The sequence below is a fragment of the Rhodococcus sp. OK519 genome (assembly GCF_003051005.1).
GTDB lineage: Bacteria > Actinomycetota > Actinomycetes > Mycobacteriales > Mycobacteriaceae > Prescottella.
Genome location: NZ_QAOW01000002.1, coordinates 344,919 through 399,723 on the forward strand (window position 1 = coordinate 344,919; position 54,805 = coordinate 399,723).

A 54,805-nucleotide genomic window follows, 5' to 3' on the forward strand; every position below is an offset into this window, starting at 1 on the left:
TCGCGAGTCCCATGACGGCGTAGATCGACCACGGATGCAGACTCCAGTGGAACATCGTGGTGGCCATGGCCGTCCCGACACCGCCGTCGGTGCCGGGCGGCGGCGTGACGTAGTGGGCCAGCGGCTCGGAGACTCCGAAGAACATCAATCCGATGCCCATCCCGGCGCTGAACATCATCGCGATCCAGCTGACCGTCGTGAACTCGGGTTTCTCCCCGTCCATGCCGAGAGGTACCCGTCCGTACCGGCTGAGCGCGAGCCACACGATGAAGACGACGAACGAGGAGGCCGCGATCACGAACAGCCAGCCCATGTTGATGACGAGCCAGTCGAGGACGTCGCCCGTGACCGATTCGAGGTTGTCGGGTGCGACGAGCCCCCACACGACGATGGCGGCGACCGCGCTCGCGGCCGTGCCGAAGACCACACGATCGGTGCCGGACAGCTCGCGCGCGCCTGCCATCCCTCAAACGGTGCTCATTCTCGCGGCCAAAAGCAAGCACCCGGATCCCTGGTGGCGGGATCCGGGTGCTCGTACTCGGTCGGTGTCAGGCTGCGGACAGCACTCGCGAGTTCTTGCCGACGAACGCGTCGACACTGAACCGTCCCGCTCCGACACCCGCGATCAGCAGCGATGCGACGCCCAGCGCGAGAACCAGTTCGTAGCCGCCCTCGCCGACGAAGAGTCCCTTGTCGACGTGGACGAGGAAGAACGCGCCCGCCATGTTCAGGAACAGCAGCGCGCCGGCGATTCGGGTCGCGAAGCCGATCAGCAGCGCGACGCCGCCGACGAGTTCGATGGTGGCGGCGGCGATCGCCGAGACGTCGGCGAGCGGGATGTCCATGCCGGCGAACGCGGCCTGGGTGCCGTCGATGCCCCAGGTGGAGAACTTCTGCCACCCGTGCGCGATGAAGATCACGCCGATGCCGATGCGGGCGATGAGCAGGCTGGCGTCACGGAACGCGGTGGAGTTCATGCGCCCAGCCTGACACAGTCAGGTTGAAGCGTCAACCAAACGTCAGGCGCCCTCGAGGGCATTCATGACGAAGGCCGCCGCATCCTCGTCCGAGATTCCGAGCCGCCGAACCGCCTGGGCGTACTCCGTCGCCGCCTGCTGCGCCTTGGCCCGAGTGGGGTCGCCGGAGGCTGCGACGAAGGAACCCAGACGTCCCCGGGTTTCGATGACCCCGAGCTGCTCGAGTTCGCGATAGGTCCGCGCGACCGTGTTGGGCGCGATGTGGAGCTGAGACGCCAGTCCCCGAACCGTCGGGATCTTGGTACCGGCCACGAGCTTCTCGGACTTGACCAAGTCGAGTATCTGCATCCGCAACTGCTCGAACGGCGGCGTCGACGACGCATGGTCGATCTCGATGTCCACGAGTCCCCTTTCTGCGCCTGGCAGTTCTCTCCCACCGAAGCGAACGCGTGGATTCACGGTAACGCGGCAAGAGCGTCCTCAATGGAAAACGAACCCTGCGTGAGCATCAAAGTGCGCCCGACTGCGCGAGGCGGGCGGTCGCCCGAACCTGGGGCGAGGAGCGCCGCAATCACGGCCGCGACGTCACCGCGCGGCACCGTGCCGCGCTCGAGTGGAGGTTCGGTGAGCGCGACCTCCCCGGTCGGATCGTCGTCGGTGAGCCCACCGGGCCGCAGGATCGTCCAGTCGAGTCCGTCCCGACGTCGCAGATCGTCCTCGGCAGCGGTCTTTGCGGCGAGGTACGCCGCGAACACCTCGTCGGTACCCTCCGGAATCGGCTCGCCTGCACCGAATGAGGAGATCTGGACGAATCTGCGCACTCCAGCCCGTTCCGCGGCGTCGGCCATCAGGACCGCAGCGCCGCGATCGACGCTGTCCTTTCGCTCGATGCCGCTGTTCGGTCCCGCTCCGGCGGCGAACACGACCGCGTCGGCGCCACGGACGATGTCGGCCATCTCGTCCACGGTCGTGTGCTCGAGATCGACGACCACCGGCAGCGCGCCCAGCGCGCGCACCGCCCCTTCGTGGTCGGGGTTGCGGATCAGGGCCACCGCACGGTCGCCCGACGCGGTGATGTCCTTGATCAGATGCCTGGCGATCTTGCCGTGCCCGCCGGCGATGACGATGCGTCGATCGGTCATGTTCGAGACTCCTCACGCTGTGTTCGTGGCTCGGTCATATGCATGCTCCCCCAACCATTGTCCCCGTGCAGAATGGCAGGCATGGCAAGTACCGCTGAGACCGCAACGATTTATCACAATCCACGCTGCAGCACGTCACGGAACACGTTGAAGCTCATCGAGGAGGCCGGCATCGAACCGACCGTCGTCAAATACCTCGAGACACCGCCCTCGCACGACGGGCTACGCAAACTGCTCGACGACGCCGGCCTGCGCCCCAGCGAGGCGATCCGCACGAAGGAGGCCGTCTACAAGGAACTGGGACTGGCGACCGCCACCGAGGACGAACTGCTCGACGCGATGGTCGACAATCCGATCCTGATCGAGCGCCCCATCGTCGTGACCGATCGCGGCACCGTCCTGGCGCGCCCCTACGAGAAGGTGCGCGAAATCCTCTGACCCCGTTCGAGTCAGGGCAGCGGATCGCGCGCGATCGGGCACGACATGCAGCGCGGTCCGCCCCGCCCGGACCCCAACTCGGAACCCGAGATTCGTAACACCTCGATACCCGACGCCTCCATCCGCGCGTTGGTCTCGACGTTGCGCTCGTAGGCCACCACCACGCCGGGCGCGAGGGCGAGCGTGTTGTTGCCGTCGTCCCACTGTTCACGTTCGGCGGTGACGTGATCGAGTCCGGTGTCGATCACCCGCAACTTGCCGATCCCCATCGCCGCGGCGGCGGCGTCGAGGAACGGTTCCGGACCGACGATCTGCGCGGTACCGTCCTGCTGTCGGATCGTGAACGCCGACAGCGTCTCCCGCACCGCGGGATACATCACGACGGCGTCGGTATCGACCATGGTCAGGACGGTGTCGAGGTGCATCGACGCCCGCCGCTGCTCGATCGGCACCGCGAGCACGGTGTGCGCGAGACCGTCATCGAAAACGCTGCGCGCCAAGGCTTCCGCGCCGGCGGGGGTGGTCCGCTCTCCCACGCCGACGGCGATCACGCCCGGCGCGAGAAGTAACACGTCGCCGCCCTCGACCGGGGCGGTGTGCGATTCGTACGCGCGCCGCACCCCGCGGAAGCGTGGGTGATGTGCGTAGATGAGATCGGTGAGCGACGCCTCCCGCGCCCGGGCCGGCAGCGCGAGGGACGTGATCGCGACCCGGCCGCGCACCCAGAACGACGAGTCCCGCGTGAACATCAGGTTCGGCAACGGGTCGATCACGAAGTCGCCGCCGTGGTGCATCAACCGGACCAGCGACGGCGTCGCGGCACCGGTTCCGATCGGCAGCTCGTCGAAGGTCATCCCCGCGGTGAGGATGCCGGCCAGGTCTGTCCCCGGGATTCCCCGCAGGTGGGCGGAGAGATCCTGCGCGAGCGCGTGACCCAGTTTGCGCGGGTCCACGGCGGCCGAGATGCCCTGCATTCGCGCCGCACCACTGGTCGTGAGCGTCTCGGCGAGAAGGTCGGCGAGCAACAGAATCTCCACACCGTGCCGGCTCAGGACATCGGAGAACGCGTCGTGCTCGTCCTGCGCTCGGTCGACCCAGGGCAGGGCGTCGAAGAGAAGCTGATCGTTGTTACGGGGCGTCAGCCTGCGAAGTTCGTCGCCCGGGCGGTGCAGCAGGACCGTGCGCAGCGCACCCACCTCTGTGTCGACACCCGGCTGAGACGACTCCTCCACGCTCATGCGTAAACGGTAGTCCCGCCCGCGGCGCACGGCACGCGGGACACCGCCACCCAATCCTCGAGTATTGTCGAGGTCAGCGCATCGAGAAGGGCCTCAGCCGTGGACTTGCCGGAATGGAACACCAAGGAACTCACACCCGGACAGCTCTCCGAGCGCAGCGGCGTCGCGGTGTCGGCGTTGCACTTCTACGAGCGCGAGGGCCTCATCTCGAGCCGCCGCACCAGTGGCAACCAGCGTCGCTACAAGCGCGACGTGCTGCGGCGGGTCGCGTTCGTCCGATTGTCCCAGCGGGTCGGCATCCCGCTCGCCGAGATCCGCGACGCACTGTCGACGCTGCCCGACGGCCGCACCCCCACCCGCAGCGACTGGGCGCGGTTGTCGAGCCGCTGGCACGCCGACCTCGACCGGCGCATCGACCAACTCACCCGGCTGCGCGACGACCTCACCAACTGCATCGGCTGCGGGTGCCTCTCCCTCGCGAGCTGCACGCTCGCGAACCCGCACGACGCGCTGGGCACCGAGGGGCCCGGTGCGCGAGTGATCGACGTCGAGATCGACTGACCGCGTCAGTCCCCTTCCGCGAGTCGGTGACGCGCCGCGTCCCGGTCGCGTGCCACCATCTGGCCCACCATCTGCCGGGCGAGCACCTCGATCCGGCCGCCGATGAGCGGAACCTTCACGGTGACCGATCCGCGCACGTCCAGCACCGCCCCGCCGCGGTGCGGGCGCAGTTCGTAGACGCCGTCGATCACGACGGGAATGCCCGTGGACGTCCCCTCGACGCGCCCCGACGCCCGACCGTCGCCGACCGGGCTCCACGAGTCGACGCGCTGCATGCGCATCTCGCCGCGAACGACCGTGCGCACCAACGACGGAAAGCTGTCCGCATCGACCGTTTCGATCATGGTCACCGTGACGAGCGGACGTCCGTCGCCGTCGACGGCACCGACCACCTCCACCGTGCCGCGGGACTCGGGGGGAATCCGCGAGCGCCAGTACGTTTCATCGGTCAGCAGAGCGTGCACACGCTCGACCGGATGCTCGAACTCGGCCGAGAACTCGAATCGCTTCGGCATGCGTCGGACGCTACCCGACGGGTCAGGCGATCAGTCCCCGTTCGCGGGCCGCCGCCACCGCGGCTGTGCGACTGTCGACCTCGAGTTTCGTGAACGCATGCACGAGGTGCGACTTGACAGTGGCCTCACTCACGAACAGTTCCTTCGCAATTGCCCGGTTCGACAAGCCTTGGGCCACGAGCGCGAGCACCTCTACCTCGCGGGCACTCAGGTCGGCGCGTGGCTGCTGCATCCGGCGGTACAAACGCTGTGCGACGTCGGGATCCAGCACCGTCTCGCCGCGAGCCGCGGCGGACACGGAGTCGATCAGGACCTGCGGTGCCGTGTCCTTGAGCAGGTACCCGGACGCACCGGCCTCGACGGCCCGCAGAATGTCGGCGTCCGTGTCGTACGTCGTGAGCACCACCACCCGCGGCGGCTCGGGCACCGAGGTGATCCGCGCCGTCGCCTCCGCACCGTCGATTCCGGCGCCCAGACGCAGATCCATCAGCACCACATCGGGTTTCGCGGTGGCGGCGAGCGCCACCGCCTCTTCACCCGACGATGCCTCGGCCACCACCTCGACGCCGTCGTGCGACGCCAACAGCGCGTGCAGCCCCGCGCGCACCACGGGGTGGTCGTCGACCAGCAGGACACGGACCGTGCTCACAGCGGCCTCCCGACCGGAAGTGTTGCGGCGACTGCCGTTCCGTCGCCGGGGGCGGACTCGACGACGAGGGTGCCCCCGAGTTCCGCCAGCCGGTCCCGCATCGCGCGCAGACCGAACCCGCCTGCCTCGCGCTGATCGAAACCGACACCGTCGTCGACGATGTCGAGACGGACCTCGTCGGCGGCGTAACTGAGAGTCACCCGGACCCGCTGCGCCTGCGAGTGCAGGCGCACGTTCGCGAGCGCGCTCTGCGCCACCCGCAGCAGCGCGACGTCGTAGTCCATCGACAGCGCCACCATCTCGCCGTCCGTGAGCAGCTCTCCCGCGATTCCGGTCTGGTCCGCGAGTTGGTCGAGGAGGCGGCGCAGTGCGGACTCGAGGGGTGCCGAGTCGAGATCAGCCGGAGCCAGCGCGTCCACCACCCGGCGTGCCTCGACGAGGTTCTGTTGCGCGGTGTCGGCGATCTGAGTGAAGACCGGCGTCGTATCGGTCCCCCGCAGGCCTGCGCGCGCCAGCAGGAGGATCGACGAGAAGCCTTGCGCGAGCGTGTCGTGGATGTCCCGCGCCAGCCGCGAACGTTCCGCCAGCGCACCGGACTCCCGTTGCAGCGCAACCAATTCGTCTTGGGCACCCAACAGTTCGCGATGCGCCTCGGTGAGTTCGTCGACGAGCAGTTGACGCTCGGCAGCCTGCCGCACCAGCTGCTGGTACACCGTCGCCATGCCGGCCGCGACCGCCGCCCCGATCACCGGACCGAGTATCGACGCCGTCGTGTTGCTTACGCCGTGTCCCAGGCTCGCCGAGATGGACACGACCGTGAGTGCGGCCGTCGCTCCGAGCGCCTGCGGGATCGACAGCAGATGGAAGCACAGAAAGAACAGCGCGAACGACACCCAGACGAAGTCGGGGCTCGCGATCACCAGCACGAGCCAGCCGAGCACCAGGACCGCGAGCCACAACCGCCCGGAGGACTTGCCGGTCTCACGGCTGCGCCGAGCGAACCGGACGCCGGATGCGTACCACCCGAGTTCGGCGACCGCGAGCACCACGATCCACCAATGGCCGCTCTGCGTGGCGAGTACCCGCCCCGTGCCGATCACGAGCAGGAGCACGAACAGGACGTGCGCACCGATCTGCATGGCGCGCAGCACCGGTGCCACGCCGCCACGATTGCCCGTGTCGCCGTGGTACCCGTCGGAAGTCTGCATTTCACTCACGCTAACACCGCCGAAGGAACCGGCACCGCCGTCGACGGGGAAGTCAAACTTTCGATGGACCGGGGAACTCAACCGATGCGCGATGCCCCGATCACCCTCACCGAGCGACGCTGGATGACATGTTCCTCAGTCTTCGAGATCTCCGTTTCGCCAAGGGCCGGTTCACCGTGATGAGCTCGGCACTGTTCCTGATCTCCCTGATGGTCGTGATGCTGTCGGGCCTGACCACAGGACTGGGCAATCAGTCCATCGCGGCCGTCCAGCACCTCGGCGCCGATCACTTCGCGTTCGGTGAGCCGGCGGACGGGCAGTCGCTGTCGTTCGGCGAATCCACCGTCACCGAGCAGCAGCGCGACGCCCTCGCCTCGACGCCCGGGGTCGACGGGGCCGCCGTCGTCGGGATCGCGCCCGTACGCATCACGACCGGCAACCGGGAAGTGGCGGCGTCGGCGTTCGGCGTCGACGGCAACTCCTTCGCCGCGCCCGTGCCCCTCGACCCGGGCACCGCTGCGGTCGACGCCGATCTCGCGAAGGACAACGGGTGGTCCGTCGGCAGTCCGATCGCGATCGGCGAGCAGACGTTCGAAATCGCAGCACTCGTCGACGACTCGTTCTACAGTCACCAGCCCGTCGTGTGGATCGACCACGCCGCATGGACCGGGCTGCCGTCCGCCGGCGGCAGCGACGGCACCGTGATCGCGCTGCGCACGCAGGGAAGCTTCGACGCCGGCACCGCGGAGACCGTCTCGGGTACCGCGATCACCAACGAGAAGGGCGCCCTGAATGCGATCGGCTCATACACCTCCGAACGCGGTTCGCTGCTATTGATGCAGGCCATGCTCATGACGGTCAGTGCGCTGGTGGTGGGCGCGTTCTTCACCGTCTGGACCATCCAGCGCAGCCAGGACCTCGCGGTACTGAAGGCCGTCGGCGCGTCGACGAAGTACCTGCTGAAGGACGCCCTCGGGCAGTCGCTGATCGTGCTCGTCCTCGGCGCCGGGCTGGGCACTCTCGCGGCCGTGGGCCTCGGTGCGCTCGCGTCCGGCTTCGTGCCGTTCACGCTGACACTGTCGGGCACGCTGGTGCCGTTCGTCGCGCTGATCGTGATGGGCATGGTGGGCGCCACCGCGGCGCTGGCCCGCATCGTCTCGATCGATCCGCAGACCGCCCTCGCGAACGCCCGCTGACCCTCCCGCCACCGAAAGGACATCCACATGAGCATCAACCTGCACGACATCGTCCTCACCTACCCCGACGGCGACAACCGACTCCGCGCGCTCGACGACGTCGACCTGCACGTGCGCCGCGGCGAACTGGTGGCCGTCACGGGACCGTCCGGATCCGGAAAGTCGAGCCTCCTCGCGGTCGCGGGCCTGCTGACCACGCCCGACTCCGGCACGGTGACGATCGACGGGACCGATGTGACGCGACTGGACCGCGGCGCGCGCACCGACATGCGACGCGAGAAGCTCGGGTTCGTGTTCCAGCAGTCGAACCTGCTGCCGTCGCTCACCGCGACGGAACAGCTTCAGATGATCACGCACCTGGGCGGCGGATCGGTGCGCGACAGCCGGGCTCGCGCCAGGGAACTGTTGTGCAGCCTGGGGCTGGAAGGCCAGCTCGACCGGCGACCGAACCAGCTGTCGGGCGGGCAGCGCCAGCGGGTCGCCATCGCGCGATCACTCGTGAACGACCCCGCCGTCCTGCTCGTCGACGAGCCGACGTCCGCGCTGGACGAGGAACGCAGCCGCGAGATCGTGGCGCTGCTGGCCGACATCAGCCGCGAACGGCAGGTCGCGACCGTCATGGTGACGCACGATCTGAACCAACTCGACCTCGTCGACTCGGCCTACGAAATGCACAGCGGCGCTCTGCGTCCGCGGCAGATCGCTACAGCAGCGAACTGAACCGGTCGTTGGCCTTCTGCATCACGAACTCGTACGGCGGGGAGAACTTGCGCGCCCACCAGTAGCCGAAGCGGATGTCATTGGACGTGTAGACGAGATAGCGGTTCTTCTCGATTCCGGCGACGATGCAGTCGGCCACCTTCTCGGGAGTGACAGCATGCTTCTCGAATCGACTGGTGAGCTTGCGCACCCGAGGATCCGCGCGGTCGATGCCCGCGATCTGCACCGACTCGACCAGGGGCGTCTTGACACCCCCGGGCACCACCAGGCTCACGCCGATGCCGTGCCGCTTGAGATCGAACCGCAGGACTTCCGACACACCACGCAGCCCGAACTTGCTGGCGCTGTACGCCGCGTGCCACGGCAGGGCCAGCAGACCGGCCGCGGACGAGACATTGACCAGGTGTCCCCCGCGTCCGGCGGCGATCATCGGCGGCACAAAGCGCTCGATGATGTGAATGGGGCCCATCAGGTTCACATCGACCATCGACTTCCAATGCCGGTGCTCGAGGTTCTCGACCGTGCCCCACGCAGAGATCCCCGCAACGTTCATGACGATGTCGAGGCTGCCGAACTCCTCGTGAACCTCGTCGGCGAACGCGGTCACCGCGTCGAAGTCGGTGATGTCGAAGGCGCGCGCCGCCAACACCTTTCCGCCCGTTCCGCTGCACAGCGTGACGGTCTCCGCCAGCCCGACCTCGTTCACGTCGGTGAGGACCAACTCGGCGCCTCTACCTGCCGCCACAATGGCCGTCGCGCGCCCGATTCCGCTGGCCGCACCCGTGACGAGACACTTCTTTCCGTCGAGCGTTCTGATCGCCATCGTCTGCAGATCCCCCCACGTTCGCCGATCGTTCCGTCCGCCCGCAGTCTACGTGGCGCGCGCCACACCCGCGCCGGACAAAATGTCGGCGCGGGCAGGGCGAAAGGGTCGGCGCGTCAGAGGCGCTGGGCCATCTCGTCCTGGTAGTCGCGGATCGTCTTCTCGATCCCGTCCGCGTCCTCGGGGCGCCCGTGGCTGCGGGCGTCGTCGGCCCGATCACGCAGCACACGAATCGCCCTGCGCAATTCGTTGTCGCTCATTCTGCGGTCCATGGGACAAGTCTCCCCGCTGTCGCCGAGGTTTACCAGCCGATCCGAAATCGTCGAGGAGCGCCGGAAATGCCCGACGCCCATCCGAGCAAAGGTGAGGTTATTCGAATCGAGCGCCCACTTACGGGCACCCCGTCCGCGCCATTCCGGCCGACAGCCGAACATATGACCAGTCAACGCTTTCGAGCTACCCTCGGGCTATCGCCGGTGCTACTATCGTCGCGATGTCTGATTTCGCCGCACGGCTGAACAAGCTCTTCGATACCGTCCACCCACCCGGACGGAAACCACACACCAACGCCGAAGTGGCGAACGCCCTCATCGCGGACGGCCACCAGATCTCGAAGCCGTACATCTCGCAACTGCGCTCCGGTCAGCGATCCAATCCGTCCGACGAGACAGTTGCCGCGTTCGCGAAGTTCTTCAAGGTCAAGCCGGCGTACTTCTTCAACGACATCTACGCGTCCAAGGTCGACCACGACCTCGAACTCCTCAACCAGTTGCGGGGCTACGACCTCCGGAGACTGGCGACGCGCGCGTTCGATCTGTCCGAGGAGTCCCAGGCACTGCTGACGACCCTGGCGGAGAAGCTTCGTGCAGCAGAGGGCCTGCCCGAGATTCCCCCGGACGCCTCGCTCTGACGACGGCCCACAGACACGAAGAAGGCCCCCTCCCGAGGGAGGGGACCTTCTTCTTTGTGGAGCTGAGGGGAATCGAACCCCTGACCTCTTCGATGCGAACGAAGCGCGCTACCAACTGCGCCACAGCCCCGAACCACAATCAGCTTTCGCTGACCGCTCCGAAACTCTAACAGGCTGCGCGTCCGGAAGACGAATCGGCTGGTCAGCAGGCATATTTAGTGTCTACAACCTCGACACCACGAAGGGCACCCGATCATTGATCGGGTGCCCTTCGTGGACGTGTTCCGGGGAAGCTCGGGAGGCCCGGGAGGCTCGGTGGCTACTGCCCCGAGACTCGTCGCAGACCCTCGTCGCCGTAGCGACTGTTGTCGTAGCCGTACTCGGCGGCCTCGGCGTCGTAGAACTCGAGGTGATCGAACGCGGGATCCCCGTCGTCGACCTCGAGAACGACCGCGCCTGGGCGACGTAGGCGTGACGGCACGAGCCGTAGTTCGTCATCGGACAGCGACTCCACGCCGAGCCTCGACCGGCCGACCCGCGCCATCCGGCGCCGGCGAATGGCGTGCTCCATGTGGACCTGCCGCCGCAGATAGGCCAGATAGAATCCCAGACCGGCGACGCTGAGCGCGCACACCCACCACATGACGGGCGTGAGCGCTATCGCCAACCCGGCAGTGAGCAGGGACGCGAAGACCAGTCCCAGCATCGAGCGCTGGCGGAACTGGTACCGCGCCGCCCGCGCGATCGCGTCGGCCTCGGGGTCGAATCCACCCCGGCCCCGTCGGTCCGAAACGTACTCCCCCGCGGCGCTGCCATCATGCGCCCTCGGGTCGTCGTCGGCGTGAGCGTCCATTCGATCCTCCGCGTGCGTGCCGTATGAGTCGTCAGTGCGGGCGTCACCGGATTTCGATACCGGTTGCCAGTTCGGGTCACTGCGATGCCCCGCTGCAGGGCCTCGAGCCGTCCGTTCAGCGCCACCACGAAGCAACACTCGAGTCGCGAGGGCCGCGTCCGTCGTCTGCCTGATGCGAGGACGCTTACTGACAAGCATCGGAACAAGGACGAACAGCCAGACGGCGACGAGCGCGATCCAGATGATCGAGGAACTCGGCATACCGGCGACCTCCTCCCATTCGTCTACCAGCACTGATGACGCCAATGACCCGTTCAGGTTAGTGCCAGCGAGGCCCCGATCGTCGCAGACGCGCCGACTCAAGTTTCGCAGGTGTCACACCCGTCACTCGATTATCACCTCTCGAGGAAGAAATTGCAGCCTCGAGATTCGACGGGCCGCGCCGGCCGCCGAGCGCCGATCGAACCCGCTCGATCGAACCCGCTCCATCGAACCCGCGCTCGAATCCCGGCAATGGTGACGATCCGGACGACTACGCAATCGAGAATGTGACAAAACTCGTCACCGACTCCAAATCGTTAGCGCCCCTTTATCAAAATTGAGAAAACAAGTCGCCAAAATCTTACGAATCGGTGATGCAGCCCCAATACTGCATCCGGGCGAACACTCCTGTAGCGGTCGTCCACATCCGCCCGAGGCCGGAGTTCTGCTCCGGTCGTGTATTGAACGAAGACGAGGAATTCCCATGCACGCGAATCACGAGTCTTTCCTTCGCCATTTCCGCCGCCGCACCTTCACGCGCTCGGCGACTGCGGTCGTCGCGGGTGCGGCGGCGCTGACTCTCACGGCCAACATCGGTACCGCGGGCGCCGAGGTCACTCAGCAGGAGAACACCTCGGCCCACACCGTGAGCTTCGACGGCTGGGACCTCAATGTCGAGCAGACCGGGCAATCGATCAACAGCGTGCAGCCGTTGTCGGGCAACCAGTTCACACGCGACCTCTTCGCCAGCCAGCGAGCGCTCGCCACGGTGAGCGGCAACGGTAGTTCGCCGTACATCGGAGGGACCCTCGAGGTCGGCTACCAGATCGGCTACCAGGCCGACGTCTCCAACGGCGCCGTCATCACCGGCAACGCCGGCGTCACCCCGGGCGCGGTCTTCATCCCCGAGGTATCGGAGAACCTGATCCTCACGGCCGACCCCGAGGTCCCCGCCGTCGTCGAACTGTTCAACGGGCAGGCACTCGAACTGGGTGTCGAGACTCCGGTCGAGGGCAACCTCTCGACGCAGATCGCCCCCGGCACCATCGCGACCGTTCCGGTGCAGAAAAAGGAGTGCAAGTCCACGCAATGCGCCATCACGCTGCGCGACGTCCACCTCGAGGTCAATCACGCACTCGGGACGGTGTCGGTGCGGTCGTACGCGATCTTCACCGCGTCGACCGACATCGCCGACGACGTCGTCGTCAGCTACGGCCCACCCGTCATCGTGTGATCGAGCGCCGAGCGGCCTCGTCGGGCTTCGGGCCCCGGCGGGGCCGCTCGGCCGTCCGGACGGCTCACCCCCAGGTGGCGCGCCCGGCCCGCACGAGACGATCGGAAATCGATCCCGGAACTTCCTCCACCGTCATCGCGACGAGCAGGTGGTCGCGCCACTCGCCGTCGACGTCCAGGTAGCGGCGGAGCAGGCCCTCCTCCCGAAAGCCCGCATGCTGCAGCACCGCCCGGCTCGCGACGTTCTCCGGACGCACGGTGGCATCCACCCGGTGCAGGCCCATCGGGCCGAAGCAATGGTCCAGACCGAGAGCGAGTGCGCCGGTCGCGACGCCCTGCCCACCGACGTCCTTCGAGACCCAGTACCCGATCCACGCCGAACTCAGTGCGCCGCGAATGATGTTGCCGACGGTGATCTGCCCGCAGTAGTGGCCGTCGAGCTCGATGACCATCGGCAGCATGCGGCCCTTGCGAGCCTCCGAACGCAGGCTGGAGCACAGTCCGGGCCAGGCCGTGACATGGTGTCGGTCGTTCCACGACGCCTGCCCGGTGGGTTCCCACGGCTCGAGGTGTTCGCGGTTCGTGATCCGCAACCGACTCCACGTCGCGGCATCGCGCAACCGAATCGGCCGCAACGTCACTCGACCTCCCGCGACCCGGAGCGGACCGACCCGGGCCGGCCAACCCGGATGGACGGATCCGTTCCGCTCAGCCGCGCTGCGCAAGGAACGCGACTTCCACCTCTTCACCGGCGCGAACCTCGGTGACCTCGGGATCGACGAGCACCAGACAGTTTGCCTCGGCAAGCGTGGCCAGCAGGTGGGACGAGGCCCCCGGGGCACCGCCGAGCGCCTGCACCAGGTACTCGCCGGTGGACTCGTCGCGCATCAACTGCCCCCGCAGGAAACCCTTGCGGTTCGCGATGGACGTGATGGGGGCGACCGAGCGGGCCGTGACGATCCGGCGCATCGGCTGCCGCCGTCCCAGCGCGATACGGATCAGCGGTCGCACCATGACCTCGAACACGACGAGCGCACTCACGGGATTCGACGGAAGCAGAAAGGTGGGAACCTCGTCCCGCCCGAGCTGACCGAATCCCTGCACCGACCCCGGGTGCATCGCCACCCGCTCGACCTCGAGGTCACCCAGATCCGCGAGCGCGTCGCGGACCTCGTCGGAGGCTCCGCCGCCGACGGCACCCGCAATGACGACGATCTCGGAGCGGATCAACTGTCCCTCGACGACCTCGCGGAGGCGACGCGGGTCCATCGTGGCGATGCCGACCCGATTCACATCGGCGCCGGCATCGCGGGCCGCTGCCGCGAGCGCATACGAGTTGACGTCGTACACCTGACCCGGACCGGGCGTCCGGTCGATGTCCACCAATTCGCCGCCGACCGAGATCACGGACAGTCGCGGACGCGGATGGACCAGGACCTTGTCCCGGCCGACCGCGGCGAGCAGCCCGACCTGAGCGGCACCGATGATCGTCCCCGACCGGACCGCGACATCGCCGGGCTGGACGTCGTCGCCCGCCCGTCGGACGTAGTCGCCGGACCGGACCGGCTTGTAGACCTTGACCCTCGCGTGGCCGCCGTCGGTGCGGTCCATCGGTAGGACCGCGTCCGCGAGCGTCGGCAACGGCGCGCCGGTGTCGACGCGGACCGCCTGACGCGGTTGGAGCCGGATGGGCTGACGCGAGCCTGCGGTGACCTCACCGACCACCGGAAGGGTGAGCTCGGTGGGCTCGCCGTCCTCGCCGCGGATATCGGTACCCGCGGCGAGAACGTCGACACTGCGAACTGCGTAGCCGTCGATCGCAGCCTGGTCGAAGCCCGGCAGTGGCCTTTCGGTCACCACTTCTTCGGCGCAGAGCAACCCCTGCGCCTCGGAGATCGCCACCCGGACAGGCCGGGGTGCCACCGCGGCAGCAGTCACCCTCGACTGCTGCTCCTCAACCGAGCGCATGTGGTTCCTCGTCCTCCAGACCCTGTCGACCCGACCGTGTACTGCTGCGAACCGCTATTCGGCGGAAGGCTGCTTCAGACGGTCGGCCAGCCAATCCCGCAGCGACGGGCCGTACTCGTCGCTGTTCAACGCAAAGTCAACCGCAGCGCGCAGGTAACCGCCGGGATTTCCCAGATCGTGTCGAGTTCCGCGGTGGACCACGACGTGGACGGGATGTCCCTCGGAGATCAGCAGGGCGATCGCATCGGTGAGCTGCAATTCGCCGCCCGCGCCCGGAGTGATCCGGCGCAGCGCGTCGAAGATCGCGCGATCGAGCAGATACCGACCGGCCGCGGCGAAGGTGGACGGAGCGTCCTCCATGGCCGGCTTCTCGACCATTCCGGTGACCTTGAGGACATCCGGGTTGGTTGCGTCCGGAACCGTCTCGACCTCGAACACGCCGTACGCGCTGACCTGCTCCTTGGGCACGTCGATGGCGCACAGCACGCTGCCGCCACGCTTGGCGCGCACCCGGGACATCGTGTCGAGCACTCCGCGCGGCATGACCAGGTCGTCGGGCAGAAGTACCGCGATGGCGTCCTCGTCGTCGTCGAGCACCGCTTCGGCGCAGCCGACCGCGTGACCGAGGCCCAGCGGCTCCTCCTGCACGACGGAGTCGACTTCGAGCAGACCCTGGGCCTTGCGGACCTTTTCCAGCAGGTGGTACTTGCCGCTGGCTTCGAGCTTGCTCTCGAGAACGAGGTCCTCGACGAAGTGAGCGACGACACCGTCCTTACCGGGCGACGTCACGATGACGAGGCGGTTGGCTCCGGAGTCGGCCGCCTCTCCTGCCACCAATTCGATCCCCGGGGTGTCGACCACCGGGAGTAACTCCTTCGGGACGGTCTTCGTTGCAGGTAGGAAGCGTGTTCCCATACCTGCAGCGGGAACGACCGCCGTCCGAAAGCACCTGTTTGCATTGGTGACGGCATCTGTCATAACTCACCACCCTATCCATCCGGCCCCCGCGGCCGGACGGAGCGATCCTAAGGTGGCGGTCATGGATCCGCTCTCCAAGCCGGAATGGCGTGCTCGCATCCTCCGGGAACGCCGCACACTGTCCGCCGAGACACGAGCCGCCGAGGCCCGGTCATTGGCGTCGGCGTCCGTGTCGTTCGTCACCGCGTCGGCTCCGACGGGCGCGGCGACGACTGTGTGCGCGTATGTACCCGTCGGCTCGGAACCCGGTTCGATCGAGATGCTCGAGGCACTGCGCGCGGCCGGCGCCAGGGTGCTGGTGCCGGTCACCGGCGAACCGGGACCACTCGCGTGGGCCGAGTTCACCGGCGACTTCGACCTGGCACGGGCCGGGCACGGCCTTCGCGAACCCACCGGCCCGGTCCTGCCCACCGGAGAGATCGCGGCGGCCTCGGTGATCTTCGTGCCGGCACTCGCGGTGGACGAGCACGGCGTCCGGCTCGGCCGCGGCGCCGGGTACTACGACCGCACCCTCGGCTCGGCCGATCCGGGCGCGGCTCTGGTGGCGGTGGTCCGGGACTCCGAGCTGGTACCGGCGCTGCCGGGTGATCCGCACGACGTGCCGATGCAGTACGCGCTCACTCCGGGTCGCGGGCTCGTCGCGCTGCGCCCCGAGTGACATCCACGACGTTTCGGTACCTGCGGAAATAGAAGGCTGGTTCGCACTGTTGGCACTGTCGACTGTAGAGTGCCAACACCTGCGGTTTGACTACACAGTGCGGAGGAACCCAGTGCCCACCTACTCGTACGCCTGCACCGAGTGCGACAACAAGTTCGACATCGTGCAGTCGTTCAGCGACGACACCCTGACCGTGTGCCCGGCATGCTCGGGCAAGCTCCGCAAGCTGTTCAACTCGGTCGGCATCGTCTTCAAGGGCAGCGGCTTCTACCGCACCGACAGCCGCGGCGGCGGCTCCAGCACGGTCAGCGAGCCCGCGAAGAAGTCGGAGTCCACCTCGGCATCTTCGGCTTCCCCGGCGTCCTCGACCACGAGCTCGTCCAGTACTGCCGCAGCGAGCTAGTCTCCGCCCGAACCGCTTTCTCCACAGCACCCGGCCTATCCACAGGCCGGTTCGTTCGCCCAGGAACGACTCGGCCGGTTCCGCGCACCCGGCCGTAGCGTCCGACCCATGCCGAAGTCTTCCGTCCGTCTCCGCGGGCCGAGTGCGGGATCGTCACTCGCGCCGACCATGCGCAACCGGGTCGGCGTCCTCGTGCGCCCGGACTGGGCACGCACCGACACCGCACGACGGGTCACCGCCGCCGTCCTGATCGTCGCCGCCGGCGTCCTCCTGCTGCGCGACGGCCTCGACGACTCGGGGTCCCCGGTCCTGGTCGCTGCGCGCGATCTGGCGCCCGGCGACGTCCTCTCCCCTGACGACATCCGCGCGGTGAATCGACCCGATGCCGACGCCCCCGAGGGCGCCGTACGAGACGTCGGGGAGGTCTCCGGCCGCACCGTCGCCTCCCCCGTCCGTGTCGGCGAGATCCTCACCGACCTCCGGCTCCTGGGTCCGCGTCTGACCGAGGCGGCCGCGGGATCGGCCGATGCGCGCATGGTGCCGGTCCGGTTGACGGATCCGGGACTGTCCGAACTCATCCGCGCCGGTGACCGCGTCGACGTCCTCACCGTGGAACAGCCGACCGGGTCGGCCGACTCGAAGCGCCCCACCGCGACAGTGCTCGCGACCGACGCCACGGTTGTCCTCGTCGCCCCCGAGGAATCCGGCGGCGGGCGCCGCGACCGCGTCGTCATGCTCGCACTGCCGGCTCCCGACGCCGGTGCGGTGGCGACGGCGTCGCTGACCGACGCGATCACGGTGACTCTGCGCTGACGGCCCACGACTCGAATCCCGGTCAATTAGGGTCGCTGGTGGACTCGACATCCGGATGGACACCCGAACCGAGGGGGCACTGATGCTCAAGGGATTCAAGGACTTCCTGCTCAGAGGAAACGTTCTCGATCTAGCCGTCGCCGTGGTGATCGGTACGGCGTTCACGGCGATCGTGACCGCGTTCACGACGAACATCATCAGCCCGCTCATCGCCGCGATCGGCGGATCCGACCTCGGCTGGGGGAAGGAGATCATCGACGGCAACGCCGCAACGTTCGTCAACATCGGCGCCGTGGTGACCGCAATCATCAACTTCGTCATCATCGCGGCGGTGGTCTACTTCGTGCTGGTCCTGCCCGCGAACGCCGCGAAGGCCCGTTTCGCAACGGTGAAAGAGGACAAGAAGGCCAGCGAAACCGATCTCCTCATCCAGATTCGCGACATCCTGGCGGAGGGCCGCATCGGCGATTCGTCGCCCTCATCCGACGGCAAGCACACACAGATCGACGACTGAACCGACCCTCGACAGCAATGCGAGCGGTGCGCGCAATCCCGTTCGGGACACGCGCACCGCTCGCATCTTGCTCGAATAATGTTGTGCAGCAGAAGAAATTCAGCCGTGGTGCGGCGGCACCTGGCGGCGCAGCCAATCGTCCTGACCGCCGTCGCCGTCACCGCGCGACTCGCCGTCGCGCGACCGCTCGTCCGACGTCTGGTCCGGCAGCACCGTGCCGAACACGGCATCCAGGCGCGCCCGGTTCGCCCGGGCGCGACGGGCCGTCTCTGACTCGTCCGACATGACTACGCGCGCTCCTTCATCATTCGTCGATCGCCGACAACTGACCGATGACGTAACTCGCCAACGGAGTCAGCGTCGCCATCCCGTCGCGGATGGCCGCCCGCGACGCCGCGAGATTGGCCACCAGCGTGCTCCCCGAAATCCCGACCAGCCCACGCGAGATCACCGCGTCGACGGCACCCGCCGCCAGGCCCGAGGACCTCAGCGCCTCACTGATGCCGGTCAGCTCCCGATCCAGGACGTCAGCCGTGGCATCCGGCGTGACATCGCGCGGCGTGACGCCCGTGCCGCCGACCGAGATGACCAGATCCACGCCACCGATCACGGCAGTGTTCAGGGCGTTGCGAATCTCCACCTCGTCCGCGGCCACCGCGACCGTCGCGTCCACCAGGAAACCGGCTTCGGTGAGCAGTTCGGTGACCAGGGGCCCCGTCGAGTCGACGTCGCCGTGTGCAGTGCGATCGTCGACGATCACGACGAGTGCTCGTCCGGCCATCGGTGATTCGAGTTCCATGGTTCCCACCGTAGTGGCAGCGCCCGACACCGTCGGGACATGGCGGTCAATCCGCGGCGTCGGACGCTTTGCGAAGTTCATCAACGGCCACCGGTGGTCGGCGCAGTGCCGAGTGCGACATCGACGGTCTTCACGCTGCCCGACGGATCCTTGTACGTCACGCTCACCGTGTCGCCGGGGGCGTGCGACCGGATGGCCGCGATCAGCGAGTCACCACTCGTGATGACCCGATCGTCGACCTTGGTGACGACGGCGCCCTTCGGGATGCCCGCCTTCTCGGCCGGTCCGCCGCCGGTGACGTCGACGACCGTGGCGCCGCCCGTCGTCTCCTTGGCTGAGACCTGGACGCCGATGATCGCCTGCGTGGCCTTGCCGGTCTTCACGAGTTCGTCGGCGATGCGGCGGGCCTGGTCGACGGGGATCGCGAAGCCGAGGCCGATGGATCCGCCCTGGCCGCCGGCCGTCGCGATCGCAGTGTTGACGCCGATCAACTGGCCTTCCATGTTCACCAGCGCGCCACCCGAGTTGCCGGGGTTGATCGCGGCGTCGGTCTGGATCGCGTCGATGACGGTGTTCTGGTTCCCGGCCTCGCCGCTCGTCGACACGGGCCGGTCGAGCGCTGAGACGATGCCGGCGGTGACGGTGCCCGCCAGTCCGAGCGGCGACCCGATCGCGACGACCTCCTCGCCCACCTTGACGTCCTCGGAGGATCCCAGGTCGACCGGGGTCAGACCCGACTTGCCGTCGACCTTGATGACCGCGATGTCCGAGGTCGGGTCGGTGCCGACGAGCGTCGCGGGCGCGGTGCTGCCGTCGGAGAAGGCGACCAGCAGTTTGCCGTCCGTTCCGCCGCCGGCGATGACGTGGTTGTTCGTCATGATCAGTCCGTCGGACGAGAGGATGACGCCGGAGCCCTCACCCTCGCCGCGGGTGCCCGCCACCTGGATCTGCACGACGCTCGGCACGACCTTGGCCGCGACCGCCTCGACGGAACCTTCCGGTGCGTTCGACGCGGGACTGGTGCTCGCCTTCGGCGCGTCGAGGGCGTTCGAGACGGGGGCGTTCCCGGTGTTGTTCGACGACGCGAGCGATCCCACGACACCACCGATACCGCCGCTCACGAGCGCGAGCGCGATGGCCCCGGCGACGAGCGCCGACCGGCCGACCTTGCGGGGCTCGGAGGGCACCGGAGCGCCCGTGGTCGGGATGGTGCCCGTGACGCCGCTCGTCGGGATCTGCTCGGTCGAGTGGTAGCCCGCCTGGTAGCCGGGCCGCTGGGGGTAGCCCGGGCCGGGTTGGCCGGGACCGCCCGGATAGCCGGTGTTGAACGGCGCCGTCGGGTGGTAGCCGGCGCCGGCGCTCCACGGATCACGCGGAGCCGACGGATGCTGGCCCTCGCCCTGCTGCGGAGCATTCGGGGCGGGATGACCCTGGTAGGGATTGCCCTGGTTCGGGTCGCCGTGAGGAGTACGGTCGTCGGTCATCGCACCGCTTTCTGTCATGACCGCCTGTGTGGGGCGGCACTGGTCCGGTCGCTGAGTACCAGACTGCCGGGCCCGGCTGAGAGGCCCCTGAGATGCTCCTATCAGTTTCCTTTGTCCTTGCGACGCTGGCCAGCACGGCAATTCGGACGCGATACCGACCGGTAGTGTCAGCGCGCGTCGGGCAGAGGCTCGCCCGGCAACACAATGCGGATCCGGGCGCCACCGCGGTCCGACGTCTCCACCGCGATCGTGCCACCGTGCTTGGTCACGACCTGCCGGACGATGGCCAGCCCCAGACCCGATCCCGGCATGGAACGAGACGCGGTGGACCGGTAGAACCGCTCGAAGACGAGTTCCCGATCCTCGGCCGGGATGCCGGGGCCGGCGTCGTCGACGACGAGTTCGAGCAGCCTGTCCCCGATCTGACGCATCGTGACGTCCACCCGTTCGCCCGTCGGACTCCACTTGGCGGCGTTGTCGAGGACGTTGAGGACCGCCCGCGACAGCCCCGCCTGGTCGCCGTAGATGAACCACGGTGTCGTCTGCGCCTCGAAGTCGATCTCGTTGCGCCGACGTCGCGCCTTCTCGAGCGATCGTTCGACGACCTCGCTCAGGTCGACGAGTTCGAAGACCGTCTCGGGAGCGTCCTCACGGGCCAGGTCGACGAGGTCGCCGACGAGCGTGGACAGTTCCTCGATCTGCGCGACGACGTCCTCGCGGAGGTCCGCCATGTCCTGATCGGGGATGCTCGGGGCCCCGGGTCGGCTCGATGCGATCAGCAACTCCATGTTGGTGCGCAGCGACGTGAGCGGCGTCCGCAATTCGTGTCCGGCGTCGGCCACCAGTCGGCTCTGCCGGTTCCGTGATTCCCCGAGCGCGCGGAGCATGGTGTTGAAACTGACGGTGAGCCGGGCGAGTTCGTCGTTGCCGGTCACGGGAATGGGCGTCAGGTCGTCGGTGCGCGCGACCCGCTCGGCCGCGGCGGTGAGCCTGCCGATCGGTCGCAGACCGGTCCGGCCGACGGTGGTTCCGGCCGCTGCGGCGAGCACGACGCCGCAGCCGCCCACGACGAACAGCACCCACGCGAGCCGGTCGAGCACGTCCTCGGTCGGTTCGAGCCGTTGGGCGATCACCAGTGTGCTGCCGTCCCGGGTCCGTTCGGCCAGCACCCGATTGCCCTCCACGGTCCGCAGGGACGAGTCGAGTTGTCCGCGCGCGACGGCCAGTTCCGCAGGTCCGATCGGCACGACGGAGCCGGGCGGAATGTACTTGTTCAGGTCCGGGAAGATCAGCGCCACACTGATATCGGTGGTGTAGAGGGTGGCGCCCGCGATGTAGCGGGGATCGAACGTGATGAGGTCGTTGTCGACGATGGCCGACGCGCGCGACTGCAGCTGGTGGTCGACGTCGGCGTACAGCGCCCGCGACACCACCGCGTACGCCGCGAACGCCATCAGCGCGACGGCGACGGCGACGACGGACGCCGCGAGCAGCGTCACCCGCCAGCGCAGTGACACCGAACGCGTCAGCGGCATCGGTGGCCGCATCTCGTGCTGGACGGGCCGCATCGGGCCCCACGGGGGCATGGGCCCCGGCGGCTGCTGCTGCTGACCGGGCCTGCCGAAGGGAGCAACCATCACGGGGGTGTCTCCCGCAGGACGTAGCCGACGCCGCGCACCGTGTGGATCAGGCGGGGCTCACCGTCCGCCTCGGTCTTGCGCCGCAGGTAGCCCACGTACACCTCGAGCGCATTGCCCGACGTCGGGAAGTCGTACCCCCACACCTCCTCGAGGATGCGGCTGCGGGACAGGACCCTGCGCGGGTTCGCCATCAGCATCTCGAGGAGCGCGAACTCGGTGCGGGTGAGGCTGATCGAGCGCCCGCCACGCGTCACCTCGCGGGTGACGGGATCCAGTGTCAGGTCCTCGAACGTCATCGCTTCGGAGTCGTCGCCCGCGACGGGCGTCGCGCGTCGGAGCAGGGCGCGCAGGCGTGCCAGCAACTCCTCGAGCGCGAAGGGCTTGGGCAGGTAGTCGTCGGCGCCGGCATCCAGTCCGGCGACCCGCTCCGACACCGAATCACGGGCAGTGAGAACGAGAATAGGCAGATCGTCGCCGGTGCTGCGCAGGCGACGGCAGACCTCGAGCCCGTCCAGTCGCGGCATCATGACGTCGAGCACGAGCGCATCGGGACGGGACGCGGTCACCTTCTCGAGGGCGTCGAGTCCGTCGACGGCGAGGTCGACGGTGTAGCCGTTGAAGCTCAGGGACCGTCGCAACGACTCCCGCACCGCCCGGTCGTCGTCGACCACCAATATGCGCATGCCGACATTTTGGCCCCACCGACTGAGATCCCGCTGAGAGGATCCCGTTCACGCGTGTCGGGTCACTCCCGGGGCCGGCGCGGGCCGGGCAGGCTCCAGTGCCGCCACATAGCGATCAGTCGCAGGCCCGACGCGACGACGGTCCCGATCACGAGGCACGTGTTGTCGGCCAGCCCGGCCGACGTGCCGGCCACCACGAACGCGGCTCCCAGCAGCGCCGGGATCGCGTACAGGTCGCGGTGCAGCAACAGTGGCACCTCGTTCACCAGCACGTCGCGCAGGATGCCGCCGCCGATCGCAGCGGTCGCCCCGATCAGCGCTGATGCGAGCGCGCCGGCCCCCGCGTCGAGCGCGATCGCGGCGCCGGTGCTCGCGAACAGTCCCATGCCGAGCGCGTCGAGCACCAGGATCTCGCGGCGCAGCCTGCCGAGCGCCGAGTGCAGGAAGAACACGACCACCGAGGTCGCCAACGCGGTGCCCAGCAGCGGCCAACTGGTCAGCGACGTCGGAGGGTGGATGCCCAGAAGGAGGTCGCGGACGATGCCGCCGCCGACTCCGGTGAAGGCTCCGACCACGCACACCCCGAAAACGTCGAAGCGTTTACTCACCCCGACCAGGGCACCGGACGCGGCGAACGCGACGATGCCCACCAGTTCGAGGGTCTCGAGCAGCACGCGGACAGCCTCGCATGGCCGCCGCGACTGGACACGAGTCCGGTAGAATTGCGCCCGTCGAGACACTGCGGAAGGAAGAGCAATGGCAGTCAAGAGGTCACCGTCGAAGAAATCACGCAGCGAGCAGGGCCGTCGCCCCAAGAAGAACCCGCTGATCGCCGCCGGTATCGAGACTGTCGACTACAAGGACGTCAACCTGCTCCGCACGTTCATCTCGGACCGCGGCAAGATCCGCAGCCGCCGAGTCACGGGCCTGACCCCGCAGCAGCAGCGCCAGGTCGCCGTGGCCGTCAAGAACGCTCGCGAAATGGCGCTCCTGCCCTTCACCAACCGCTAGCGCCCTTCCGTTCGGGGTAAGTGCCGCAGGGATCGCTGCCGCTGCACGCTAGATTCTCCGGGTGTCGTTTTCGTTCCGTACCGTCGCTGTTCTCGCCGCGACCGCCCTCACCGTGGGCGGCGTCGCAGCCTGCTCGTCCGATTCGTCGACCTCCGCGGGAGGCGGTGCCGCTGACTGCATCACCGACTTCGATGCGGGCACCGACTACTTCCCGAACAAGCAGAGCGTCGAGTACGCCGAGAACTTCGACATCGAGTACCACAACTCGTACCAGGTGCTGACGGTTCGACAGCCCGGCCAGGCCGACGAGTCGTATGTGCTCACCCGCTGCGGCGCCCCGGCCCCCGAACTGACCGGTGATCTGGCCGGCGCGCAGCAGGTCGCCACTCCCGTGACGAACCTGTTCGCCGAGTCGACCACGCATCTTCCGAGCCTCGAGGCGCTCGGCAAGCTCGACGTCCTGACGGGCTTCGCGAGCGCCGACTACGTCTACAGCGAGGCCGCGCGCAAACACATTGCCGACGACGGGGTCACGCAGTTCGCCACCGCCGGTCAGGTCGATGCCGAGGCCGTCGTCGCGCAGGCGCCGCAGGCTTTCGTGACCGGTGGCTTCACCGATCCCGCGTTCGCGGTGATCGAACGGTCCGAGATCCCGGTCCTCGACAATTACGACTGGCTCGAGACGGATCCACTGGGCCGCGCCGAATGGATCAAGTTCTTCGCCGCGCTCACCGGCACCGAGCAGCAGGCCACCGAGACGTTCGACGGCATCGTCACCGGGTACGACAAGTACACGACGCTCGCCGCGAACACGGCGCCCGTGCCGATCGTTCCCGGTCTGCCGTACCAGGGCGCCTGGTCCGTGCCGCTGGCCAGCTATTCCAACGACCTGTACGCGACGGCGCGCATCTCGCACCCGTGGATGACCGAACCCGGCACGGGCAGCCTGCAGACAGACCTCGAGACGGTCTTCGCGAAGGCCGGAGACTTCCCGCTCGCGATCAGTACGTCGTCCAACACGACCAAGGCCGACGCGATCGGCGCAGAACCCCGCCTCGCCGAGTTCGCAGCGTTCCGCGACGGGCAGGTGTGGACGTCGTCGGCACGCGTGACCGATGCCGGCGCGCTCGACATCTACGAGCAGGGCGTCCTGCGTCCCGACCTGGTGCTTGCCGACCTCATCGCGATCGCCCACCCGGACCTGCTGCCCGGCCACGAGTTCACCTTCTACCGCCGACTGCAGTGAACCGCACCGCCGCTGCCGTCACAGCGCTGGTCGCGCTCGTCGTCGCGGCCACGATCCTCGCGGTCTCGGTGGGGTCGGTGACGATCCCGTTCGGCACCACCGCCCGCTACCTGTTCACCGGTGACGCGGGGTCCGAGCGCTGGACCACTCTCATCGCGGACATTCGTCTGCCGCGGGTGGTCACCGCCGCGTGCGCGGGCGCCGCGCTCGCGGTCGCGGGTCTGTTGATGCAGACACTGTTCGCGAATCCGCTCGCCGACCCGTACATCCTCGGAGTGTCCTCCGGCGCCAGCCTGGGTGTCGCGCTGGTGGTCCTGGGCTCTGGCACCGGCGCCGGTGTCTTCGCGGCGGTCGCGGGGACGGGACGGCTCGGAATCGCCGTGGCCGCCGCGATCGGCGCGCTCGCGGTGCTGCTGCTGGTCCTTGCCATCTCGCGCTGGGTCCGTTCCGTCGTCACACTGCTCATCGTCGGCGTCATGGTCGGGTCGGTCACCAGCGCGGTCGTCTCGCTGCTGGTCGCGTTCTCGCAGCCCGCGCAGATGCAGCAGTTCATCCTGTGGAGCCTGGGGTCGTACGCCGGTGCGTCGTGGTCGGATCTGCGGGTTCTGGTGCCCGCTGTCATCGTCGGTATCGTGCTGGCCGCGACGCTGGTGCGGGCCCTCAACGCGATGCTGCTCGGCGAGGACTACGCCCACTCGATGGGCGTCCACCTGATCCGCACCCGCACCGTTGCGATCGCATCGGCCGCGCTGCTCGCCGGTGCCGTCACCGCGTTCTGTGGTCCCATCGCGTTCCTCGGCATCGCGGTCCCGCACCTCGCGAGGCTGGCGCTCGGGACGTCGGACCACCGAATCCTGCTGCCCGGCGCGGTGCTCATGGGCGCCGCCGTGTCGCTGCTCTGTTCGGTGGTCGCGCAGTTGCCGGGGCGCGACGGCGTCCTGCCCCTCAACGTCGTGACCGCGCTCGTCGGCGCGCCCGTGGTGATCCTCGTGCTGCTGCGGTCACGCCGCGCGCAGGCCGGGAGCGTCGCATGACACTCGTGCTCGACGACGTCACCGTCGGCTACCCCGGACGCCCCGCTCGCAGGATCCTGAGCGATCTGCGCCTGATCGCGCACGCCGGGCAGGTCACCGCGCTGCTCGGCCCCAACGGCGCGGGCAAGTCGACTCTGCTCCGCTCGGTCGCCGGTCTGCAGCGCATCCTCGGCGGGTCGGTCCTGCTCGACGGCGTGGACGTCACCACGCTGTCCCCCGCGCACCGCGCGCGCAGGATCGCGGTGGTCCTCACCGATCGTGTCGACGGCGGCCTGCTCACGGGCGGCGAGGTGGCCGCACTCGGACGCCTCCCCCACCAGGGCTTCGCGTCACGGCTGGGCGACGACGAGAAGCGTCTGATCGCCGAGAGCCTCGACCGCATGGGCGCCACCGACCTCGCCGACGTGCGACTGCACGAGATGTCCGACGGACAGCGCCAGCGGGTGCTCATCGCACGGGCGCTCGTGCAGCACCCGGCGCTGCTGGTGCTCGACGAGCCCAGCGCCTACCTCGACGTGGCCGCGCGCGTCGAACTGCTGGCGCTCCTCGAGGAGATCGCCACCGACGCCGGCATCACGGTGCTGTTGTCCACCCACGACGTGGAACTGGTGCTGCGCACGTCGCAGCACGTATGGCTCGCGGCGGGCGACGGAACCGTCGTCGACGGCAGCCCCGCTACCCTCGTCGCATCCGGTGCGATCACTCGCGCCTTCGACTCACGCCGCGTCCGCTTCGACGCGAGCGACGGCATCTTCCGGCTGGGCGAGGGCTAGCTGTCCGACTCGTTCTCCACGTCCGGTCGCGGTGCGATCTCGTGGAACATGGCGTCCGACGACACCCACTTTCCGGTGCTTATCAGTTCCGCGATCACCAGATCGAATGCGTCGGCCAGCCACTCGTGCCGCGCTGCGACCAGTTCGATGTCCTCCGCCGACGCGTCCGAATTCTGCTCGAAGAACCGCACGAGCCAGATGTCCCGCGCGTCGGGGTCACTGCTCAGTCCGTGCTCGGTGTTGGTCGCGAGCACGTACATACCGAAGGCGAAATCGACGCGGATCGCGTACACGCCGCCGATATTCACAACGTTGGTGGGCCGATGCGTCGCGGCGGCCAGCGTCGTCAACGCGTCGGAGTAGCGGTCGGCGTGTTCATGTGTGCGGGGCACTCGATCGTCCTCTTCGGGTAGGCGCAGGATCGGACTCGACGGTGTCGGCTCCTACACAGCAGATTCGGCTGCGGCCCGCAGGCGGGCGTTCTCGGCGCGCAACTCGGCGCGCTCGTCCTCGAGTGTCAGGATGAGACCGATTCCGGTGAGGTTCACGCCGAGCGCGACCAGTTCACCGATCCGGGTGAGCCGGTGCAGGTCGTCCTCGCTGTACCTGCGGGTGCCGCCCGCGGTACGCGACGGCGCGATCAGCCCACGACTTTCGTACAGGCGGAGCGTCTGCGGACCGATCCCGGACAGCTCGGACGTCACCGAAATGCCGTAGACACCACGCTTCGAGCGTGAAGATTCCTCCGGCGGTTGAATTCCCACGAAAGGAACGGTAGCAGTGCTCGGCGCCCGGAATCGGCAGCGGCTCACACAACCGGCCCGTCGCAGCGGTCGGACGGCCCGCGAGTAGAGTTCCCGCCGGTATATGCAGTTCAGCGACACCTCGGTAGATCGGCGGACGTAGGCAGTGTCGGGTGTGGTCGCAGGCTTCACGGTCATCTTCGTCGTCATCGCGATCGGGTTCTTCCTCGGTCGCAGCGGGACCCTCGGCGAGCACGGGCAGGTCGTGCTCAGCCGCCTGGTGTTCTTCGTCGCCACGCCGGCCCTCCTGTTCGACACCCTCGCGAACTCCGACCTGTCGGTGGTGTTCTCCCCCACCCTTGCGGTCGCTGCGGCGACGGCCTTCGCGGTCGCCGGCATCTACCTCCTGATCGCGCGCCTGTGGCTTCGCCGGCCGCTTCCGGAACTGGCCATCGGCGCGCTTGCGTCGTCGTACGTGAACTCGGCGAACCTGGGCATCCCCATCGCCGTCTTCGTGCTCGGTGACGCGTCGTTCGTGGCGCCGCTACTGCTGTTCCAGATCATGATCTTCTCGCCGATCGCGCTCACGGTGCTCGACATCAGCACGACGCGTCAGGGCGCGTCCCGGCTCGAGACGGTCACCGCGCCGTTCAAGAACCCGATCGTGGTGGCGGGCGCCGCCGGTCTCGTCGTCGCAGTGTCCGGATGGACGCCGCCCGAGGCGTTGATGCAGCCGTTCCAACTGATCGGCGGCGCCTCGGTGCCGGGCGCGCTGCTCGCGTTCGGCCTGTCCCTGTACGGCGTGCGAGTGCTGGAGAAGGGTGCGAGCCCGCGACGCGACGTCGCGCTCGCGTCCGCGCTCAAGATCTTCGTGCAGCCCGTCCTCGCGTATGTGATGGCCCGGTTCGTGATGGGCCTCGACGGTCACGAACTGTTCGCGATCGTCGTCGTCTCGACTCTGCCCACCGCGCAGAACGTATTCGTGTACGCCAGCCGGTACCAGCGCGGCATGGTTCTCGCCCGCGATGCCGCCTTCGTCACCACCCTCGCCTCGATCCCCGCGATCGCGCTCGTCGCGGCGCTGTTGACCTGATGCCATACTCGTTGTCATGAAGATCAGCCTGACCAGCGTGTACGTCGACGACCAGGACAAGGCACTCGCGTTCTACACGGACGTCCTGGGCTTCGTGAAGAAGAACGAGATCCCCCTCGGCGAACACCGATGGCTCACCGTCGTCTCGGCCGAGGAACCCGACGGCACCGAACTGGTGCTCGAACCCGACCAGCATCCGGCCTCGAAGGCATTCAAGGAGGCCCTCGTCGCCGACGGCATCCCCTTCACCGCCTTCACCGTCCCCGACGTCCGGGCCGAATACGAGCGACTGAAGGACCGTGGCGTCGTGTTCACCCAGGAACCGCTGCAGATGGGTCCGGTGACCGTGGCGGTCCTGAACGACACGTGCGGCAACCTCATTCAGATCGCCAGTCAGTAGCGACGCGGGTCGGTCACCTGCCGGGTCGGCGCATCCGCATGTAGTCGCTGACGACGGCGGCACCGAGACCGTCGAGGTCGGGCGCCACCACCCGCCCACCGACGCGCTGGGCCATCCGGTCCACGACCCGCGCCAGGCCCGGGTCGTCGCCGAGCCGGAAGATCGTGACCTGCGCGCCGAGACGGGCGAGAGTGTCGAGTTCCCGGACCGTGAGTCCCAGCGTTCGCACACTCGGCGGGTAGTCGAAGTACGCCTGACCGTCGGGCTCGAGATGCGCGGTGGGTTCGCCGTCGGTGACGATGAGCACGACGGGCTGTGCGTTGGGGTGCCGGCGCAGGTGCCGGGCCGCGAGCAGCAGCGCGTGGTGCAGGTTGGTTCCCTGATCCCACGCGCCGTCCAGTCCGGCGAGTTCTGTGGCGGACAGGGCCTGGGCGTAGCGGCCGAACCCGATGAGCTGCAGGGCGTCTCCCCGGAACCGCGTGGTCACCAGGTGGTTCAGGGCGAGTGCGGTGCGCTTCATCGGCACCCAGCGCCCGTCCATCACCATCGAGAACGACGTGTCCACCAGCAGCGCGACCGCGGCCTGCGCCCGCTGCTCGGTCTCGGCGACCTCGACGTCGGCCACCGTCATCCGCACCGGCATCCGGCCGGGCTCACGCAGAATCGCGTTGGTCAGTGTCCGCGTGACGTCCCACGGTTCGGTGTCCCCGAACTCCCACGACCGCGACGCCCCCGTCGGCTCCCCCATCGACCCGGCGCGACGGGTCTCACGCTGTCCGCCGCGGTTTGCGAGACGTCCGGCGACGTCCCGAAGCGCCGTCTGCCCCAACTGACGCATCGCCTTCGGCGACAGCCGCCATTGACCGTCGGGCGCACGGTCGAAGAACCCCTGTTGCTGCAGCGCCCGCTCGAGATCGGCGAGCGTGCGCGCGTCGGCGACGGCCTCACCGCCGAGTTGCCGGGCGAGCGCCTCGGTGTCGATGTCGTCGAGCTGTGCTCCCGGATACTGTTGCGACAGTTGCTCGGACAGCCGCTCGAGATCGGCGACGTCGGCCATCGCCGACGTCCCCTCCCCCAGCCCGAGGCCCTCGTCGCCCCGGAACTGCGACGAGCCGTTCCAGTCCTCACCCGGCCGAACCGACTGGAGGTGCGCGTCCAGCCGGTCCAGCTGATTCATGAGCGACGGATCGCCGAAGGCCTGCTGCGCCAGGGCGTCCAGTTCGGCGCGCTGGTCGGGGGTGAGCGAGTTGCGTAGCCGCTGCGCGGCCGCTGCCCGGCGGGCCAGCGAATCGAGCAGTTCCTCCGTGTTGCGTGGGTTCTCGGGAAAGAACTCACCGTGACGGTCCATGAACTCCTCGAACTGCTGCGTGGTGTCCTCTCCGCGAGCATGGCTGTCCAGCAACGAGTTCAGATCCGCGAGCATCTCCCGAATACTCTCGCGATCCTCGTCCGTGGCGCCCTCGAGCACTTGCTTCATGCCGGCGAACCGCTGATCGAGCAGTTCGCGTCCCATCAGGTCGCGGATCTTCTCGTAATCCTCACGCGCCTGGCTGCTGCGCCAGTCGTAATCGGCCAGGTCCGCGACGGCCTGCGCGGTGGACGGCGGCAGTTCCTCGATGCGCATCTCCGCGAACCGGGCGTCGTCGTCGAGAGCACGCGCGAGCGCCTTCCGTTCCTCGAGCACGGCACGATCGAGCAGTTCCCGCACCTCGTCGAGGGTGCCGCCGAGGTTGTTGCGCTGCAGCAGTTCCCGGCGCCGCTTGTTGGCCTGCGCGGCCAGGTCGTCGAGTCCGCGCCGGTCCCCGATGCCACGCCGCAACAATTCCCGCAGCGCCTGGCGCGGCGACGCACCCTCGAGCACGTCGTCACCGATAGCGGACAGCGCGTCCCGCAGATCCACCGGGGGCGCCAGTGGATCGCCGCCTTCGTACGGGCCGTAGCGGGCTCCGCGAGACATCCCGTCTCCCTTCACGAATTCCGACTACGAGTAGACGGCCTGACCGTTCTCGTCGGGGTTCTTGGAGATCCGCCGTGCCAGGTACAGGCCCTCGAGGGCGAGTTCGGCGGCCGAGGCACGCTCCCCGTCGGTCTCCGCGCCGAGGCGACGTGCCACGTCGTCGAGCACGTCGAGTTCGGGAAGTTCGCCGAGCAGGGCCTTGGCGGTGACCCGTTCCCCGGTCACCACGGGCTGCCCCAGTTCGACGGCCGCCACGAGCGGCGCGAGGTCGATGCCACCCAGTCGGATGCGCGCGGTGTCGGCGGTGGCGCGCCGTAGCAGGTGCTCGAGGATCTCGAGTTCCCTTCCCTCCTCACCGGATTCGAACTCGACCTTGCCGCGGAGTACCTCGACGATCGTGCCGAGATCGATGGGACGGGCCACCGCCTCGGCCTCGCCGAGCACCGCGCTGCGATGCACCGCGGCAGCGCTCACCGTCTCGGCGCCCGCCACCGCGAAGCGGGCCGAGACGCCCGAGCGCTGGTCCACCGACGTCGACTCGCGCAGCAAGCGAGTGAACCGGGCAAGGACCTCGAGCAGGTGGTGCGGCACGACGGCCTGCAGGTTCGCCTCCTGCTGGACCACCGCAATCTCGTCCTCGAGCATCGACGGGTAGTGCGTGCGGATCTCGGCACCGAACCGGTCCTTGAGCGGGGTGATGATGCGGCCCCGGTTGGTGTAGTCCTCGGGGTTGGCGCTGGCGACGAGCAGCACGTCGAGCGGCAACCGCAGGGTGTACCCGCGGACCTGGATGTCGCGTTCTTCCATGACATTGAGCAGCGACACCTGGATTCGCTCGGCCAGGTCCGGCAGTTCGTTGATCGCGACGATGCCGCGGTGCGCCCGGGGCACCAGCCCGAAGTGGATGGTCTCCGGGTCGCCGAGACTGCGGCCCTCCGCAACCTTGACGGGGTCGACGTCGCCGACCAGATCGGCCACCGAAGTGTCCGGGGTGGCGAGCTTCTCGGCGTACCGCTCACTGCGGTGCCGCCACGTCACCGGCAGCGCGTCGCCCAGTTCGGCGGCCCGGCGCAGCGAGATCGGGGTGATCGGCTCGTACGGGTGCTCCCCCAGTTCGGAGCCGTCGATCACCGGCGTCCACTCGTCGAGCAGCAGGCTCAGGGTGCGCAGCAGTCGGGTCTTGCCCTGACCGCGTTCGCCGAGGAGCACGACGTCGTGGCCGGCGATGAGGGCCCGCTCGAGCTGCGGCAGCACCGTCTCCTCGAAACCGACGATGCCGGGCCACGGATCGACCCCGTCACGCAGCGCGGCGAGCAGGTTCTCCCGCATCTCGTCCTTGACCGAACGCTGGAGGTGTCCGGACGCGCGGAGTTGGCCGAGGGTCCGCGGCAGATGCACTGGCAGTGTGGCAGTCACCACTCCAAGTTACGAGTGTTCGGGCGATTCGGCACGTGGGACCGCCGACGCGCACGAAGTCGACAGCGCGCTCTGATAGACACACCTCATGGCCGACACCGAGATCACGTTCACCACCGGCGACATCACTCTGCACGGCAGCCTCCGTCTCCCGGTCGGCTCCGGCCCGGACGCGCCCGCGCCCGCGGTGCTGCTGCTCGCCGGCAGCGGTCCCACCGATCGCAACGGTGACAGCGCGCTCCTGCCCGGCTCGATCGGCACCCTCGCGTTCCTCGCAGACCTGCTCGAGAAGCACGGCTACGCGAGCCTGCGCTACGACAAGCTCGGCAGCGGCTCCACCGGGTTGGGGCCCTACGACATCGAGGACATCGGCGACCTGGGCTTCTCGGTGTTCACCGAATCGGCCCGCGCGGGGTTGGATTTCCTCGCGAGCCGAGCCGCCGTCGACCCCGAACGGGTGTACGCCGTCGGCCACAGCGAGGGCGCGCTGATCGCGCTGGCACTTGCCGGCAGCGGCGCTGCCGTCGCGGGTGTGGGCCTGCTCGAGCCGCTCGCGGTCCGCCTGCTGGACCTGCTGACAACGCAGATCGACGGACAGCTCACGGCTGTGGTGGCCGCCGGGCAACTGCCCGTGGAACTGGCAGACGAGTTGCGCGTCGCGCTCGCCGGCGCCGTCGAATCACTGCGGAGCGATGCGACGCTGAGCGACGACCTGCCGGACCCGCTGCGCGCCGCCGGACTGGTGCCCGCCAACGCCCGCGCCCTCGCCGAGGAGGACGCGCTCGACCCGCGCGAACTCGCCGGAGATCTGCCCGCCGGGATGCCCGTCGTGACGAGTTGCTCGGCCAAGGACATCCAGCTGAGCAGCAGCGACGTCGACGCTCTCGACGCCGCGCTCGCCCACACCGCCCTCACGTCGCTGCGGATGACGACCGCCAACCACGTGCTCAAGGAGATCGGCGACGACGCCTCCACGGGCGCCGACTACATCGCGCCGCTGCCGTGGTCGGCCGAGTTCACCGACGGTTTCGAGGGCTGGCTGCGCAGCCTCTGACACCCCGCCGGGAGGGCCCGGCGACACGCTCGACAAAAAACCGAGATGTCGCCGGGCGGTCACTGCTGTATGGTCATCCGTTAACCAACGGGCACACACGAGAAAGGTACGGTCACGATGCGCGTCGAAAGCCCCGCGAAGAATGCAATGCAGCTTCGCAGCAAGCATTTTTCTCACGATCACGTATTTGCAGCCGTACCCGCGTGGCACAGCCCCGCAGCCTTCGATCGACGGCACCGAGAATGAGTCACCCGTAACCGGCACCATTCTCGGGCACCCGAAGGCACACCGCCTCGGGTGCCTTTTCTTTTGCCGCTTTCACCCATACACAGTTCAGGAGAACCACACATGAAGCTTCGTCTCGGCGCACTGAGCGCCCACCGACAGGACCTGCCCGGTGACCTCACCGGACAGGTCGTCACCCTCGACCTCACTCACATCGACGCAGGCCAGGATGCGGCCACGGCGCAACTCATCAGTCAGTTGCTCGCCCGCGGCGCGGCCCGCCTGGTCATCTCGGGCACCGACGACGCCAGTGCCCGCGCGCTGGTCGAGTCCGCACAGCACAACGCTCCCCCGTCCGGTCTCGCGGCCTGAGGCACTCGAGACCGCGACGAGGGAGCGTCGCAGCGAAGGTCCGATCAGTGCGCGAAGTGGCGCGCACCGGTCAGGTAGAGCGTGACGCCGGCCTCGCGGGCGGCCTCGACGACCTCGTTGTCACGGACCGATCCACCCGGCTGGACGACGGCGCGGACACCGGCGTCGAGCAGGACCTGCAGTCCGTCGGGGAACGGGAAGAACGCGTCGGACGCGGCCACCGAACCCTTGGCACGGTCACCGGCACGCTGCACCGCGAGATGCGCGGAGTCGACGCGGTTGACCTGACCCATGCCCACGCCCACCGAGGCACCGTCGTTCGCCAGCAGGATCGCGTTGGACTTCACGGCACGGCATGCGCGCCACGCGAACTCGAGGTCCGCGAGGGTCTTCGCGTCCGCGGCCTCACCGACGACGAGCGTCCAGTTGGCCGAATTGTCGCCGTCCGCGTCGAGGACGTCGCGGTCCTGCAGCAGCGCGCCGCCGGAGATCGGACGCAGTTCGATGCCGGTCTCGGTGGGAGCGGCGGCCTCGAGGACACGCACGTTCTTCTTGCGAGCCAGCACCTCGACGGCACCCGGCGCGTACGACGGGGCGATGACGACCTCGGTGAAGATGTCGGCGACCTGCTCGGCCATCTCGACGGTCACCTCACGGTTCGCGGCGATGACGCCACCGAACGCGGAAACCGGATCGCACGCGTGCGCCTTGCGATGCGCCTCGGCGATGTCGGCGCCGACCGCGATGCCGCACGGGTTGGCGTGCTTGATGATCGCGACGGCAGGCTCGGAGTGGTCGTACGCGGCACGCCACGCGGCGTCACCGTCGGTGTAGTTGTTGTACGACATTTCCTTGCCGTGGAACTGCTTCGCCTGCGCGAGGCCCGCCGGGCCGGCCGGGCTGTCGTACAGCGCCGCAGCCTGGTGCGGGTTCTCGCCGTAGCGCAGCACCGCCGAACGGTCCCACGTCGCACCGACCCACCGCGGGAACTGCGACTGTGCCGAATCGTCCTCCACTCCGCTCGGGACGGACTCGACCAGCGTGGACGTCATCCAGTTGGCGACCGCGACGTCATAGGACGCGGTGTGCTGGAACGCCTGCGCGGCCAGTGCGGTCCGCTCGAAGAGGTTGAAGCCGCCGGCCTCGACCGCAGCGAGGACGCCCTCGTACTTCTTCGGGTCGACGATGACCGCGACCGACGGGTGGTTCTTGGCCGCCGCACGCACCATCGACGGGCCGCCGATGTCGATCTGCTCGACGCACTCGTCCGGGCTGGCACCCGACGCGACGGTGTGCGTGAACGGGTAGAGGTTCACGATCACCAACTGGAACGCCTCGATGCCCAGCTCCTCGAGCTGCGCGAGATGCTCCGGCTTGCGGGTGTCGGCGAGGACACCGGCGTGCACGCGAGGGTGCAGCGTCTTCACGCGGCCCTCGAGGCACTCGGGGAAGCCGGTCAGGTCTTCGACTTTGGTGACCGGGATGCCGGCATCGGCGATCTTGGCAGCGGTGGAACCGGTGGAAACCAGTTCGACACCGGCCTGGTGCAGGCCGGTGGCCAGTTCGACCAGGCCGGTCTTGTCGTAGACGCTGACCAGTGCACGGCGCACTGCCTTGCGTTCACTCACTTGGGATCACGGCCTTTCGTCCGTCGGAAACAACACCTCGGAGGGCGACGGCGGCCACGATCTCGGCCAGCAGTCTCCGCTCGACATTCTTGATGCGCTCGTGCAGCGCGGCCTCGTCGTCGCCGTCGAGAACCTCGACCGGCTCCTGCGCCAGGATCGGGCCGGTGTCGACGCCACCGTCGACCAGATGGACCGTCGACCCGGTCACCCGGACGCCGTATGCGAGCGCGTCTCGCACCGCGTGTGCGCCGGGAAACGACGGCAGCAGCGCGGGGTGCGTGTTGATGATGCGGCCCGCGAAGCGCTCCATGAACGCGGGGCCGAGGATCTTCATGAAACCGGCGCTGACGATCAGATCAGGCTCGTGCGCGGACACTGCCTCGGTGAGCGCGACGTCCCAGGCGGCACGGTCGGCGTGATCGCGCAGCGACACCTTGAAGTGCGCGACGTCTGCCGCGTCGGCGTGGTCGGTGGCGGCGCAGTCCCGGTCGACCCCGACAGCGACGATGGTCGCCGGGTAGCCCTCGGTGCGCGTGGCCTCGATGAGCGCCTGCAACAGGCTGCCCGTCCCCGATGCGAGTACGACGATCCGAGCGGGCACCGTGGGCCGCAGCTGGTCACGCGTGGCAGTCAGCGCACTACTCCTGGTATTCGAGACGATCGGACCGCGTCACGGGCCGACCCAAGCCTAGTCTCTGGGGGGCACCGGACCGTCCGGCAGGTCGCCTTCGTTCGCCGCGGGGCTCGCCGGGGCGTCCTTCACCTTCACCGAATCATCGGTCTCGGTCTCGACCTCCGCCTCGATGACGTCGAGCGGCGCCTCCGCCGGACCCTCGTCGGCATCCTGCGTGTGCGGGTCTGCATCGTCGACGACCTCGGCATCGAGAGCCTCACCGGACGCGGGGCCCTCGGCCACCGGATCACCTGACTCCGCGGGCGATTCGGGCGCGACGCCCGTTTCGGGTTCCAGCTCGGGGTCGGGCTCGGAGCGATAGCGCATCGCCGGTAGCGCGAGGCGTTTCACCTCGAACTCGGGGGTGTCGAACTCACCCGAGACACCGGTTTCGCCTGGCTCCACGGACTCGCCGGACTCGCCGTCGGAGACCGTCTCGGCGTCGGGTTCGACGCTGTTGCGCCGGGCGAGCACGGTGGCGACGGCCAGAGCCGGCAACACCAGCCAACCGAAGGTCAGCAGGCCCAGAGCCCACGGTTCGACGCCGACGAATCCGTAGGCGCCGACATCGCCGCCCGCGACGAAGCCGACCGCCGCAGCGAGCACTCCGGCACCCGCCGCCGCGGCCAGCACGGTGTACGCGGTGTCCTGCAGTGGCAGGAGCAGTCGACCGCAGTCACGTCCCAGCAGCGCGCCGACGGCGACGGGAACGAGAAGCAGGACCGGCCACGCGGAACCGGCCAGTTCGACAGGGACACCGCCCAGAACGGGCATCGGCGGCACCGGGCCCGGCACGATGTCGAAGACACTCAGCGTCGTCCCGCCGGCCTGTGCCGTGCCGCCGAGGAGCACCGCGACGGCGCCGACGGCGAGGTTGGGCAGGTAGAGCACCGACAGCAGCGTCAGGCCCAGCACCCCGAGGACTCCGCCGCCCTCGCCGAGCAGCGTGCCGACCTCGGACCACGACCACACGAGCGAGATCACGGCAACCGCGCTGCCGGCCGCGAACAGCAGCAGCGCGGCGCGCACCGCGAGCCGGGCCACCGACGGCAACCACGCGGGCGCCCCGACAGCGGCGCATTGGATGCGTCCGACAACCGACACAACGCCTGCCGCCGACGCCGACAGATGGATCACGAGCACGCACGCGATCGCCGCGAGAGCATTCGGAGAACCGATCGAGGTGACCGCCGACGCATCTGTGACCACCGCCAACGCGATGAGCGTTGCAGCGAGCGGACCCGCGACGGCCGCGCCGACCACCTTGGCGGCGGCGCGCAGGTCGGATTCCGGTTCGACCGCCCTCGCGCAGCCCCGCGCCACCACCCACATCAGCACCGCGGTGGGGAGCAACGGGAGGATCCCGAGCGGGGCGTCGGTGATCGTGAGCGAAACCTGTTGCAGTGCGAGCCAGCTCGCCGCGATTGCACCGACAGCCCCCGTCAGGTCGCTGTTCGACGACACCAGGGTGACCAGCACGACCGCGGACAGCAGGACGATCGCGACACCGGTCGGGCGCAGGGCGACGCCGACCAGGGCGCGCGCCTCGCCGGGATTCCGGTCGGGACGAGTGGAAGTGTCGCGGCGGGTGCCGCGACCAAGCAGAGAAGTCATCGGTTCGAGGGTCGCACCCGCGTGCGGCGTGGCCACTCAGGCGCGCCGGGACGTGGCGCTCCCCACTGGCTCACGCCGGCTCGGGCGGAGCTACTTCTCGTCGTCCTTCTTCTCGGTCTGCGCCCCGAAGGCCTGGGTGGGTGCGCTGGACGTGTCGCCCTGCGGGGGTTCGGGCTGGGCAGGCGACTGCGGTTGCGGTTGCGGTTGCGCCGACGGCTGCGACTGCTGCTGCTGCTGCGCAGACATCTGCTGTGTGGGCTGCTGCGCCTGGTAGGGCTGCCCGGCCTGGAACTGGCCGTAGCCGGCCGTGGGCTGCGGAGCCTGGTGCGACTGCTGGTACCCGTACTGCTGCGGGGCGTTCGGCTGCGGCTGTCCGTAGCCGGGCATCTGGGGGTAGCCCTGCTGGGGCCCATAACCTTGCGGCGGACCGTAGCCCTGCTGCGGCGCGTAGCCCTGCGGGTGTCCGTAGGCGGCGGGGTGGACATGGGTGCGGCTCGGGCGCCCTGTGGGCTCCTTGACGATCCCGGCACCGAACAGGAACACGGCGGTCGCGAGCACGGCCTGGACGAATCCCAGCACCAGAATCGCGATTCCGCCGGCGCCGAGTTCCGCGCCACCGGGGAGGTTGAGCATGACGGCGAATGCCGTGAGGAACCCCACCACCGCGGCTGCCGCGGCCGGACCCGAATAGCTCTGCTTCGGCAGCAGCGAGATTCCCGACAGCAGACCGCCGAACAGCAGGAAGACCAGGGGGACAATCCCGTTCATTTCGAACGCGTTGAGCGTCAACCCGTACATCATCGCCGAACTGTCGGAACTGAGGTACGGCGCGAACCCGAGCAGGAAGATCACGACGCCCAGCGCCGCAACCCCGAGACCGAGGTAGAAGGACAGTCCTCGGGAATCGGACCCTCCCGACGGCTGCACGGGCTGGCCGTAGCCGGACCCTGCATCGCTGTAAGTCATTTCTGCTCCTCGTCGATGTGTCGAAATCCCCCGTGAACGCTACCCCGATCCCGAGCAACTCTCATCGAGATGTTTCGAGCCTACGAGGGCAAATCAGGTGGTGGCGTCCGCCGTGACGCTGCCGTCCGCAACCGCCGAGACGAGGGCGGCATGATCGGTCTCGGTCCGGTCCGCGTAGGCGCGCGCGAAGGTGGCCATCGCATCGTCGAAACCCGCTCCGGAACCGAGGTAGGCCGCGATCGCAATCCGGTCGCCCCCGCGTGCGTGCGCGTAGCCGAGCACCCGACCGCACAGCCTGCCGTACTGCTCCAACCCGATCGGTGTCATCGTCTCGATCGACGGCGAGCCCTTCGCGTCGCGCAGTTGCCGCACGTAATAGTCCCGCTGCGCACCGTCGTAGCCTGGGCCCTGCTGCCAGCCGAGGAACACATCGCTCGCGGCCTGCATGATGCGCTGCCCTTCGACGACCCGTCGGCCCTGGTTCGCGCACTCGGGGCCGTCCAGATACTTCGCGAGTACCGCGGGCCGGGCCTCCTTCGCCTGCAAGAACAAGGGATCGCCGTCGTCAGCACCCAGCATCAGCAGGATCCAACTGCGGGTCCCCACACTGCCCACCCCGACGACCTTGCGGGCCGCCTGGACGAACCGGTACTGGTCGAACGGCACGCGGTGATCGGGGCGCAGAGTCGCCCGGTACTCGGAGAGGCGCGCCTCCAACTCGCGGTACAGCGACTGCGCGTCGTGCCCACCGAACACCTCTTCGATCGGGACCAGCAGCGGCGGGCGGGAGACGATCCGTCGGTGACCGTCGGACACCTCGGTCAGCTTGCCGAGCGCCTGCAGGCTGCCACGCCGCCACGACTTCTCGAGCAGTTTGCGCGAACTCTTCCGGGAGGCCGCATCGAGCGTGTCGCGGAGGTCGGCGAGTTCCTGTTCCGCCTCGACGTGCGCGTACCAGACCGCCAGGTTGCCCAGCCCCGCCTGTTCACGCATCGTCTCGCGATACGCGGCGACACACGCGAGAACGATGCGGTGCCGTCGCTTACCGCCGAAACCCGATTCCCGCGCCGCCACCTCGATGCTGGCGACCAACCGTTTGACGTCCCACTCGAACGGCCCCGGGTAGGTCTCGTCGAAGTCGTTGACGTCGAACGTCAGTCGCCGTTCCGGCGTCGCGAAGATCCCGAAGTTGCTCAGGTGGGCGTCACCGCACAGTTGCGTGCGCAGTCCCGAGTTCGGCGTGCGGGACAGGTCGTCGGCCATGAGCGCCGCTCCGCCCCGGTAGAACGCGAACGGGCTCGACGCCATGCGCCCGTACCGGACGGGGAGGAGCTCCGGAATCCGTTGCAGATCTTGCTGTCTCAGCAGCTCGATCGGGTCTCGGCCCGCCGCCCCGAGCACGGCGAGGGCGTCGAACGACACGCGGGCCCGCGCCGCCTCGCCGCGCTGGGCGCGATCGGCCCGGACGGAAAACTCACCAACATCTGCCATCGTGCCTCGCTCGGTGTCGGGACCGCACCATTCTCTCCCCGCGACGACCGGCAGACACCGGAAAAGGGAAGATGAATCATGCCCTTCACGTTGCCCGCCGGTTCCGATGTCGCCGTGGAGACGGAGGTCAAGCACTCCCGTTTCATCGCGGTCCTGCGTAGGGTCGACACCCCGGCCGCCGCGCAGGCCTTCCTGGAGGAGCAACGACGCCGGTACCCCGACGCGCGCCATCACTGCTGGGCGTACATCACGGGCAACGAGCCCTCCGAGCGCGCCGAACGGTCCGGCGACGACGGCGAACCGGGCGGCACCGCCGGCATTCCGATGCTGCAAGTACTGAAGGCACGCGAACTGGTGGATGTCGCGGCCGTCGTCATCCGCTACTTCGGCGGCATCAAACTCGGCGCGGGCGGACTGGTGCGCGCGTATTCGGGCGCGGTGTCGGTTGCCCTGGACACTGCCGCGGCTGCGTCGAGCCTGCTCCGCCGCGAACGCCGGGAACTACTGTCCGTACAGGTGGGCCACGGCACCGCGGGTCGGATCGAGGCCGAACTGCGCGGGCGCGGGATCGCCGTGGTCGACGCCGCGTACGGCGCCGACGTCACCTTCACGCTCGCAACCGAGGATCCCGAACATCTGGCGGAGGTCGTCGCGGAACTCACCGCCGGTTCGAGTGAACTCACCCCGGCAGGCGTCAGGTGGGTGGACGTGTGAAACGCGAACGGCGCCCGCAACCGGACGAAAAGTCCTGGCTGCGAGCGCCGTTCGTGAGATCCGACAGGATCAGAGGTTCTTCAGGATCTCGCGGGCGAGGGCCGCGGTCTCGGACGGCGTCTTGCCGACCTTGACGCCGGCCGCCTCGAGGGCGTCCTTCTTGGCCTGCGCGGTGCCCGAGGAACCGGAGACGATGGCGCCGGCGTGGCCCATGGTCTTGCCCTCGGGAGCGGTGAAGCCTGCCACGTAGCCGACGACCGGCTTGGTGACGTTGGCCTTGATGTAGTCGGCGGCACGCTCCTCGGCGTCGCCACCGATCTCACCGATCATCACGATGATCTTGGTCTCGGGATCCTTCTCGAACGCCTCGATGGCGTCGATGTGGGTGGTGCCGATGACCGGGTCGCCGCCGATGCCGATAGCGGTCGAGAAGCCGTACTCGCGCAGCTCGAACATCATCTGGTAGGTCAGGGTGCCCGACTTGGAGACCAGGCCGACCGGGCCCTTGCCGGCGATGTTCGCCGGGGTGATGCCGACGAGCGCCTCACCCGGGGTGATGATGCCGGGGCAGTTGGGGCCGATGATGCGGGTCTTGTTGCCCTTGTCGAGGTTGTAGGCCCACGCGTAAGCGGAGTCCTGCACCGGGATGCCCTCGGTGATGACCACGAGCAGCGGGATCTCCGCGTCGATGGCCTCGACGATGGCGTCCTTCGAGAAGGCCGGGGGAACGAACGCGATCGAGACGTCCGCGCCGGTCTCCTTCATGGCCTCGGCGACGGTCGCGAAGACCGGCAGCTCGACGGCGTTGCCATCCTTGTCGGTGTGCGAGACCGTGGTGCCGGCCTTGCGCGCGTTGACGCCACCGACGACCTGGGTGCCGGCCTTGAGCATCAGAGCGGTGTGCTTGGTGCCCTCGCCGCCCGTGATGCCCTGGACGATGACCTTGGAGTCCTTGGTCAGGAAGATAGCCATTGTTGTGTGTGTCCCTTACTTCGCTGCGAAGGCGAGCTCGGCAGCCTTGTCGGCAGCCTCGTCCATGGTTGCGACGACCGTCACCAGCGGGTGGTTGGCCTCGGCGAGGATGCGACGACCCTCTTCGACGTTGTTGCCGTCCAGGCGCACGACGAGAGGCTTGTTGGCCTCGTCGCCCAGGGTCTCGAGCGCGCCCACGATGCCGTTCGCAACTGCGTCACACGCGGTGATGCCACCGAAGACGTTGACGAAGACGCTCTTGACCTGCGCGTCGTTCAGGATGACGTCGAGGCCGGCAGCCATGACGGCAGCCGAGGCGCCGCCACCGATGTCGAGGAAGTTGGCGGGCTTCACGTTGCCGTGCTTCTCGCCCGCGTAGGCGACGACGTCCAGGGTCGACATGACCAGGCCGGCGCCGTTGCCGATGATTCCGACCTCACCGTCGAGCTTGACGTAGTTGAGGTCGTTCTCCTTGGCCTTGAGCTCGAGGGGATCGGTGGCGTCACGATCCTCGAAAGCCTCGTGGCCGGGCTGACGGAACGCAGCGTTCTCGTCCAGCGTCACCTTGCCGTCGAGGGCCAGGATCTGGTCGTCGGGCGTACGGACGAGCGGGTTGACCTCGACCAGGAGAGCGTCTTCCTTGATGAAGACCTCCCACAGCTTCTGGATCGTGTTGGCCGCGGCGTCGAGCACCTCGGCGGGCAGCTTGCCGGCCTCGGCGATCTGACGCGCGAACGCGAGATCGACACCCTTGACGGCGTCAACGGGGATCTTCGCGAGAGCGTCGGGGTTCTCCTCGGCGGTGACCTCGATCTCGACGCCACCCTCGACCGAGCACATGGCCAGGTAGGTGCGGTTGGTGCGGTCGAGCAGGAAGGAGATGTAGTACTCCTCGGCGATGTCACTCGCCTCTGCGACCAGCAGCTTCTTGACGACGTGGCCCTTGATGTCCAGGCCCAGGATCGCCTCGGCGTTCGCCTGTGCGGCGTCCACGTCGGGCGAGTACTTCACGCCACCGGCCTTGCCGCGGCCGCCGACCTTGACCTGCGCCTTGACCATGACCGGCTTGCCGATTTCCTCCGCGATCTCGCGGGCACCGGCGACGGTGTCGGTAACACGGCCGGCCGACGTCGGCACGTCATGCTTGGCGAAGAGTTCCTTCGCCTGGTATTCGAAGAGATCCATCTGCTCACCGTCTCGTCTGCGTTGACGCCCGCTCGGGGTGGGAGCGGGTCCTTGTCGAACTTTAACTAGTTCAATCAATCGACTATCGCTCGCCTATGCGCCATGTGGCATACATCACGCGCTCGAGTCGAAGGGGACACCCCGTCACGACGGCGACACTCGGTGAGCGTCCGCACCGCGACGCGATCCGGGTGCGCACTCAGTGCGGCCGCACCCGGAGGCGCCCACCACAAGGATTGCAGGTGCCCCGACGGACGTCGCGATCGGATCGGCTTGCGGGCGCCGATCCCACCCTTCGGTCACGGTCGAGACTGGGCTGTAACAAAGGTGGCCCGTCCCGATATATGAACGAGACCATTCGGGATGTTCGGCATCCCCCCAGCTCGCGGTGTGACACCGGTCACATCTTCCTGTTGCGTGCGCGGTACAGGTTGCCCCGCCGCAACCGTTTCGTTACCGTCGCCAAGGTCTAAGTCACAGGCAGGTCACGGGCAGGAGGACGGCAGGGCACATGCACCACCGCACTCAGTTCACCGCCAGCCGATTCGTGAAACAGCACGCCGACGAGGAACCCGCCCAGGCGTTTCCGGCCGAGGCAGGTCCGGAGGCCACTGGCTCCGGAGCGGAAAGATCCGAGATTCGCAGCGTCATGCTCCACCACAGCACCGAAGTTTCCACCGCCCGCGAGGATGCCCCCGGCACCGGCGAGGCACCCACCGGGATCGCCGCCGTCAGCACGGCCACCGATGCGACTCCCCCCGGACGCGGTCGTCACCGCATCCCCACTCCCCCCACCGCCCTCAAGGGCCGCGCCGCCGTCATCGCAGTGGCGGCAGGCGCCGTAGTCGCCGCCGGGCAGGCCGCAATCAGCGGGCCGTCCCAGAATTCCGATCACTCCGAGGTTGCCCTCGACGAGGCCGGTTCCGTCGCCACCACCGCGATGCCCCAGGCCGCGCAGTTCAGCAACGTCGCGCAGACCACCTCCACCAGCTCCGCTCCGCAGGTGCTCGCGCTCGCGAATCCGACGGATCTGAACCAGTTCTCCAACCTCCTCGCCAAGGGCCAGCGCTTCAGCGAGGAGCGCGCCGCCCGCGAGGCCGCCGCCCGCCGCCCGCTGTTCGTCCTGCCGGCCAAGGGCACCTACACGTCGTCGTTCGGATCGCGCTGGGGCACCCTGCACGCCGGCGTCGACATCGCCAACGCGATCGGCACCCCGATCTACACGGTGGCCGACGGTGTCGTCATCGACTCGGGTCCGGCGTCGGGCTTCGGCATGTGGGTTCGTGTCCAGCACGCCGACGGCACCATCACCGTGTACGGCCACATCAACGAGACCCTCGTGACCGTGGGCCAGAAGGTCATGGCGGGCGACCAGATCGCAACGATGGGCAACCGCGGCTTCTCCACCGGCCCGCACCTGCACTTCGAGGTTCATCTGGCCGGCGAGAACAAGATCGATCCCCTTCCTTGGCTCGCGACCCGCGGCATCAGCCTCGGCGTCGAGCAGCCCTGATCCGGCTGCCCCCCAGACCGACAAACACCTCCGGCCCAAGCATTTCGCTTGGGCCGGAGGTGTTTCCGCTAGTCGCGGGTGGAATCAGAGCTTGATCATCGGCACGCCGCCGATGAGCATCAGCCGCACCTTACCGGCCGAGCCGAAGTCGATCGTGACGGTCGCCGTGGGACCGGCGCCCTTCGTCTCGAGCACCTTCCCGAGCCCGTACTTGTCGTGGTTGACGCGATCGCCGACCGCGAGAACGAGGTTGTTGTTGCGGCCGCGCGGCGCCCCGAAGCTCGGGGACGTGCCCGCATTCCGGTCGCTGCCACCGAAGCCCCCACCGCCGTAACCGGATCCACCGAAGCCCGAGCCACCGTAGCCCTGGCCACGCGGGCGGCCGCCACCGATGGCACCACCGGTACCGAGCACGCCCGGATCCTCGCGCCGCCAACTCACCAGATCTGCCGGAATCTCCTGCAGGAAGCGTGATTCCGGGTTGGTGACGGGTTGTCCCCAGGCCGATCGCACGATGGCGCGGGTGAGGTACAGCCGATGCCGGGCACGCGTGATTCCGACGTAGGCGAGTCGCCGTTCCTCGGACAGCTCGGCCGGATCGCCGAGCGCCCGCATGTGCGGGAACTGCCCGTCCTCCCAGCCCGTGACGAACACGACAGGGAACTCGAGCCCCTTCGCCGTGTGCAGCGTCATGAGCGTCACGACGCCCTCGCCCTCGTCGGGCACCTGGTCCGAGTCGGCGACCAGCGACACCCGCTCGAGGAACGCCGCGAGGGAACCCGGATCAGGCTGCCCCTCGTCCTCCGTCGCATCGTCACCGGAACCGTCCTCCTCGGCGAACGCGGCGGCGTTTCGCGCGTCGGAGCTGAACTCCCGTGCGACGCTCACCAATTCGTTGAGGTTGTCGAGGCGCGCCCCATCCTGTGGGTCGCTACTGGCCTCCAGTTCACGGCGGTACCCCGTGCGGTCGAGGACGGCCTCGACAACGTCACCGATGTCGGTGAGGTCGTTGCCGTCGGCGTCCAGGCTCGACAGCAGCGCACGCAGACCGTCCATCAACTCGACGAACGAGGCGATCGCCTTGGCCGAGCGGGTGTTGAGCAGCGGGACGCCGCCCTCGGCGCCCACCCGCAACGCCTGGGCGAAGCCGACGCCCTTCTGCTCGGCGTACACGGCCACGCATGCCTCGGCCCGGTCACCGATACCGCGGCGCGGGGTGTTGAGGATTCGGCGCACGCTCACCGTGTCGTTCTCGTTCGCCAGCACGCGCAGGTACGCGACGATGTCGCGCACCTCCTTGCGCTCGTAGAACCGTGTGCCGCCGACCACCTTGTAGGGAATGCCGAGGCGGATGAAGATCTCCTCCAGGGCACGCGACGAGTTGTTGGTCCGGTAGAACACCGCGACCTCGCCGAACTTGGTCTCGCCGGCATCGACCAGACGGTCGATCTCGGACGCGACGAACTGCGCCTCGTCGTGCTCGTTGTCGGCGACGTAGCCGGTGATCAGTTCGCCCTCACCGGAATCGGTCCACAACCGCTTCTCACGGCGACCGGTGTTGCGGGAGATCACCGAATTCGCGGCAGACAGGATGTTCTGCGTCGACCGGTAGTTCTGCTCGAGCAGGATGGTCCGGGCATCCGGGTAGTCCCGCTCGAATTCCTCGATGTTGCGGATGGTCGCGCCGCGGAAGGCGTAGATCGACTGATCGGCGTCACCGACGACACACAACTCGCCCGGCGGCACGGCGTACGGATCGTCCGACGCCTCCCCCACGAGCTCGCGCACCAGCATGTACTGGGCGTGGTTGGTGTCCTGGTACTCGTCGACCAGCACGTGCCGGAACCGGCGCCGGTAGTACTCGGCGACCTGAGGGTTCGCCTGCAGCAGGCCCACGGTCTCGCCGATCAGGTCGTCGAAGTCGAGCGCGTTGGCCGCCCGCAATCGCTGCTGGTAGTGGGCATACACCCGCGCAACGAGACGATCGAGGTCGTTGGAGTCGCGGTCGGCGTCCGCCGCGGCCTCCTCCGGGTCGATCAGCTCGTTCTTGAGGTTCGAGATCTTGGTAGCGAGCAGGCGCGCCGAGTACCGCTTGGTGTCGATCTCGAGGTCCTTCGAGATCATCGTGAGCAGGCGACGGGAGTCGTCGGCGTCGTAGATCGAGAAGTTCGAGTTCAGTCCCTGGAGCAGGCCGGCCTGAGCGCGCAGGATCCGTACGCAGCTGGAGTGGAAGGTCGACACCCACATGCTGTTGGCGCGCGGACCGACCAGTTGGGCGACGCGCTCGCGCATCTCCGCCGCGGCCTTGTTCGTGAACGTGATCGCCAGGATCTGGCCGGGGCTGACGCCACGGTCGGCGAGCAGGTACGCGATCCGTCGGGTGAGGACCGCGGTCTTGCCCGATCCGGCTCCCGCGACGATGAGCAGCGGTGATCCCGCGTGCAGCACCGCCTCGCGCTGTTGCGGGTTGAGCCCCTCGAGCAGTGCGTCGGCGGGGCGGCGAGAACTGCCCTGGGAACTGCCGGGAGTACCGAGCGTGGAACCGGAGATTGTGTTCATCGTCTGTCCACGCTACCGGCGAAGTCCGACACCGCGGCAGGTACCCGATCGTGCTGGTCGTGAAGGCAGTCACCCTTGCTTGGGTTGGGCTCGTCACGCGTGGCAAACTGGAGTGGTGATCATGGCCGCAACGATGCGAGCATCCGGTGCACGATGGCGCGAGTGCCGTCTGCACTGGCGATTTCCCAGCGGGTACCGACCGATGGTGCCCGCGGCCTGATCCCCCGCGAGCCCCGAGGTCCACATGGATCCCGGGGCGTTCTTGTGAGCAGGACCCGGATTCGTAACGACTCGAGGGAACCGAACGAACCTAGTTCCGACACGAGGAGATGACCATGAGCATTCCGACCGCAACTCCTTCATCCGATTCGCCCGTCCCCGCGAGCGAGGCCGAGATCGCCGAACTCCGCAAAGAGATCGACCGCCTCGACGCAGAGATCCTTGCCGCCGTCAAGCGGCGCAGCGAGGTCTCGCAGATCATCGGCCGCACCCGTATGGCGTCCGGCGGACCCCGTCTGGTGCACAGCCGGGAGATGAAGGTTCTCGAGCGGTTCAGTGAGCTCGGCCAGGAGGGACACACCCTCGCGATGCTGCTGCTGCGTCTCGGCCGCGGCCGGCTGGGACACTGACCCGCTCCGGTCTCCAACCTCCACAGCGCGAACTCGAGAAACGCCCGGCCCCCACGGACCGGGCGTTTCTCGTCGCTCACTGGAGGGCGATGTACTTGGTCTCGAGATACTCGGCGATTCCCTCGCTGCCGCCCTCGCGCCCGAACCCGGAGGCCTTCACGCCACCGAACGGCGCGGCCGTGTCGGAGATGACGCCGCGGTTGACGCCCACCATGCCGGTCTCCAGGGCGTCGGAGACACGCAGCGCGCGGTCGAGATCGCGCGTGTAGATGTAGGCGGCGAGGCCGAACTCGGTGTCGTTGGCGGCCGCGATCGCCTCCTCCTCGGTGTCGAAGCCGGTGATCGCGGCAACGGGCCCGAACACCTCCTCCCGCAGGATCCGCGCCGATGCCGGAACGTCGGCGAGGACGGTCGCCGGGTAGAACCAGCCCGGCCCACCCGGAGCCTCGCCGCCGAGCAGCACCTTCGCGCCGGCCTGGACGGCGTCGTCGACCAGTTCGGTGACGGTGTCGAGTTGATCGGCGTTGATCAGTGGGCCGAGCGTCGTCTCGGGGTCGATGCCGGGCCCCAGCTTGAACGCTGCCATGCGTTCGGTGAGCTTTGCGGTGAACTCCTCCCGCACGGCGTTGGCGACGTGGAAGCGGTTGGCAGCCGTGCACGCCTCGCCACCGTTGCGGAGCTTCGCGAGCAGCGCACCGTCGACTGCGGCATCGACATCGGCGTCGTCGAACACGACGAACGGCGCGTTCCCGCCAAGTTCCATCGAGGTGCGCAGCAACCCCTGCGCAGACTTCTCGACAAGCAGACGCCCGACGCCGGTGGACCCCGTGAAGGTCAGCTTGCGCAGCCGCGGATCGGCGAGCAGTGGTTCGGTGACGGCGCTCGACCGCGACGTCGGCAGCACCGACAGCACGCCCGGCGGGAGACCGGCCTCGGCGAACAGTTCGGCGAGCGCGAGCATCGTCAACGGTGTCTCCGAGGCGGGCTTGACGATCATGGTGCACCCGGCCGCAAGGGCGGGCCCGATCTTGCGGGTGCCCATCGCGAGCGGGAAGTTCCACGGCGTGATCGCCAGGCACGGCCCCACGGGCTGCTTGGAGACCAGGATGCGGCCGTTGCCGGCCGGCGCCGACTGGTACCGCCCCTCCATCCGGACGGCTTCCTCCGCGAACCAGCGGAAGAACTCGGCGCCGTACTTCACCTCGGCGCGGCTCTCGGGCAGCGCTTTGCCCATCTCGAGCGTCATAAGCTGCGCGAACGTCTCCGCCCGAGTGGTGATCTTGTCGAACACCGAGCGCAGCAGTTCGCCGCGCTCCCGTGCGGGGGTGGCGGCCCACTCCGACTGCGCGGCGACCGCGGCGTCGAGCGCCTTGACCGCGTCGCCGGGGCTGGCGTCCGCGACCTCGGTCAGCACGTCACCGGTCGCGGGATCGTGGACGGCGAAGGTGGCACCGTTCTCGGCATCGACGGCGGTGCCCCCGAGCCACAGTTTGGTAGGAACGGCACGAAGCAACTCGGCTGGGTTCATACCCCCCATCATGCGCCGACTCCTTCGTTCGTGTGTCGTTCAATGAGAGTCGACAAGAGCTTCCGGCCCCGGGCCGATAAGCTGCCTCCATGAGCACAGACATCACCGGTACCGCAGCCTGGAAGAACCTGGATGCGCATCATCGAGTGATCGAATCTGCCCATCTACGAGACCTGTTCGCGCAAGATCCCGCCCGAGGGACCGAGCTGACGGTCACCGCGGGCGACCTGTACGTCGACTACAGCAAGCATCGTGTGACCCGCGAAACCCTCTCGCTGCTGGTCGATCTGGCGCGCACCGCGCAGGTCGCGCAGCGTCGGGACGACATGTTCGCGGGTGCCCACATCAACACGTCCGAGGACCGCGCGGTGTTGCACACCGCCCTGCGCCTGCCCGCCGACGCCCAGCTGACGGTCGACGGACAGGACGTCGTGGCCGACGTCCACGACGTCCTGCGCAGGATGGGTGATTTCACCGATCGTGTGCGGTCCGGGCAGTGGCGCGGCGCGACGGGTGAGCGGATCCGCACCGTCGTGAACATCGGCATCGGCGGCTCGGATCTGGGTCCGGTCATGGTGTGCCGCGCGCTGCGTCACTACGCCGACGCGGGCATCTCGGCGCGTTTCGTCTCCAATGTCGATCCCGCGGATCTGGTGGGAACGCTCGCCGACCTCGACCCCGCCACGACGCTGTTCGTGGTGGCGTCCAAGACTTTCTCGACGCTCGAGACACTGACCAACGCGTCGGCCGCGCGACGTTGGCTCGTCGACGAGCTCGGCGAGGACGCGGTTCCCAAGCACTTCGTCGCGGTCTCGACGCACGCCGAGCGCGTCGCCGAGTTCGGCATCGACACCGCCAACATGTTCGGCTTCTGGGATTGGGTGGGCGGCCGCTACTCGGTGGACTCCGCGATCGGGCTGTCGGTGATGGCGGTGATCGGCAAGGAACGGTTCGCGGAGTTCCTCGGCGGCTTCCACACCATCGACGAACACTTCCGAACGGCGCCGCTCGAGAGCAACGCCCCGGTTCTGCTCGGCCTGATCGGAGTCTGGTACTCGAGCTTCTTCGACGCCGAATCGCGTGCAGTGCTTCCGTATTCGAATGATCTCGCGCGTTTCGCGGCGTACCTGCAGCAGCTCACGATGGAGTCGAACGGCAAGTCGGTGCGCGCCGACGGCTCTGCGGTCACCATCAAGACGGGTGAGATCTTCTGGGGCGAGCCGGGAACCAACGGCCAGCACGCGTTCTATCAACTGCTGCATCAGGGCACCCGCCTGGTGCCGGCCGACTTCATCGGCTTCGCCGAGCCCACCGACGACCTGCCCACATCCGACGGCAGTGGCAGCATGCACGACCTGCTCATGAGCAATCTGTTCGCGCAGACCAAGGTGCTCGCGTTCGGCAAGACCGCCGAGGAGATCGCCGCCGAGGGCACGCCGCCGGAGTTGGTGCCGCACAAGGTGATGCCGGGCAACCGCCCGACCACCACGATCCTGGCTCCGCGACTGACGCCGTCGGTGATCGGTCAGCTCATCGCACTCTACGAGCACCAGGTATTCGTCGCGGGCGTCATCTGGGGCATCGACTCGTTCGACCAGTGGGGCGTCGAACTCGGCAAGACCCAGGCACTCGAGCTGGGGCCCGTACTCACGTCAGCGGAAGCGCCTCCGCGGCAGGACGATTCGTCGACGGATGCCCTGGTGCGCTGGTACCGGAACCAGCGCGGTCGCACGGCCTGAGATCAGGCGGCGTGTGGGTGACTCCACCCGCACGTCGTGTACACGCGGCGGTCGCGGTCGACCAGTCGCGCGGCCAGCTCCTGCTGTTCGAGCCAGGTCATCGCCCCGACACCGCGCCGCAACGACGCTGCGGCGGAACCGTGGGCCCACAGCGCATCCTCCGCCATCACCGAGACCTGCTCCCACTCCCCACCGACCGGGTCGTGGCCGGCGAAGGTGACATCCGTGCCCGCGGTGGCGAACGCGGATCCTGTCGGCAGTTCGACCGCGCCGTTGCCGGGCACCTGGACCTGCCAGCCCCCGGCCGGGCAGTGTCCGGCCGTGGCGACGTCGAAGCCGACCCGCACCAGCACTCCACATTCGAGTTCGTGGGCGACGAGCGCCGCCGCTCGATCGGCGGTGTCGGCTTTCGCGATGCCAGCGATGTCGAATGACGCGCCCCACGGCGCGAGAACGGTGTCGTCGTCGATCTGAACGTCCGCGAATGTGGGCACCGGATGGATCGACGGCACCCCGGACTGCGAGTCGTCGACGGCGAGCGGACTGACTGCCCCGTCCGTCATCCGCGCCACCCACAGCGCCGACCGCAGCAATCTCGCGAGGCGCACGCTGACCCGAACCGGGAGGCCTTGGGCCAGGTTGACGGCATGGATCTCGGCATCACCGCGCTGCAGGCTGCACGCAGCCTCCGCCCCGGCGATCACGGACCCCACCAGTGCGACGGCGGGACCCAGCGCCGCCCCCTCTGTCACCTGGACTTGGATCTCCTCGTTCCAGGCGCTCCATCGAGTGTCGACCAACATGGCGTGCTCCGTACGAACCGGTGCGGGCAAAACGGGTTCATGCCCCACCAATTATGCGCTCGCGGCGGACCCTCGTGTCCCCCGTGAACCGGTTCGGCCGCCGAACTCGCCGAATCGGCCCTGCCGCGCCTACGGCCCCGAGTAGCGTCGAATCATGCCGGTACGCAGCGAGAAGACCGGACCGGTCACGACGATCGTGTTGGCCCGGCCCGAGGTTCGCAACGCGGTGGACGGACCCACCGCCGCAGCCCTGGCCGCAGCGTTCCGCGAGTTCGACGACGATCCCGACGCCGCGGTCGCGGTGCTGTGGGGCGAGGGCGGCACGTTCTGCGCGGGAGCGGACCTCAAGTCACTCGGGACGGACCGATCGAACCACGTCACACCGGACGGTGACGGCCCGATGGGACCCACCCGCATGCGCCTGTCCAAGCCCGTGATCGCCGCCGTCTCCGGACATGCGGTGGCGGGCGGCCTGGAACTGGCGTTGTGGGCCGACCTGCGAATCGCGGAGGCCGACAGCGTTTTCGGAGTGTTCTGCCGCCGCTGGGGAGTACCGCTCATCGACGGTGGCACCGTGCGTCTGCCGCGAATCATCGGCGTCGGGCGCGCGATGGATCTCGTACTCACAGGGCGGGCGGTCGGCGCCGCGGAGGCCCTCGAGATCGGCCTGGTGAACCGGGTGGTGCCACCCGGTCAGGCCCGCGCCGCCGCCGAGGAACTGGCCGCCGAACTGGCGGCGTTCCCGCAGACCTGCCTGCGAGAGGACCGGATGTCGCTGCTCGAGCAGGATGGCCTGTCCGAGGAGGACGCGCTGGCCTCGGAGTTCCGGCACGGCATGGTGGCGGTCACGGTCGACGCCCTGTCGGGTGCGGCCCGGTTCACGGCGGGCGAGGGCCGGCACGGGAGCTTCGACGACGCCTGACGGTAACGTCCGGTCTCATGGACCGGCTGACCATGGTGGACGAGATCTTCCTACGCAGGCACCACGGCTACGGCATGCCGATCGTGATGCAGGGCCTGTGGCGCACCGTCGAGACCGTCGACGCCGGGGTCCTCCAGTCGGTTCACGAGGCGTTGTCGCGCGGCGCCCTCGGCCGGCGGGTCGTCCGCCCCCGGGTGCCGGGCGCCCGTCCCCGGTGGGAGGCGAGCACCGAGACCCACCCTCTGCGATACGACACGGACCCGGTCGACGACGTCGTGGCGTGGGCCGACGCGCAGACCGACGTGGACGTCGATCCGGAGTACGGACCGGCCTGGGCGCTCTCGGCCGCGCCCACCCCCGACGGCGGCACCGTGATCTCACTGATCTGTTCACACGTGGTCGCAGACGCCCGCGGCCTCGTGTCCGCGGTCGATGTCGCGCTCACCGGCAAGCCCCCGGCCCCGGCCCCTCTCCGCACGTCGGACGCCGCGGACGCCGCCCGAACCGTCGGCACCGTCCTGATCCGCGGCGTCACGGCGTCGTTGGGACTGGTGTTCAGCGCGGCGCGGCGGCGCGAACTGCGCGAGTTCCGCGACGCCAACCCGAAGCCGCAGCCCGAGCAGACTCACATCGCGACCGGGACGGCCACCGCGATCCTCGATGTCGACGCCGCCGCATGGGACGCGGCGGCACAGGCCGGCGGTGGCACCGCGAACGGACTGTTCCTCGCGCTCGTCACCGCGATCGCGGACGCGGCCGGCGTCCCCATGCCGCTGCACATCAGCGTGCCGGTCGACACCCGCGATTCCGACACCGTCGACAACGCGATGGTCATCACCGAAGTGGTGACGACACCCGAGGACTCCCTGGCCGACATCCGTCAGCTCAGCCGGGCCGCCTTCGACCGGCCACCGATGGGCGCCCCGTCGGGATTCCCCGAGGAAACAGCTCAGATCCTGCCCGATCGCATCGCGAACCACCTCACCTCCGGCGCCGGGGAACGCGACGCGCTCTGCTCCAACATCGGACGATTGCCCGACGCGCTGGCATCACTCGGCCCCTATCGGACCACCGGTGTGGCGACCCGCGCCGTGCACCCGGGCCTGACCGTGGACCGGGCGGCCGCGACGACGACGAGGCTGTCGGGATACCTGTGCTCCTACGACGACACCTACACGTTGTCGCTGGTAGGGGTTGATCCTGAGTACTTCGGTGATGGCGCCGGACTCCGCGACAACGCCGTCACCCAACTCGGGAAGTGGGGGCTGTCGGCTCAGTCGTGGTGAGCGAGTCGGCACCATCCGACTCCATTCGGCACCACTGTGGCGCCAAATAATCCACGCACCCCCTTCCTATGGCACCAATGTGATGCCATAGTGGTGCCATGGAACTGGAACCGTATGTCAGCGCCCTCCATCACGACCTCGCCGTCGCGGCCGAGGCCGGCGGACCGGATGCCCGCGCACTCGCGGAGCGATTGACGGCGCCACTCGATTCGGCTGTGCGACTGGCACTCCTCGACGCGCTGTCGGCCGCCGCAGCCGAGATCACGCGAGATCTCGCGCCCGGTTCCGTCGATCTGCGTCTGCGCGGACGTGAGCCGAGCTTCGTCGTAACTCCCCCGCCCGCTCAGCCTCCGCTCGACGATGTCGCCGCGACCGGTGGCGCAGAACCCGCGCCGCGACTGTCCGAGAGCGACGAGGGTCCGATGACGCGAATCAACCTCCGCCTGCCACAGGAACTCAAGGACCGTGTCGAGGATGCGGCGCGAGCCGCCGGAATGTCGGTCAACGCGTGGCTCGTCCGATCCGCGACGACGGCGCTGGACGAGGGCAGCGGCGCCCGCCGGACCGAGCGACGCGCTCCGACCGGAGGCGACCG

At 68.5% G+C, this 54,805-nt stretch carries 59 protein-coding genes and 1 tRNA gene (2 of these 60 only partly in view); 25 read left to right on the plus strand and 35 right to left on the minus strand.

Translation table 11 applies throughout. From position 1 onward, the window contains the following. From C8K36_RS08910 to C8K36_RS08925, 4 genes are all read right to left on the minus strand, one after another. Positions 1-463 carry the 5' end (the start) of a BCCT family transporter gene (locus C8K36_RS08910; protein ID WP_107984102.1) on the minus strand. The gene continues 1,094 nt to the left of window position 1, outside the view, so the window shows 463 of its 1,557 coding nt (coding positions 1-463); its start codon is at positions 461-463; its stop codon lies beyond the left edge, outside the window. Positions 464-548: 85 nt separating this feature from the next. Beyond that, positions 549-977: a DoxX family protein gene (locus C8K36_RS08915; RefSeq protein ID WP_107984103.1), complete on the minus strand. Its 429-nt coding sequence runs from the start codon at positions 975-977 to the stop codon at positions 549-551. A gap of 42 nt (positions 978-1,019) precedes the next feature. Beyond that, on the minus strand, positions 1,020-1,379 hold the full coding sequence (locus tag C8K36_RS08920) for a GntR family transcriptional regulator (protein ID WP_107984104.1): 360 nt from the start codon (positions 1,377-1,379) through the stop codon (positions 1,020-1,022). 53 nt (positions 1,380-1,432) lie between these two features. Continuing rightward, complete coding sequence (locus C8K36_RS08925) at positions 1,433-2,119, minus strand: NAD(P)-binding oxidoreductase (RefSeq protein ID WP_107984105.1); 687 nt, start codon at positions 2,117-2,119, stop codon at positions 1,433-1,435. A gap of 81 nt (positions 2,120-2,200) precedes the next feature. Here C8K36_RS08925 and arsC point away from each other — a divergent pair, with 81 nt between their 5' ends. After that, positions 2,201-2,557: an arsenate reductase (glutaredoxin) gene (gene arsC, locus C8K36_RS08930; protein WP_107984106.1), complete on the plus strand. Its 357-nt coding sequence runs from the start codon at positions 2,201-2,203 to the stop codon at positions 2,555-2,557. Between the two features lie 11 nt (positions 2,558-2,568). Here the strand turns inward: arsC and C8K36_RS08935 are convergent, their stop codons facing one another. Next, positions 2,569-3,795: an arginine deiminase gene (locus tag C8K36_RS08935; RefSeq protein ID WP_107984107.1), complete on the minus strand. Its 1,227-nt coding sequence runs from the start codon at positions 3,793-3,795 to the stop codon at positions 2,569-2,571. Between the two features lie 99 nt (positions 3,796-3,894). Here C8K36_RS08935 and soxR point away from each other — a divergent pair, with 99 nt between their 5' ends. Further along, positions 3,895-4,356 carry a redox-sensitive transcriptional activator SoxR gene (gene soxR / locus C8K36_RS08940; protein WP_107984108.1) on the plus strand — a complete coding sequence of 154 codons (462 nt, stop codon included), beginning with the start codon at positions 3,895-3,897 and terminating at the stop codon, positions 4,354-4,356. Between the two features lie 5 nt (positions 4,357-4,361). Here the strand turns inward: soxR and C8K36_RS08945 are convergent, their stop codons facing one another. The 3 genes from C8K36_RS08945 to C8K36_RS08955 are packed head-to-tail and all read right to left on the minus strand — an operon-like array spanning position 4,362 to position 6,728. Continuing rightward, positions 4,362-4,871 (minus strand): DUF2505 domain-containing protein, encoded by a 510-nt coding sequence (locus C8K36_RS08945; protein ID WP_107984109.1) that lies wholly within the window; start codon positions 4,869-4,871, stop codon positions 4,362-4,364. 22 nt (positions 4,872-4,893) lie between these two features. Continuing rightward, on the minus strand, positions 4,894-5,520 hold the full coding sequence (locus C8K36_RS08950) for a response regulator (protein WP_107984110.1): 627 nt from the start codon (positions 5,518-5,520) through the stop codon (positions 4,894-4,896). After that, a complete protein-coding gene (locus C8K36_RS08955) occupies positions 5,517-6,728 on the minus strand; it encodes a sensor histidine kinase (RefSeq protein WP_107984111.1) in 1,212 nt (403 codons plus the stop codon). Before C8K36_RS08955 ends, C8K36_RS08950 begins: the two co-directional genes overlap by 4 nt. 128 nt (positions 6,729-6,856) lie before the next feature. Here C8K36_RS08955 and C8K36_RS08960 point away from each other — a divergent pair, with 128 nt between their 5' ends. Together C8K36_RS08960 and C8K36_RS08965 are read left to right on the plus strand one after the other, a co-directional pair. Next, positions 6,857-7,924, plus strand: a complete 1,068-nt coding sequence (locus C8K36_RS08960; RefSeq protein WP_107984112.1) for an ABC transporter permease — start codon at positions 6,857-6,859, stop codon at positions 7,922-7,924. A gap of 27 nt (positions 7,925-7,951) precedes the next feature. Continuing rightward, positions 7,952-8,644: an ABC transporter ATP-binding protein gene (locus tag C8K36_RS08965; protein WP_107984113.1), complete on the plus strand. Its 693-nt coding sequence runs from the start codon at positions 7,952-7,954 to the stop codon at positions 8,642-8,644. Here the strand turns inward: C8K36_RS08965 and C8K36_RS08970 are convergent. Continuing rightward, a complete protein-coding gene (locus C8K36_RS08970; RefSeq protein WP_107984114.1) occupies positions 8,628-9,467 on the minus strand; it encodes an SDR family oxidoreductase in 840 nt (279 codons plus the stop codon). The genes C8K36_RS08965 and C8K36_RS08970 overlap by 17 nt on opposite strands. A 116-nt stretch (positions 9,468-9,583) precedes the next feature. Then, positions 9,584-9,727, minus strand: a complete 144-nt coding sequence (locus C8K36_RS24755; RefSeq protein ID WP_181319499.1) for a hypothetical protein — start codon at positions 9,725-9,727, stop codon at positions 9,584-9,586. Positions 9,728-9,960: 233 nt separating this feature from the next. Between C8K36_RS24755 and C8K36_RS08980 the strand changes: the two genes are divergently transcribed. Beyond that, positions 9,961-10,377, plus strand: coding sequence for a helix-turn-helix domain-containing protein (locus C8K36_RS08980; protein WP_107984116.1), 417 nt, complete (start codon positions 9,961-9,963; stop codon positions 10,375-10,377). 57 nt (positions 10,378-10,434) lie between these two features. Here the strand turns inward: C8K36_RS08980 and C8K36_RS08985 are convergent. Next, positions 10,435-10,507: transfer RNA gene (locus C8K36_RS08985), tRNA-Ala, on the minus strand. A 189-nt stretch (positions 10,508-10,696) separates the two neighbouring features. Then, positions 10,697-11,491 carry a gephyrin-like molybdotransferase receptor GlpR gene (gene glpR, locus C8K36_RS08990; protein WP_107984332.1) on the minus strand — a complete coding sequence of 265 codons (795 nt, stop codon included), beginning with the start codon at positions 11,489-11,491 and terminating at the stop codon, positions 10,697-10,699. A 484-nt stretch (positions 11,492-11,975) separates the two neighbouring features. Here glpR and C8K36_RS08995 point away from each other — a divergent pair, with 484 nt between their 5' ends. Then, positions 11,976-12,725, plus strand: a complete 750-nt coding sequence (locus C8K36_RS08995; RefSeq protein ID WP_107984117.1) for an MspA family porin — start codon at positions 11,976-11,978, stop codon at positions 12,723-12,725. A 64-nt stretch (positions 12,726-12,789) separates the two neighbouring features. Here the strand turns inward: C8K36_RS08995 and C8K36_RS09000 are convergent, their stop codons facing one another. From C8K36_RS09000 to C8K36_RS09010, 3 genes are read right to left on the minus strand one after another with little or no spacing between them, the layout of a single operon-like run. Then, positions 12,790-13,449, minus strand: a complete 660-nt coding sequence (locus C8K36_RS09000; protein WP_107984118.1) for a GNAT family N-acetyltransferase — start codon at positions 13,447-13,449, stop codon at positions 12,790-12,792. Further along, positions 13,433-14,692, minus strand: a complete 1,260-nt coding sequence (gene glp, locus C8K36_RS09005) for a gephyrin-like molybdotransferase Glp (protein WP_107984119.1) — start codon at positions 14,690-14,692, stop codon at positions 13,433-13,435. Before glp ends, C8K36_RS09000 begins: the two co-directional genes overlap by 17 nt. 54 nt (positions 14,693-14,746) lie before the next feature. Further along, positions 14,747-15,670, minus strand: coding sequence for a UTP--glucose-1-phosphate uridylyltransferase (locus C8K36_RS09010; protein ID WP_107984120.1), 924 nt, complete (start codon positions 15,668-15,670; stop codon positions 14,747-14,749). Positions 15,671-15,731: 61 nt separating this feature from the next. Between C8K36_RS09010 and C8K36_RS09015 the strand changes: the two genes are divergently transcribed. The 4 genes from C8K36_RS09015 (at position 15,732) to mscL (ending at position 18,058) form a co-directional block, all read left to right on the plus strand. Next, positions 15,732-16,328, plus strand: coding sequence for a 5-formyltetrahydrofolate cyclo-ligase (locus tag C8K36_RS09015; RefSeq protein WP_181319479.1), 597 nt, complete (start codon positions 15,732-15,734; stop codon positions 16,326-16,328). A 112-nt stretch (positions 16,329-16,440) separates the two neighbouring features. Continuing rightward, entirely contained in the window at positions 16,441-16,731 is a 291-nt protein-coding gene (locus C8K36_RS09020; RefSeq protein ID WP_107984122.1) for an FmdB family zinc ribbon protein, read from the plus strand. 108 nt (positions 16,732-16,839) lie between these two features. Then, positions 16,840-17,544 (plus strand): RcpC/CpaB family pilus assembly protein, encoded by a 705-nt coding sequence (locus C8K36_RS09025; RefSeq protein ID WP_107984123.1) that lies wholly within the window; start codon positions 16,840-16,842, stop codon positions 17,542-17,544. Positions 17,545-17,626: 82 nt separating this feature from the next. Beyond that, positions 17,627-18,058 carry a large conductance mechanosensitive channel protein MscL gene (gene mscL / locus C8K36_RS09030; protein WP_107984333.1) on the plus strand — a complete coding sequence of 144 codons (432 nt, stop codon included), beginning with the start codon at positions 17,627-17,629 and terminating at the stop codon, positions 18,056-18,058. A 99-nt stretch (positions 18,059-18,157) separates the two neighbouring features. Here mscL and C8K36_RS09035 read toward each other — a convergent pair whose 3' ends face one another. The 6 genes from C8K36_RS09035 to C8K36_RS09060 form a co-directional block, all read right to left on the minus strand. Further along, complete coding sequence (locus C8K36_RS09035; RefSeq protein WP_107984124.1) at positions 18,158-18,343, minus strand: hypothetical protein; 186 nt, start codon at positions 18,341-18,343, stop codon at positions 18,158-18,160. Positions 18,344-18,362: 19 nt separating this feature from the next. After that, the gene (locus C8K36_RS09040; protein ID WP_181319480.1) at positions 18,363-18,857 is read right to left on the minus strand and encodes a molybdenum cofactor synthesis domain-containing protein; all 495 of its coding nucleotides are present in this window, start codon (positions 18,855-18,857) and stop codon (positions 18,363-18,365) included. 80 nt (positions 18,858-18,937) lie between these two features. Then, the gene (locus C8K36_RS09045; protein WP_107984335.1) at positions 18,938-20,341 is read right to left on the minus strand and encodes a trypsin-like peptidase domain-containing protein; all 1,404 of its coding nucleotides are present in this window, start codon (positions 20,339-20,341) and stop codon (positions 18,938-18,940) included. A 167-nt stretch (positions 20,342-20,508) separates the two neighbouring features. Beyond that, positions 20,509-21,978 (minus strand): HAMP domain-containing sensor histidine kinase, encoded by a 1,470-nt coding sequence (locus tag C8K36_RS09050; RefSeq protein WP_420910869.1) that lies wholly within the window; start codon positions 21,976-21,978, stop codon positions 20,509-20,511. Further along, positions 21,978-22,664 (minus strand): response regulator transcription factor, encoded by a 687-nt coding sequence (locus tag C8K36_RS09055; protein WP_107984126.1) that lies wholly within the window; start codon positions 22,662-22,664, stop codon positions 21,978-21,980. Before C8K36_RS09055 ends, C8K36_RS09050 begins: the two co-directional genes overlap by 1 nt. Positions 22,665-22,726: 62 nt before the next feature. Then, positions 22,727-23,338 carry a trimeric intracellular cation channel family protein gene (locus C8K36_RS09060; RefSeq protein WP_107984127.1) on the minus strand — a complete coding sequence of 204 codons (612 nt, stop codon included), beginning with the start codon at positions 23,336-23,338 and terminating at the stop codon, positions 22,727-22,729. An 82-nt stretch (positions 23,339-23,420) separates the two neighbouring features. Here C8K36_RS09060 and rpsR point away from each other — a divergent pair, with 82 nt between their 5' ends. From rpsR to C8K36_RS09080, 4 genes are all read left to right on the plus strand, one after another. Further along, positions 23,421-23,675: a 30S ribosomal protein S18 gene (rpsR, locus tag C8K36_RS09065; protein ID WP_107984128.1), complete on the plus strand. Its 255-nt coding sequence runs from the start codon at positions 23,421-23,423 to the stop codon at positions 23,673-23,675. A 61-nt stretch (positions 23,676-23,736) separates the two neighbouring features. Beyond that, positions 23,737-24,921: an ABC transporter substrate-binding protein gene (locus C8K36_RS09070; RefSeq protein ID WP_107984129.1), complete on the plus strand. Its 1,185-nt coding sequence runs from the start codon at positions 23,737-23,739 to the stop codon at positions 24,919-24,921. Further along, positions 24,918-25,955 carry an iron ABC transporter permease gene (locus tag C8K36_RS09075; protein WP_107984130.1) on the plus strand — a complete coding sequence of 346 codons (1,038 nt, stop codon included), beginning with the start codon at positions 24,918-24,920 and terminating at the stop codon, positions 25,953-25,955. Before C8K36_RS09070 ends, C8K36_RS09075 begins: the two co-directional genes overlap by 4 nt. Continuing rightward, positions 25,952-26,728, plus strand: coding sequence for an ABC transporter ATP-binding protein (locus C8K36_RS09080; protein WP_107984131.1), 777 nt, complete (start codon positions 25,952-25,954; stop codon positions 26,726-26,728). The genes C8K36_RS09075 and C8K36_RS09080 overlap by 4 nt, the downstream gene beginning before the upstream one ends. Here C8K36_RS09080 and C8K36_RS09085 read toward each other — a convergent pair. Both C8K36_RS09085 and C8K36_RS09090 read right to left on the minus strand, forming a co-directional pair. Next, positions 26,725-27,120: a hypothetical protein gene (locus C8K36_RS09085; protein ID WP_107984132.1), complete on the minus strand. Its 396-nt coding sequence runs from the start codon at positions 27,118-27,120 to the stop codon at positions 26,725-26,727. The two genes, C8K36_RS09080 and C8K36_RS09085, sit on opposite strands and share 4 nt — an antisense overlap. 51 nt (positions 27,121-27,171) lie before the next feature. Further along, on the minus strand, positions 27,172-27,492 hold the full coding sequence (locus C8K36_RS09090; protein WP_107984133.1) for a MerR family transcriptional regulator: 321 nt from the start codon (positions 27,490-27,492) through the stop codon (positions 27,172-27,174). Positions 27,493-27,637: 145 nt separating this feature from the next. Here C8K36_RS09090 and C8K36_RS09095 point away from each other — a divergent pair, with 145 nt between their 5' ends. Beyond that, positions 27,638-28,564: an AEC family transporter gene (locus tag C8K36_RS09095; protein ID WP_107984134.1), complete on the plus strand. Its 927-nt coding sequence runs from the start codon at positions 27,638-27,640 to the stop codon at positions 28,562-28,564. A 16-nt stretch (positions 28,565-28,580) separates the two neighbouring features. Next, positions 28,581-28,964 (plus strand): VOC family protein, encoded by a 384-nt coding sequence (locus C8K36_RS09100; protein ID WP_107984135.1) that lies wholly within the window; start codon positions 28,581-28,583, stop codon positions 28,962-28,964. Between the two features lie 13 nt (positions 28,965-28,977). On the opposite strand, the gene C8K36_RS09105 is transcribed toward C8K36_RS09100, so the two are convergent. Then, positions 28,978-30,921: a vWA domain-containing protein gene (locus tag C8K36_RS09105; protein WP_107984136.1), complete on the minus strand. Its 1,944-nt coding sequence runs from the start codon at positions 30,919-30,921 to the stop codon at positions 28,978-28,980. 24 nt (positions 30,922-30,945) lie between these two features. After that, positions 30,946-32,337, minus strand: coding sequence for an ATP-binding protein (locus tag C8K36_RS09110; protein ID WP_258195342.1), 1,392 nt, complete (start codon positions 32,335-32,337; stop codon positions 30,946-30,948). Positions 32,338-32,425: 88 nt separating this feature from the next. On the opposite strand from C8K36_RS09110, the gene C8K36_RS09115 reads away from it, so the two are divergent. Further along, on the plus strand, positions 32,426-33,391 hold the full coding sequence (locus C8K36_RS09115) for an alpha/beta hydrolase family protein (RefSeq protein ID WP_107984137.1): 966 nt from the start codon (positions 32,426-32,428) through the stop codon (positions 33,389-33,391). A 348-nt stretch (positions 33,392-33,739) separates the two neighbouring features. Next, positions 33,740-33,988: a hypothetical protein gene (locus C8K36_RS09120; RefSeq protein ID WP_107984138.1), complete on the plus strand. Its 249-nt coding sequence runs from the start codon at positions 33,740-33,742 to the stop codon at positions 33,986-33,988. A 44-nt stretch (positions 33,989-34,032) separates the two neighbouring features. On the opposite strand, the gene purH is transcribed toward C8K36_RS09120, so the two are convergent. The 5 genes from purH to C8K36_RS09145 all read right to left on the minus strand — a co-directional run bounded on the left by purH (position 34,033) and on the right by C8K36_RS09145 (position 40,360). Beyond that, positions 34,033-35,616 carry a bifunctional phosphoribosylaminoimidazolecarboxamide formyltransferase/IMP cyclohydrolase gene (gene purH, locus C8K36_RS09125; protein ID WP_107984139.1) on the minus strand — a complete coding sequence of 528 codons (1,584 nt, stop codon included), beginning with the start codon at positions 35,614-35,616 and terminating at the stop codon, positions 34,033-34,035. Beyond that, the gene (gene purN, locus C8K36_RS09130; RefSeq protein WP_107984140.1) at positions 35,609-36,217 is read right to left on the minus strand and encodes a phosphoribosylglycinamide formyltransferase; all 609 of its coding nucleotides are present in this window, start codon (positions 36,215-36,217) and stop codon (positions 35,609-35,611) included. Before purN ends, purH begins: the two co-directional genes overlap by 8 nt. 87 nt (positions 36,218-36,304) lie before the next feature. Further along, entirely contained in the window at positions 36,305-37,903 is a 1,599-nt protein-coding gene (locus C8K36_RS09135) for a DUF6350 family protein (RefSeq protein ID WP_219909996.1), read from the minus strand. A 90-nt stretch (positions 37,904-37,993) separates the two neighbouring features. After that, positions 37,994-38,869, minus strand: a complete 876-nt coding sequence (locus C8K36_RS09140; RefSeq protein ID WP_107984141.1) for a DUF5336 domain-containing protein — start codon at positions 38,867-38,869, stop codon at positions 37,994-37,996. Between the two features lie 93 nt (positions 38,870-38,962). Then, positions 38,963-40,360 (minus strand): DUF2252 domain-containing protein, encoded by a 1,398-nt coding sequence (locus tag C8K36_RS09145; protein WP_107984142.1) that lies wholly within the window; start codon positions 40,358-40,360, stop codon positions 38,963-38,965. A gap of 78 nt (positions 40,361-40,438) precedes the next feature. Between C8K36_RS09145 and C8K36_RS09150 the strand changes: the two genes are divergently transcribed. Continuing rightward, entirely contained in the window at positions 40,439-41,074 is a 636-nt protein-coding gene (locus C8K36_RS09150; RefSeq protein ID WP_107984143.1) for an IMPACT family protein, read from the plus strand. Positions 41,075-41,143: 69 nt separating this feature from the next. Here C8K36_RS09150 and sucD read toward each other — a convergent pair whose 3' ends face one another. Together sucD and sucC are read right to left on the minus strand one after the other, a co-directional pair. Continuing rightward, positions 41,144-42,046, minus strand: a complete 903-nt coding sequence (gene sucD / locus C8K36_RS09155) for a succinate--CoA ligase subunit alpha (protein ID WP_107984144.1) — start codon at positions 42,044-42,046, stop codon at positions 41,144-41,146. Between the two features lie 15 nt (positions 42,047-42,061). Next, positions 42,062-43,231, minus strand: a complete 1,170-nt coding sequence (gene sucC / locus C8K36_RS09160; protein WP_107984145.1) for an ADP-forming succinate--CoA ligase subunit beta — start codon at positions 43,229-43,231, stop codon at positions 42,062-42,064. 511 nt (positions 43,232-43,742) lie between these two features. Between sucC and C8K36_RS09165 the strand changes: the two genes are divergently transcribed. After that, a complete protein-coding gene (locus C8K36_RS09165) occupies positions 43,743-44,744 on the plus strand; it encodes a M23 family metallopeptidase (protein WP_107984146.1) in 1,002 nt (333 codons plus the stop codon). An 84-nt stretch (positions 44,745-44,828) separates the two neighbouring features. On the opposite strand, the gene pcrA is transcribed toward C8K36_RS09165, so the two are convergent. After that, positions 44,829-47,303, minus strand: coding sequence for a DNA helicase PcrA (pcrA, locus tag C8K36_RS09170; protein ID WP_107984147.1), 2,475 nt, complete (start codon positions 47,301-47,303; stop codon positions 44,829-44,831). Positions 47,304-47,638: 335 nt separating this feature from the next. Between pcrA and C8K36_RS09175 the strand changes: the two genes are divergently transcribed. Next, the gene (locus C8K36_RS09175) at positions 47,639-47,932 is read left to right on the plus strand and encodes a chorismate mutase (RefSeq protein ID WP_107984337.1); all 294 of its coding nucleotides are present in this window, start codon (positions 47,639-47,641) and stop codon (positions 47,930-47,932) included. 76 nt (positions 47,933-48,008) lie between these two features. On the opposite strand, the gene C8K36_RS09180 is transcribed toward C8K36_RS09175, so the two are convergent. Then, positions 48,009-49,472 (minus strand): NAD-dependent succinate-semialdehyde dehydrogenase, encoded by a 1,464-nt coding sequence (locus C8K36_RS09180; RefSeq protein WP_107984148.1) that lies wholly within the window; start codon positions 49,470-49,472, stop codon positions 48,009-48,011. Positions 49,473-49,549: 77 nt separating this feature from the next. On the opposite strand from C8K36_RS09180, the gene pgi reads away from it, so the two are divergent. Beyond that, positions 49,550-51,199, plus strand: a complete 1,650-nt coding sequence (gene pgi, locus C8K36_RS09185; RefSeq protein ID WP_107984149.1) for a glucose-6-phosphate isomerase — start codon at positions 49,550-49,552, stop codon at positions 51,197-51,199. 2 nt (positions 51,200-51,201) lie between these two features. On the opposite strand, the gene C8K36_RS09190 is transcribed toward pgi, so the two are convergent. Beyond that, positions 51,202-52,002, minus strand: coding sequence for an FAD:protein FMN transferase (locus C8K36_RS09190; RefSeq protein WP_107984150.1), 801 nt, complete (start codon positions 52,000-52,002; stop codon positions 51,202-51,204). Between the two features lie 154 nt (positions 52,003-52,156). Here C8K36_RS09190 and C8K36_RS09195 point away from each other — a divergent pair, with 154 nt between their 5' ends. From C8K36_RS09195 to C8K36_RS09205, 3 genes are all read left to right on the plus strand, one after another. Continuing rightward, positions 52,157-52,924 (plus strand): crotonase/enoyl-CoA hydratase family protein, encoded by a 768-nt coding sequence (locus tag C8K36_RS09195; protein ID WP_107984151.1) that lies wholly within the window; start codon positions 52,157-52,159, stop codon positions 52,922-52,924. A 17-nt stretch (positions 52,925-52,941) separates the two neighbouring features. Next, a complete protein-coding gene (locus tag C8K36_RS09200; protein WP_107984152.1) occupies positions 52,942-54,210 on the plus strand; it encodes a hypothetical protein in 1,269 nt (422 codons plus the stop codon). A 98-nt stretch (positions 54,211-54,308) separates the two neighbouring features. Continuing rightward, on the plus strand, positions 54,309-54,805 hold the 5' portion of the coding sequence (locus C8K36_RS09205) for an Arc family DNA-binding protein (RefSeq protein ID WP_107984153.1). 22 nt of this gene lie beyond the right edge of the window; the window shows 497 of its 519 coding nt (coding positions 1-497); the start codon lies at positions 54,309-54,311; its stop codon lies off the right edge, out of view.

What these genes read in the sequence shown, in the direction of transcription:
- C8K36_RS08915 (WP_107984103.1), bottom strand. Translation starts at nt 977, where the DNA reads ATGAACTCCACCGCGTTCCGTGACGCCAGCCTGCTCATCGCCCGCATC.
- C8K36_RS08925 (WP_107984105.1), bottom strand. Translation starts at nt 2,119, where the DNA reads ATGACCGATCGACGCATCGTCATCGCCGGCGGGCACGGCAAGATCGCC.
- arsC (WP_107984106.1), top strand. Translation starts at nt 2,201, where the DNA reads ATGGCAAGTACCGCTGAGACCGCAACGATTTATCACAATCCACGCTGC.
- C8K36_RS08935 (WP_107984107.1), bottom strand. Translation starts at nt 3,795, where the DNA reads ATGAGCGTGGAGGAGTCGTCTCAGCCGGGTGTCGACACAGAGGTGGGT.
- C8K36_RS08945 (WP_107984109.1), bottom strand. Translation starts at nt 4,871, where the DNA reads ATGCCGAAGCGATTCGAGTTCTCGGCCGAGTTCGAGCATCCGGTCGAG.
- C8K36_RS08955 (WP_107984111.1), bottom strand. Translation starts at nt 6,728, where the DNA reads ATGCAGACTTCCGACGGGTACCACGGCGACACGGGCAATCGTGGCGGC.
- C8K36_RS08960 (WP_107984112.1), top strand. Translation starts at nt 6,857, where the DNA reads ATGTTCCTCAGTCTTCGAGATCTCCGTTTCGCCAAGGGCCGGTTCACC.
- C8K36_RS08965 (WP_107984113.1), top strand. Translation starts at nt 7,952, where the DNA reads ATGAGCATCAACCTGCACGACATCGTCCTCACCTACCCCGACGGCGAC.
- C8K36_RS08970 (WP_107984114.1), bottom strand. Translation starts at nt 9,467, where the DNA reads ATGGCGATCAGAACGCTCGACGGAAAGAAGTGTCTCGTCACGGGTGCG.
- C8K36_RS24755 (WP_181319499.1), bottom strand. Translation starts at nt 9,727, where the DNA reads ATGAGCGACAACGAATTGCGCAGGGCGATTCGTGTGCTGCGTGATCGG.
- C8K36_RS08980 (WP_107984116.1), top strand. Translation starts at nt 9,961, where the DNA reads ATGTCTGATTTCGCCGCACGGCTGAACAAGCTCTTCGATACCGTCCAC.
- glpR (WP_107984332.1), bottom strand. Translation starts at nt 11,491, where the DNA reads ATGCCGAGTTCCTCGATCATCTGGATCGCGCTCGTCGCCGTCTGGCTG.
- C8K36_RS08995 (WP_107984117.1), top strand. Translation starts at nt 11,976, where the DNA reads ATGCACGCGAATCACGAGTCTTTCCTTCGCCATTTCCGCCGCCGCACC.
- glp (WP_107984119.1), bottom strand. Translation starts at nt 14,692, where the DNA reads ATGCGCTCGGTTGAGGAGCAGCAGTCGAGGGTGACTGCTGCCGCGGTG.
- C8K36_RS09010 (WP_107984120.1), bottom strand. Translation starts at nt 15,670, where the DNA reads ATGACAGATGCCGTCACCAATGCAAACAGGTGCTTTCGGACGGCGGTC.
- C8K36_RS09015 (WP_181319479.1), top strand. Translation starts at nt 15,732, where the DNA reads ATGGATCCGCTCTCCAAGCCGGAATGGCGTGCTCGCATCCTCCGGGAA.
- C8K36_RS09025 (WP_107984123.1), top strand. Translation starts at nt 16,840, where the DNA reads ATGCCGAAGTCTTCCGTCCGTCTCCGCGGGCCGAGTGCGGGATCGTCA.
- mscL (WP_107984333.1), top strand. Translation starts at nt 17,627, where the DNA reads ATGCTCAAGGGATTCAAGGACTTCCTGCTCAGAGGAAACGTTCTCGAT.
- C8K36_RS09035 (WP_107984124.1), bottom strand. Translation starts at nt 18,343, where the DNA reads ATGTCGGACGAGTCAGAGACGGCCCGTCGCGCCCGGGCGAACCGGGCG.
- C8K36_RS09040 (WP_181319480.1), bottom strand. Translation starts at nt 18,857, where the DNA reads ATGGAACTCGAATCACCGATGGCCGGACGAGCACTCGTCGTGATCGTC.
- C8K36_RS09045 (WP_107984335.1), bottom strand. Translation starts at nt 20,341, where the DNA reads ATGACCGACGACCGTACTCCTCACGGCGACCCGAACCAGGGCAATCCC.
- C8K36_RS09050 (WP_420910869.1), bottom strand. Translation starts at nt 21,978, where the DNA reads ATGGTTGCTCCCTTCGGCAGGCCCGGTCAGCAGCAGCAGCCGCCGGGG.
- C8K36_RS09055 (WP_107984126.1), bottom strand. Translation starts at nt 22,664, where the DNA reads ATGCGCATATTGGTGGTCGACGACGACCGGGCGGTGCGGGAGTCGTTG.
- rpsR (WP_107984128.1), top strand. Translation starts at nt 23,421, where the DNA reads ATGGCAGTCAAGAGGTCACCGTCGAAGAAATCACGCAGCGAGCAGGGC.
- C8K36_RS09080 (WP_107984131.1), top strand. Translation starts at nt 25,952, where the DNA reads ATGACACTCGTGCTCGACGACGTCACCGTCGGCTACCCCGGACGCCCC.
- C8K36_RS09100 (WP_107984135.1), top strand. Translation starts at nt 28,581, where the DNA reads ATGAAGATCAGCCTGACCAGCGTGTACGTCGACGACCAGGACAAGGCA.
- C8K36_RS09105 (WP_107984136.1), bottom strand. Translation starts at nt 30,921, where the DNA reads ATGTCTCGCGGAGCCCGCTACGGCCCGTACGAAGGCGGCGATCCACTG.
- C8K36_RS09115 (WP_107984137.1), top strand. Translation starts at nt 32,426, where the DNA reads ATGGCCGACACCGAGATCACGTTCACCACCGGCGACATCACTCTGCAC.
- C8K36_RS09120 (WP_107984138.1), top strand. Translation starts at nt 33,740, where the DNA reads ATGAAGCTTCGTCTCGGCGCACTGAGCGCCCACCGACAGGACCTGCCC.
- C8K36_RS09135 (WP_219909996.1), bottom strand. Translation starts at nt 37,903, where the DNA reads ATGACTTCTCTGCTTGGTCGCGGCACCCGCCGCGACACTTCCACTCGT.
- C8K36_RS09140 (WP_107984141.1), bottom strand. Translation starts at nt 38,869, where the DNA reads ATGACTTACAGCGATGCAGGGTCCGGCTACGGCCAGCCCGTGCAGCCG.
- C8K36_RS09145 (WP_107984142.1), bottom strand. Translation starts at nt 40,360, where the DNA reads ATGGCAGATGTTGGTGAGTTTTCCGTCCGGGCCGATCGCGCCCAGCGC.
- C8K36_RS09150 (WP_107984143.1), top strand. Translation starts at nt 40,439, where the DNA reads ATGCCCTTCACGTTGCCCGCCGGTTCCGATGTCGCCGTGGAGACGGAG.
- sucD (WP_107984144.1), bottom strand. Translation starts at nt 42,046, where the DNA reads ATGGCTATCTTCCTGACCAAGGACTCCAAGGTCATCGTCCAGGGCATC.
- sucC (WP_107984145.1), bottom strand. Translation starts at nt 43,231, where the DNA reads ATGGATCTCTTCGAATACCAGGCGAAGGAACTCTTCGCCAAGCATGAC.
- C8K36_RS09165 (WP_107984146.1), top strand. Translation starts at nt 43,743, where the DNA reads ATGCACCACCGCACTCAGTTCACCGCCAGCCGATTCGTGAAACAGCAC.
- pcrA (WP_107984147.1), bottom strand. Translation starts at nt 47,303, where the DNA reads ATGAACACAATCTCCGGTTCCACGCTCGGTACTCCCGGCAGTTCCCAG.
- C8K36_RS09175 (WP_107984337.1), top strand. Translation starts at nt 47,639, where the DNA reads ATGAGCATTCCGACCGCAACTCCTTCATCCGATTCGCCCGTCCCCGCG.
- C8K36_RS09180 (WP_107984148.1), bottom strand. Translation starts at nt 49,472, where the DNA reads ATGATGGGGGGTATGAACCCAGCCGAGTTGCTTCGTGCCGTTCCTACC.
- pgi (WP_107984149.1), top strand. Translation starts at nt 49,550, where the DNA reads ATGAGCACAGACATCACCGGTACCGCAGCCTGGAAGAACCTGGATGCG.
- C8K36_RS09190 (WP_107984150.1), bottom strand. Translation starts at nt 52,002, where the DNA reads ATGTTGGTCGACACTCGATGGAGCGCCTGGAACGAGGAGATCCAAGTC.
- C8K36_RS09195 (WP_107984151.1), top strand. Translation starts at nt 52,157, where the DNA reads ATGCCGGTACGCAGCGAGAAGACCGGACCGGTCACGACGATCGTGTTG.
- C8K36_RS09200 (WP_107984152.1), top strand. Translation starts at nt 52,942, where the DNA reads ATGGACCGGCTGACCATGGTGGACGAGATCTTCCTACGCAGGCACCAC.